Source organism: Mycobacterium lehmannii, from assembly GCF_002245535.1.
GTDB lineage: Bacteria > Actinomycetota > Actinomycetes > Mycobacteriales > Mycobacteriaceae > Mycobacterium > Mycobacterium lehmannii.
In genome coordinates, this window is the sequence record NZ_NKCN01000001.1 from 112,964 (window position 1) to 170,110 (window position 57,147).

General features: G+C 66.9%; 56 protein-coding genes (2 of these 56 only partly in view). 40 read left to right on the forward strand and 16 right to left on the reverse strand.

Annotation, left to right across the window (positions count from 1 at the left end; all coding sequences use genetic code 11):
* The 5 genes in view from CEX87_RS00580 to CEX87_RS00600 are tightly spaced (at most 14 nt apart) and all read left to right on the forward strand, a layout consistent with a single transcriptional unit that may run on beyond the window.
* Positions 1-843, forward strand: partial view of an MCE family protein gene (locus CEX87_RS00580; protein ID WP_064426156.1) — the 3' portion only. Its footprint begins 258 nt before the window's first position; only the last 843 of its 1,101 coding nucleotides appear in the window; its start codon lies beyond the left edge, outside the window; its stop codon occupies positions 841-843.
* Positions 825-2,252, forward strand: a complete 1,428-nt coding sequence (locus tag CEX87_RS00585) for an MCE family protein (RefSeq protein ID WP_094285585.1) — start codon at positions 825-827, stop codon at positions 2,250-2,252. Before CEX87_RS00580 ends, CEX87_RS00585 begins: the two co-directional genes overlap by 19 nt.
* Entirely contained in the window at positions 2,249-3,409 is a 1,161-nt protein-coding gene (locus CEX87_RS00590) for an MCE family protein (protein WP_066809337.1), read from the forward strand. The genes CEX87_RS00585 and CEX87_RS00590 overlap by 4 nt, the downstream gene beginning before the upstream one ends.
* The gene (locus tag CEX87_RS00595) at positions 3,409-5,091 is read left to right on the forward strand and encodes an MCE family protein (protein ID WP_094285794.1); all 1,683 of its coding nucleotides are present in this window, start codon (positions 3,409-3,411) and stop codon (positions 5,089-5,091) included. Before CEX87_RS00590 ends, CEX87_RS00595 begins: the two co-directional genes overlap by 1 nt.
* A 14-nt stretch (positions 5,092-5,105) precedes the next feature.
* A complete protein-coding gene (locus tag CEX87_RS00600; protein WP_064417140.1) occupies positions 5,106-5,567 on the forward strand; it encodes an Rv2253/PknI dimerization domain-containing protein in 462 nt (153 codons plus the stop codon).
* On the opposite strand, the gene CEX87_RS00605 is transcribed toward CEX87_RS00600, so the two are convergent.
* Positions 5,545-6,657 (reverse strand): NAD(P)H-dependent amine dehydrogenase family protein, encoded by a 1,113-nt coding sequence (locus CEX87_RS00605; RefSeq protein WP_066811984.1) that lies wholly within the window; start codon positions 6,655-6,657, stop codon positions 5,545-5,547. The two genes, CEX87_RS00600 and CEX87_RS00605, sit on opposite strands and share 23 nt — an antisense overlap.
* Positions 6,658-6,797: 140 nt before the next feature.
* Between CEX87_RS00605 and CEX87_RS00610 the strand changes: the two genes are divergently transcribed.
* From CEX87_RS00610 to CEX87_RS00625, 4 genes are read left to right on the forward strand one after another with little or no spacing between them, the layout of a single operon-like run.
* Complete coding sequence (locus CEX87_RS00610) at positions 6,798-7,766, forward strand: LLM class flavin-dependent oxidoreductase (protein WP_094285587.1); 969 nt, start codon at positions 6,798-6,800, stop codon at positions 7,764-7,766.
* 15 nt (positions 7,767-7,781) lie between these two features.
* The gene (locus CEX87_RS00615; protein ID WP_094285589.1) at positions 7,782-8,855 is read left to right on the forward strand and encodes an NAD(P)H-dependent amine dehydrogenase family protein; all 1,074 of its coding nucleotides are present in this window, start codon (positions 7,782-7,784) and stop codon (positions 8,853-8,855) included.
* Between the two features lie 16 nt (positions 8,856-8,871).
* Positions 8,872-9,861, forward strand: coding sequence for an LLM class flavin-dependent oxidoreductase (locus CEX87_RS00620; protein WP_094285591.1), 990 nt, complete (start codon positions 8,872-8,874; stop codon positions 9,859-9,861).
* On the forward strand, positions 9,858-11,054 hold the full coding sequence (locus CEX87_RS00625) for a cytochrome P450 (RefSeq protein ID WP_094285593.1): 1,197 nt from the start codon (positions 9,858-9,860) through the stop codon (positions 11,052-11,054). Before CEX87_RS00620 ends, CEX87_RS00625 begins: the two co-directional genes overlap by 4 nt.
* Here the strand turns inward: CEX87_RS00625 and CEX87_RS00630 are convergent.
* The 4 genes from CEX87_RS00630 to CEX87_RS00645 all read right to left on the reverse strand — a co-directional run bounded on the left by CEX87_RS00630 (position 11,041) and on the right by CEX87_RS00645 (position 14,686).
* Complete coding sequence (locus tag CEX87_RS00630) at positions 11,041-12,363, reverse strand: TetR/AcrR family transcriptional regulator (RefSeq protein ID WP_064398685.1); 1,323 nt, start codon at positions 12,361-12,363, stop codon at positions 11,041-11,043. The two genes, CEX87_RS00625 and CEX87_RS00630, sit on opposite strands and share 14 nt — an antisense overlap.
* 129 nt (positions 12,364-12,492) lie before the next feature.
* Positions 12,493-13,026 carry a nuclear transport factor 2 family protein gene (locus CEX87_RS00635; protein WP_066809334.1) on the reverse strand — a complete coding sequence of 178 codons (534 nt, stop codon included), beginning with the start codon at positions 13,024-13,026 and terminating at the stop codon, positions 12,493-12,495.
* On the reverse strand, positions 13,023-13,670 hold the full coding sequence (locus tag CEX87_RS00640) for a nitroreductase family protein (protein WP_064398688.1): 648 nt from the start codon (positions 13,668-13,670) through the stop codon (positions 13,023-13,025). The genes CEX87_RS00635 and CEX87_RS00640 overlap by 4 nt, the downstream gene beginning before the upstream one ends.
* A gap of 86 nt (positions 13,671-13,756) precedes the next feature.
* Complete coding sequence (locus CEX87_RS00645; RefSeq protein WP_064398690.1) at positions 13,757-14,686, reverse strand: SDR family NAD(P)-dependent oxidoreductase; 930 nt, start codon at positions 14,684-14,686, stop codon at positions 13,757-13,759.
* 80 nt (positions 14,687-14,766) lie between these two features.
* Here CEX87_RS00645 and CEX87_RS00650 point away from each other — a divergent pair, with 80 nt between their 5' ends.
* From CEX87_RS00650 to CEX87_RS00695, 10 genes are all read left to right on the forward strand, one after another.
* Positions 14,767-16,470: a nitric oxide reductase activation protein NorD gene (locus tag CEX87_RS00650; protein ID WP_094285595.1), complete on the forward strand. Its 1,704-nt coding sequence runs from the start codon at positions 14,767-14,769 to the stop codon at positions 16,468-16,470.
* Between the two features lie 56 nt (positions 16,471-16,526).
* On the forward strand, positions 16,527-17,333 hold the full coding sequence (locus tag CEX87_RS00655) for a CbbQ/NirQ/NorQ/GpvN family protein (protein WP_094285597.1): 807 nt from the start codon (positions 16,527-16,529) through the stop codon (positions 17,331-17,333).
* Positions 17,334-17,393: 60 nt separating this feature from the next.
* Complete coding sequence (locus CEX87_RS00660; RefSeq protein ID WP_064398696.1) at positions 17,394-18,506, forward strand: ABC transporter substrate-binding protein; 1,113 nt, start codon at positions 17,394-17,396, stop codon at positions 18,504-18,506.
* Positions 18,507-18,509: 3 nt separating this feature from the next.
* Complete coding sequence (locus CEX87_RS00665) at positions 18,510-19,655, forward strand: spirocyclase AveC family protein (protein ID WP_064398699.1); 1,146 nt, start codon at positions 18,510-18,512, stop codon at positions 19,653-19,655.
* Complete coding sequence (locus CEX87_RS00670) at positions 19,648-20,535, forward strand: SDR family oxidoreductase (RefSeq protein ID WP_094285598.1); 888 nt, start codon at positions 19,648-19,650, stop codon at positions 20,533-20,535. The genes CEX87_RS00665 and CEX87_RS00670 overlap by 8 nt, the downstream gene beginning before the upstream one ends.
* Positions 20,528-22,006: an aldehyde dehydrogenase family protein gene (locus CEX87_RS00675; protein WP_233151199.1), complete on the forward strand. Its 1,479-nt coding sequence runs from the start codon at positions 20,528-20,530 to the stop codon at positions 22,004-22,006. The genes CEX87_RS00670 and CEX87_RS00675 overlap by 8 nt, the downstream gene beginning before the upstream one ends.
* A 10-nt stretch (positions 22,007-22,016) precedes the next feature.
* A complete protein-coding gene (locus tag CEX87_RS00680; RefSeq protein ID WP_094285599.1) occupies positions 22,017-23,240 on the forward strand; it encodes a cytochrome P450 in 1,224 nt (407 codons plus the stop codon).
* Positions 23,237-24,148 carry an SDR family NAD(P)-dependent oxidoreductase gene (locus CEX87_RS00685; protein WP_094285600.1) on the forward strand — a complete coding sequence of 304 codons (912 nt, stop codon included), beginning with the start codon at positions 23,237-23,239 and terminating at the stop codon, positions 24,146-24,148. Before CEX87_RS00680 ends, CEX87_RS00685 begins: the two co-directional genes overlap by 4 nt.
* Complete coding sequence (locus tag CEX87_RS00690) at positions 24,145-25,413, forward strand: cytochrome P450 (protein ID WP_094285601.1); 1,269 nt, start codon at positions 24,145-24,147, stop codon at positions 25,411-25,413. The genes CEX87_RS00685 and CEX87_RS00690 overlap by 4 nt, the downstream gene beginning before the upstream one ends.
* Before the next feature lie 64 nt (positions 25,414-25,477).
* A complete protein-coding gene (locus tag CEX87_RS00695) occupies positions 25,478-26,356 on the forward strand; it encodes a mycofactocin-coupled SDR family oxidoreductase (protein ID WP_064428334.1) in 879 nt (292 codons plus the stop codon).
* Between the two features lie 3 nt (positions 26,357-26,359).
* Here the strand turns inward: CEX87_RS00695 and CEX87_RS00700 are convergent, their stop codons facing one another.
* Positions 26,360-27,016 (reverse strand): TetR/AcrR family transcriptional regulator, encoded by a 657-nt coding sequence (locus tag CEX87_RS00700; RefSeq protein ID WP_094285602.1) that lies wholly within the window; start codon positions 27,014-27,016, stop codon positions 26,360-26,362.
* 203 nt (positions 27,017-27,219) lie between these two features.
* Between CEX87_RS00700 and CEX87_RS00705 the strand changes: the two genes are divergently transcribed.
* The 6 genes from CEX87_RS00705 to CEX87_RS00730 all read left to right on the forward strand — a co-directional run bounded on the left by CEX87_RS00705 (position 27,220) and on the right by CEX87_RS00730 (position 31,666).
* Positions 27,220-28,008, forward strand: coding sequence for a spirocyclase AveC family protein (locus tag CEX87_RS00705; RefSeq protein WP_094285603.1), 789 nt, complete (start codon positions 27,220-27,222; stop codon positions 28,006-28,008).
* A gap of 119 nt (positions 28,009-28,127) precedes the next feature.
* Positions 28,128-28,433: a hypothetical protein gene (locus tag CEX87_RS00710; RefSeq protein WP_094285604.1), complete on the forward strand. Its 306-nt coding sequence runs from the start codon at positions 28,128-28,130 to the stop codon at positions 28,431-28,433.
* A 29-nt stretch (positions 28,434-28,462) separates the two neighbouring features.
* Positions 28,463-28,807, forward strand: coding sequence for a heme-binding protein (locus CEX87_RS00715; RefSeq protein ID WP_416171877.1), 345 nt, complete (start codon positions 28,463-28,465; stop codon positions 28,805-28,807).
* A gap of 64 nt (positions 28,808-28,871) precedes the next feature.
* Positions 28,872-29,612, forward strand: coding sequence for an HAD-IIA family hydrolase (locus CEX87_RS00720; protein WP_416171879.1), 741 nt, complete (start codon positions 28,872-28,874; stop codon positions 29,610-29,612).
* 33 nt (positions 29,613-29,645) lie between these two features.
* Positions 29,646-30,866 (forward strand): CoA transferase, encoded by a 1,221-nt coding sequence (locus CEX87_RS00725; RefSeq protein WP_094285606.1) that lies wholly within the window; start codon positions 29,646-29,648, stop codon positions 30,864-30,866.
* Complete coding sequence (locus tag CEX87_RS00730) at positions 30,863-31,666, forward strand: acyl-CoA thioesterase (protein ID WP_064398730.1); 804 nt, start codon at positions 30,863-30,865, stop codon at positions 31,664-31,666. The genes CEX87_RS00725 and CEX87_RS00730 overlap by 4 nt, the downstream gene beginning before the upstream one ends.
* On the opposite strand, the gene CEX87_RS00735 is transcribed toward CEX87_RS00730, so the two are convergent.
* Genes CEX87_RS00735 through CEX87_RS00750 form a run of 4 tightly spaced genes read right to left on the reverse strand, consistent with a single transcriptional unit; the run spans position 31,647 to position 37,785 of the window.
* Complete coding sequence (locus tag CEX87_RS00735; RefSeq protein WP_233151201.1) at positions 31,647-34,145, reverse strand: AMP-binding protein; 2,499 nt, start codon at positions 34,143-34,145, stop codon at positions 31,647-31,649. The two genes, CEX87_RS00730 and CEX87_RS00735, sit on opposite strands and share 20 nt — an antisense overlap.
* Positions 34,142-35,191: an ABC transporter ATP-binding protein gene (locus CEX87_RS00740; protein WP_064398734.1), complete on the reverse strand. Its 1,050-nt coding sequence runs from the start codon at positions 35,189-35,191 to the stop codon at positions 34,142-34,144. The genes CEX87_RS00735 and CEX87_RS00740 overlap by 4 nt, the downstream gene beginning before the upstream one ends.
* The gene (locus CEX87_RS00745; protein WP_064428329.1) at positions 35,188-36,768 is read right to left on the reverse strand and encodes an ABC transporter permease; all 1,581 of its coding nucleotides are present in this window, start codon (positions 36,766-36,768) and stop codon (positions 35,188-35,190) included. Before CEX87_RS00745 ends, CEX87_RS00740 begins: the two co-directional genes overlap by 4 nt.
* Entirely contained in the window at positions 36,769-37,785 is a 1,017-nt protein-coding gene (locus CEX87_RS00750) for an iron ABC transporter substrate-binding protein (protein WP_064398738.1), read from the reverse strand. It lies immediately after the preceding gene.
* 188 nt (positions 37,786-37,973) lie between these two features.
* On the opposite strand from CEX87_RS00750, the gene CEX87_RS00755 reads away from it, so the two are divergent.
* The gene (locus CEX87_RS00755) at positions 37,974-38,333 is read left to right on the forward strand and encodes a heme-binding protein (protein ID WP_164673998.1); all 360 of its coding nucleotides are present in this window, start codon (positions 37,974-37,976) and stop codon (positions 38,331-38,333) included.
* On the opposite strand, the gene CEX87_RS00760 is transcribed toward CEX87_RS00755, so the two are convergent.
* The gene (locus CEX87_RS00760) at positions 38,334-39,152 is read right to left on the reverse strand and encodes a DUF1206 domain-containing protein (protein WP_064417141.1); all 819 of its coding nucleotides are present in this window, start codon (positions 39,150-39,152) and stop codon (positions 38,334-38,336) included.
* A gap of 137 nt (positions 39,153-39,289) precedes the next feature.
* On the opposite strand from CEX87_RS00760, the gene CEX87_RS00765 reads away from it, so the two are divergent.
* From CEX87_RS00765 to CEX87_RS00795, 7 genes are all read left to right on the forward strand, one after another.
* Entirely contained in the window at positions 39,290-39,658 is a 369-nt protein-coding gene (locus tag CEX87_RS00765) for a YraN family protein (protein WP_064398742.1), read from the forward strand.
* A complete protein-coding gene (locus tag CEX87_RS00770; RefSeq protein WP_064428328.1) occupies positions 39,659-41,170 on the forward strand; it encodes a YifB family Mg chelatase-like AAA ATPase in 1,512 nt (503 codons plus the stop codon).
* Positions 41,167-42,291 carry a DNA-processing protein DprA gene (dprA, locus tag CEX87_RS00775; RefSeq protein WP_064416902.1) on the forward strand — a complete coding sequence of 375 codons (1,125 nt, stop codon included), beginning with the start codon at positions 41,167-41,169 and terminating at the stop codon, positions 42,289-42,291. The genes CEX87_RS00770 and dprA overlap by 4 nt, the downstream gene beginning before the upstream one ends.
* A gap of 132 nt (positions 42,292-42,423) precedes the next feature.
* Positions 42,424-43,272 (forward strand): siderophore-interacting protein, encoded by an 849-nt coding sequence (locus tag CEX87_RS00780; protein WP_064417142.1) that lies wholly within the window; start codon positions 42,424-42,426, stop codon positions 43,270-43,272.
* Positions 43,273-43,296: 24 nt separating this feature from the next.
* A complete protein-coding gene (locus CEX87_RS00785; RefSeq protein WP_064416903.1) occupies positions 43,297-44,457 on the forward strand; it encodes a lactate 2-monooxygenase in 1,161 nt (386 codons plus the stop codon).
* 33 nt (positions 44,458-44,490) lie between these two features.
* Positions 44,491-45,393 (forward strand): tyrosine recombinase XerC, encoded by a 903-nt coding sequence (locus tag CEX87_RS00790; RefSeq protein ID WP_064398750.1) that lies wholly within the window; start codon positions 44,491-44,493, stop codon positions 45,391-45,393.
* 73 nt (positions 45,394-45,466) lie between these two features.
* On the forward strand, positions 45,467-46,351 hold the full coding sequence (locus CEX87_RS00795) for an alpha/beta fold hydrolase (RefSeq protein ID WP_233151202.1): 885 nt from the start codon (positions 45,467-45,469) through the stop codon (positions 46,349-46,351).
* Here CEX87_RS00795 and CEX87_RS00800 read toward each other — a convergent pair.
* Together CEX87_RS00800 and CEX87_RS00805 are read right to left on the reverse strand one after the other, a co-directional pair.
* Entirely contained in the window at positions 46,335-47,270 is a 936-nt protein-coding gene (locus tag CEX87_RS00800; protein ID WP_094285804.1) for a TIGR03621 family F420-dependent LLM class oxidoreductase, read from the reverse strand. The genes CEX87_RS00795 and CEX87_RS00800 overlap by 17 nt on opposite strands.
* 135 nt (positions 47,271-47,405) lie before the next feature.
* On the reverse strand, positions 47,406-47,906 hold the full coding sequence (locus CEX87_RS00805) for a M23 family metallopeptidase (protein WP_064416905.1): 501 nt from the start codon (positions 47,904-47,906) through the stop codon (positions 47,406-47,408).
* Between the two features lie 284 nt (positions 47,907-48,190).
* Between CEX87_RS00805 and rpsB the strand changes: the two genes are divergently transcribed.
* The 3 genes from rpsB (at position 48,191) to CEX87_RS00820 (ending at position 51,416) form a co-directional block, all read left to right on the forward strand.
* Positions 48,191-49,054, forward strand: a complete 864-nt coding sequence (gene rpsB, locus CEX87_RS00810; RefSeq protein WP_064398757.1) for a 30S ribosomal protein S2 — start codon at positions 48,191-48,193, stop codon at positions 49,052-49,054.
* Positions 49,055-49,066: 12 nt separating this feature from the next.
* Positions 49,067-49,882: a translation elongation factor Ts gene (gene tsf / locus CEX87_RS00815; protein ID WP_094285607.1), complete on the forward strand. Its 816-nt coding sequence runs from the start codon at positions 49,067-49,069 to the stop codon at positions 49,880-49,882.
* 130 nt (positions 49,883-50,012) lie between these two features.
* Positions 50,013-51,416: an amidase gene (locus CEX87_RS00820; RefSeq protein ID WP_094285609.1), complete on the forward strand. Its 1,404-nt coding sequence runs from the start codon at positions 50,013-50,015 to the stop codon at positions 51,414-51,416.
* A 6-nt stretch (positions 51,417-51,422) separates the two neighbouring features.
* Here the strand turns inward: CEX87_RS00820 and CEX87_RS00825 are convergent, their stop codons facing one another.
* The 3 genes from CEX87_RS00825 to CEX87_RS00835 form a co-directional block, all read right to left on the reverse strand.
* Positions 51,423-52,544: a glycerate kinase gene (locus CEX87_RS00825; protein WP_094285611.1), complete on the reverse strand. Its 1,122-nt coding sequence runs from the start codon at positions 52,542-52,544 to the stop codon at positions 51,423-51,425.
* Positions 52,545-52,596: 52 nt separating this feature from the next.
* Complete coding sequence (locus CEX87_RS00830) at positions 52,597-53,574, reverse strand: arginase family protein (RefSeq protein WP_094285613.1); 978 nt, start codon at positions 53,572-53,574, stop codon at positions 52,597-52,599.
* Between the two features lie 105 nt (positions 53,575-53,679).
* Positions 53,680-54,114, reverse strand: a complete 435-nt coding sequence (locus CEX87_RS00835) for a MarR family winged helix-turn-helix transcriptional regulator (RefSeq protein WP_094285615.1) — start codon at positions 54,112-54,114, stop codon at positions 53,680-53,682.
* A 36-nt stretch (positions 54,115-54,150) separates the two neighbouring features.
* Here CEX87_RS00835 and CEX87_RS00840 point away from each other — a divergent pair, with 36 nt between their 5' ends.
* The 4 genes from CEX87_RS00840 to CEX87_RS00855 all read left to right on the forward strand — a co-directional run.
* A complete protein-coding gene (locus CEX87_RS00840) occupies positions 54,151-54,828 on the forward strand; it encodes a class I SAM-dependent methyltransferase (RefSeq protein WP_094285617.1) in 678 nt (225 codons plus the stop codon).
* A 197-nt stretch (positions 54,829-55,025) separates the two neighbouring features.
* Positions 55,026-55,727 (forward strand): UMP kinase, encoded by a 702-nt coding sequence (gene pyrH, locus CEX87_RS00845; protein WP_064398889.1) that lies wholly within the window; start codon positions 55,026-55,028, stop codon positions 55,725-55,727.
* A gap of 73 nt (positions 55,728-55,800) precedes the next feature.
* Positions 55,801-56,358, forward strand: coding sequence for a ribosome recycling factor (gene frr / locus CEX87_RS00850; protein ID WP_064398771.1), 558 nt, complete (start codon positions 55,801-55,803; stop codon positions 56,356-56,358).
* A protein-coding gene (locus CEX87_RS00855; RefSeq protein ID WP_064416910.1) for a phosphatidate cytidylyltransferase crosses the window boundary here: on the forward strand, positions 56,358-57,147 show its 5' portion. The gene runs 89 nt beyond the window's last position; only the first 790 of its 879 coding nucleotides appear in the window; the start codon lies at positions 56,358-56,360; its stop codon lies off the right edge, out of view. Before frr ends, CEX87_RS00855 begins: the two co-directional genes overlap by 1 nt.

Here is a 57,147-nt window from a genome sequence, read left to right on the forward strand (position 1 = left end):
TCGGTGTCGCTGGGGTCGGACACCACCGCACATATCCGGACCGGAACGCTGCTGGGCGAGCGGGTCGTGACCCTGGAATCGAAGGGCGAGGGGTCACTGCACCCGATGGACGTGATCCCTGTGTCGCGTACCGCATCCCCGTATTCGTTGACCGAAGCGGTCAGCGAGCTGACGAGCAACACCGCGGGCACCGACACTGCGTCGTTGAACCAGTCCTTGGATACGTTGGCCGCGACCCTGGACCAGGTGGCGCCGCAGCTGGGCCCGGCGTTCGACGGGCTGACCCGGCTGTCAAGGGCGATCAACGACCGTGACGAAACGCTGGGGGATTTGCTCGCAAACGGCGCCGATGTCACCGAGATCCTGTCGGACCGCAGCCAGCAGGTGAGCACGCTGATTCTGAACGCCAACGACCTGGTGTCGGTGTTGTCGGCGCGGCGATACGCCATCGTCGAACTACTCGCGCACACATCGGCGTTATCCAAGCAGCTGTCCGGCCTCATCGCCGACAACGAGAAACAGCTCGCCCCCACATTGGATAAGCTCAACGGCGTCACCGAGATCCTGGAGCGCAACCGCGACAACATCGCCAAAGCGCTTCCCGGGCTGGCGAAGTTCCAGATCACGTTGGGCGAGACGATCGGTAACGGTCCTTACTACCAGGCCTACATACCTAACATCTTCTTCGGTCAGATTTTCCAGCCGTTCTTCGATTATGCGTTCGGGTTCCGGCGCGGCGTCAACGCCGGCCAGCCGCCCGACAATGCCGGGCCGCGCGCAGAGCTTCCGTTCCCGTACAACGGAATTCCGATGCCCCATGAGCAATGGGGTCCCGGGCGGTGAACAACATCTGGGTGAAGCGTGCGCTTGCTATGGCGCTGGCGGTGGTGCTCGTCGGCGGCGCCGTGGTCCTGTTCCGGCAGACCGTGTTGCGGCCCACGACCATCACCGCCCACTTCACCACCGCGACCGCCATCTACCCCGGTGACGAGGTCCGTATCGCCGGCGTCAAGGTGGGCTCCATCGAATCGATCAAACCGGTCGGCACCCAGGCCGAGATGAGGTTGGTCGTCGACCACGGCATCAGGGTGCCCGCCGGCGCCAAGGCGGTTATCGTCGCGCAGAACCTGGTCTCGGCGCGGTACGTCCAACTGACACCGGCCTACGAGTCGGGACCGGTGATGGCCGACGGTGCCGTTATCCCGTTGGACCGCACGGCAGTTCCGGTCGAGTGGAACGAGGTCAAAGAGCAGTTGATGCGCCTGGCAACGGACCTCGGCCCCGCCGAGGGTATGTCGACTGGTTCGGTCGGCAGGTTCATCGACAGCGCGGCCGGCGCGCTCGGCGGCAACGGCGACAAACTGCGTCAAACGCTTGCGCAGCTTTCGGGTGTCGGTCGCATACTCGCCGACGGCAGCGGCAACATCGTCGACACCATCAACCACTTGCAGACGTTCGTCACCGCGCTGCGCGACAGCAACGAGCAGATCGTGCAGTTCCAGGACAGGTTCGCGACGTTGACCAGCGTCGTCGACGACAGCCGATCCGATCTCGACGCCGCGCTGAAGAACTTGTCCGACGTCGTGGGCGGGACGACCCGGTTCATCAGGGGCAGCCGAGACCAGACCGCCGAACAGATTCAGCGACTGGCCAACGTCACCCAGAACCTCGTCGACAATCGCATGGCATTGGAGAATGTACTGCATATCGCGCCGCACTCGATCGCCAACGCGGTCAACATGTTTGACCCGCGTACCGGCGCCGCCAGCGGTGTGTTCGTGCTCAACAACCTGTCGAATCCGGTGTGGGCCATCTGCGGCATGATCGGGGCGCTGCAGAACGTCACCTCGCCCACCACCGGCAAGCTGTGCGCGCAGTACCTCGGGCCCGGCTTGCGCACGGCGAGCATTAACAACGTCCCGTTCCCGTTCAGCCTGTTCCTGACGGCGAACCCGCCGCCGTACATGCTGCGGTATTCCGAACCGGAACTGATGCCTGGTGCGGGCGGGCCGCCCGACGATCAGCCCGAGCCCCCTCCCGCGGTGTCGGCGTACACGGGAATCGGCGACGTGCCGCCGCCTCCCGGATGGGGCGCGCCGCCCGCCCCGCCCGGTCTGCCGCCCGCGGCCCTCGCGCCGGCGTCACCGGGCCCGCCGACCGTGCAGGACATGCTGTTGCCCGCCGAGCGGCCGAGTGCTCAGGCGCCACCGGCGGCGGTGGCCCCGGTCCCACACGGTGGAGCCCCCTCATGACGGCTCGTCGGATGGTGGCGGTCGGCCTGAGCATCCTGCTGACGGTCACCGGTTGCTCATTCCAGGGGGTCAACTCGCTACCCCTGCCGGGCGCGGTGGGCCGAGGGCCGGATAGCAACGTCTACCACCTCGAACTTGCGAATATCGGGACCCTCGAGTCGAATTCGCCGGTGATGATCGACGATGTCGTGGTCGGCAGCGTCGGGAAGATGACGCTGCACGGCTGGCACATCGACCTGGAGGTCTCGGTCAAGCCCGAGGTCGTGGTGCCCGGCAACGCTGTGGCCACGGTGGGGCAGACCAGCCTCCTGGGATCGATGCACGTCGCGCTTGACCCACCGCCCGGCGACGAACCGCGCGGCAGGCTCAGTCCCGGCGCCACCATCGCTCTCGACAGGACGTCGACCTATCCGTCGACGGAACAGACGCTGTCGTCGTTGGCGGCGGTGGTCAACGGCGGGGGACTGGGCCAGATCGGCGACATCATCGCCAATTTCAATACCGCGCTGTCGGATCGTCAGGGAACGGTGCGCGATCTGATCACCCGGCTGGACAACTTCGTCGGGACCCTGTACCAACAGCGCGACAACATCATCGCGACCATCGACGAGTTGAACAGGTTCTCGCAGCGGTTGGGTGATGAACAACGGCTGCTCACCCGCGCGCTCGACAAGATTCCACCCGCGCTCGAGGTCCTGATCCGGGAACGGCCCAACTTCACCACCGCACTGAATCGGTTGGGGCAGTTCAGCGATACGGTTTCCGGTTTGATCAACGATACGCAAGCCGACCTCGTGACGAATCTCCAGAACTTGGAGCCGACCCTGCGCGCGCTCGCCGACGTGGGCGCAGAGATCGACACCGCGCTGGCTGCCTTGCCGACGTTCCCGTTGAGCCAGAACTTGATCGACCGCGGGGTGCGCGGTGATTACGTGAATCTCTTCGTCACGGTGGACTGGACGAACGCGCGGCTCAAGCGTGGATTGCTGCTCGGCACCGCGCTCGGGCAGAACCGTGCATCGTTGATTCCCGCTCCGGGTGACCCCGGATACGACGCGTACTACACCAAATTCCCATTGGGCGTAGGCACCTCGCCCCCCTTCGGCCCGATTCCCGATGCTGCGCCCGCACCGTGGGAACCGGGGGGTGGTGGCTGATGCTGCCGCGGATGGTGCGCATTCAGCTCGTGATCTTCTCGATCGCGTCGATCATCGGCGTGGTCGCAATGGTGTTCGCCTACATGCAGGTGCCCACCCTGCTGGGCATTGGGAAGATCACCGTCACAATGGAGTTGCCGTCCTCCGGTGGGCTCTACCGGTTCGCCAACGTCACCTATCGTGGGGTGCAGATCGGCAAGGTGACCGAGATGGACGTGTCCCGCACCCGGGCCACCGCGACGCTGCGGCTCGACACCTCGCCGAGAATCCCGTCCGATCTGCAGGCCGAAGTGCGCAGCGTGTCAGCCGTCGGCGAGCAGTACGTCGAGCTGCTTCCGCGCACCGAGTCGCCGCCATATCTGGAAGACGGATCAGTGATCGCCATGTCCGACACCACGATTCCGCAGCCGGTGAGCCCGATGCTCGAGCAGGTGAACACCCTGATCGCGAGCATCCCCAAGGGTCGCCTTAGCGAATTGATCGACGAATCGTACAAGGCGTTCAGCGGAGCCGGCTTCGACATGGGTTCGCTGGTGGACTCGGCGGCCACGGTTTCCGAAGCCCTGAACGAGGACCCGTCGCGCTCGGCGAGGTTGGCCGAAGACTCGGTGCCTCTGCTGGATTCGCAGGTCCGCTCGACCGACTCGTTGCGGGTGTGGGCGCGACGCCTCGCCGGGCTCACCGGTCAGGTCGTGGCCAATGACCCGCAGCTCCGCACTCTTCTGGACGAGGGCCCCACCGCCGCGGACGAGGTCGGTGCCCTGCTCGAACAGATCAAGCCGACACTGCCGGTGCTGCTGGCCAACATGACCACCATCGGTCAGGTTGCAGTCACCTACCGTCCCTCGCTGGAGCAGGTGCTCGTGCTGTTACCGCCGTTCGTGGCCAACGTGCAGTCGTCGGCTCCCCATAACAATCCCACGGGTATCGCCCTGGGTGATTTCCGCATTCAGATGGCCGACCCCAACCCGTGCACCGTCGGCTTCCTGCCGCCCTCGCAATGGCGGAGCCCGGACGATCAGACCACGGTCGACACGCCGGACGGGATTTATTGCAAGCTGCCGCAGGATTCGCCGATCATCGTGCGTGGTGCGCGCAATGCGCCGTGCATGGGGGTTCCCGGTAAGCGGGCGCCGACCGTCGAGCAGTGCTACAGCGACAAACCCTATAAACCGCTGGCGATGCGCCAGCACACTCTCGGTGCGTATCCGATCGATCCGAATCTCATCGCACAGGGCGTGCCGCCCGACGACCGGGTCAGGGCCGACGCGAACCTCTTCGCCCCGCTGGAGGGCACGCCGCTGCCGCAGGGCACGGTACCGCCGATCCCGCCTCCGCCGCTCGCACCCGGAGCGAAGATGCCGTCGCTGCCTCCAAACGCGATCCCGCCCCTTGTTTCGCAACCGGTGGACCAGCAGGGCGCCGATGCGCCCGCACCGCAGGCGGCGACCCCGCATGGGCCGCCGGCGCCTACGGGTCCGGTGCCGCCCACGGGCGCCGTACCGGCGGTGCCGAGTTCGGTCACCGGCACCGCCACCGAGGGGCCGTCCGTCGCCATTGCGCATTACGATCCGCAGACCGGCCAGTATGCGACACCGGACGGAAATGTCGGCCGCCAAAGCGATCTCGTCGAGAGTCCGAAGTCGTGGCAGGAGCTGATTTACGAGGGAGGCCAGCAGTGATACGTGCGTTGTCGATGGCGGCGGCGATCATCGCGACGATCCACTTCGCGCCTCATGCGCAGGCGCAGAATGAGGTCGCGATCAACGGCGTCTTCACCGCGTTCTCCGACGGCCGGTGGGCAACGACCAACGACTCGCGTCACGACGAGGCAAGCGTGACGCAGACGTGGACGATCACTTCTTCGTGCACCACGTATCAGGACTGCACCGGTCGGGTCGAGAGCGACCAGGGCTGGAGCGCGGATCTGGTGTACATGAGCGGCCGGTGGAAGGTGACCAGGACCGTGCCGGACTGGGAACCGTGCATCGACGGTACGGCCTACCCGGGCAAGCAGTCGTGGGTGTTCTGGCTGGGTTATCCGCAGGACCCCAACAAGTACGAGGGGTGGGACAAGACCGAGGGTCCCAGTGGCGCCTGCGGTTTCAACAAGGTGCTCGACATCGAGATGCCGTTCAGGCTGACCCGCGTGGGTTGAAGGCGTGCCGCGGGATCGTCAAGGGTAGCTCGACCGAGCTGAGCAGACCCGGTTGTGCGGCAATGACATAGGGCACCGCATTGACGACACGCATGGCCGTGGCGACCATTGCGCCCGCGCCGGAGGTCATGCTTTCGATGGCCGCGTCCTTGCGGTCGCGGACGGTGGCTGCCATCGTGCACTCGATGTCGGGCTGACCGGTGATCACGATCCGATAGCCGAGCGCATTCGGCAGCGTCGGCCACTGCGGAGCCACATCCGGAGCCAACCGGGTGACGTGTTCAATCACGATCGCCTCACAGCCGTCGACGATGCCGATGGCCTGCATCCGAAGGGCTCCGCACGTGCCCGCCTCGACGGTGCCCATCGCCACCTCCAGCGTCCGCTCGGTCACCGCGCGGTCGAACGTCTCGCGCACCTCTTGCACCTCGACGCCGAGCGCCTCGGCGACCATGCGGATCTGCCCCTGCCATTCGCCGGCGATGGCGCCGGGGAAGGAGATCCACGGCTGGTAGTCGAGTGGCCGCCCGAATCCCAAGGCGTCGCCCATGATGTCGGGTACGCCGTAATCGTCGTAGAGGCCGATCTCGTAGGCGTGAATCTTCTCGATCTGCGAGGACTGGGTGCTGAGCACAAGCGGTAGGTAATCGGCGACGAAGCCCGGCTCGATGCCTGAGGCGTACAGCGAGACCTGTCCCTCCTTGGCAGCCGCGGCCAGTTGATCACGCCACTCGGCTGGTTCGTAGGCATGCGGATTGACCAGGTGGGTGGTGCTCGTCGTCACCACGTTGATCCCGGCGTTGAGCAGCTTGACATAGTCGGGGATGGCGAGCGCGTCACGTTCGGGCCCGCTGGCCGAATAGACGACGCAGTCGGGCCGCAGCCCGACCAACGCATCGGCGTCGGTGGTGGTGGCCACCCCGATCGGCTGTCCGTTGGCGAGTTCGCCCGCGTCCATACCGTCCTTGTCGGGGGAGTGCACCCATACCCCGACGAGCTCCAGGTCGGGTCGCTGGGAAATCGCGCGAATCGCAATGGAACCGATTCCGCCGGTCGACCAGACCACCACGCGGTGTTTGCCTCCGGTCATCGATCCTCCTCGGAGAGCGCGACGGGGCGAGATCCATGTCTCGCGCAGGTCTGAGAATAGCATCCACTATTAACGGCAACCAGAACAAAAATTAGGTTAGAGTCGGTCGTCGTGGATCCTTCGGCCTTCTTGCGGCGCTGATGTTCACGCTTCGTTTCGACATGCGCGCACCCGCTGCCGGCGCGCCCGCAACCGACCTTTATGCGTGCGCTGTGCAGATGTGCGAATGGGCCGAGACGCGCGGAGCGGTCGTCGCCGTGCTCTCCGAACATCACGGCACCGAGGACGGGCATCTGCCGTCGCCGCACCTCTTGGCATCGGCGATCGCCGCGCGAACCACCCGGCTGGCGATCATGCTGGCCGCCGTGCCGATCACCTTCTGGGACACCGTCCGGCTGGCCGAGAACATCGCCGTACTCGACATCATCAGTCGCGGCCGCGTCTCCTATGCGTTCGGCATCGGGCACCGCGCCGAGGAGTACGAGCACTTCGGTGTGGACATGAGCCGGCGGGGCGCGGTCGCCGACGAGTCGCTGGCGCAGCTCTTGCGACTGTTGACCGGGGAGCCGATCGACATCGACGGCCGCCGCGTCCAGGTCACGCCGCCTCCGGCGACTCCCGGCGGGCCGTACCTGCTGACCGCCGGAGGCAGCAGGGCCGCCGCTCGGCGCGCCGCCCGGCACGGGCTGGGTTTCATCTCCCAGGTGGCTTCTGAGGAGCTGAAGCGGTTCTACGAGAACGAATGTCGTGACAACGGATTCGAGCCCGGACTCATGCAGTTCCCCCGCGAGGGGGCGCCCACGACCGTCTTCGTCGCCGACGATGTGGACGCGGCGTGGCAGGAGTTGGGGCCGTACTTGCTGCACGACGCGGTGGTGGCCGCCGCCTACCGGCACGGCGACGATTCGGTGGCCAGCATCTCGAGGGCGCAGAGCGTGGCCGAACTGCGGGAACCGGGCGGGCCGTACCGCATCTTCACACCCGAGGAGGCCGCCACGTATGCCGAAGACGGCACGCCGCTTCCGCTGCTTCCACTGTGCGGCGGTTTACCGCCCGCGCTGGCTTGGCCGTATCTCGAACGCGCCGCGATGGCAGCCGCATCAATCTGAACGACAGGAGAATCCGTGACAAGGCCGCTGAGGACCGTCGTCTGGTCGACAGGAGGCGTCGGATCGATCGCCATCGACGCGATCCGGGGCAGACCCGATCTCGAGCTGGTAGGTGTGTGGGTGCACTCCGAGGACAAGATCGGCAAGGACGCCGGAGAGCTCGCCGGCGGGGATCCGATCGGCGTCACGGCGACCAACGACGCGGATGCGTTGGTGGCGCTGCAACCGGACTGCGTGGTGTACGCCGCGAGCGGACCGGAACGCGACGCGGCGGCGGTGCCCGATTACCTAAAACTTCTCGAGGCCGGGATCAATGTCGTGTCGACGTCGTCGACCACCTTGATCTATCCCCCCGCCTATTACTCACCGGAGTGGCGCGACCAGATGGAACAGGCCGCGAACAAGGGCGGCGCGTCCTTCTACGCCTCTGGGATCTTTCCCGGCTTCGGCTCCGATCAGCTCGCGCTGGTGTTGGCCACGCAGTCGAAGCGGATCCGTTGCGTGACCGTCACCGAGGTCGCGCTCAACGACCACTACCCGGTGGCCGATGTGATGATGAACGGCATGGGCTTCGGACGCCCACTCGATTTCGAACCGCTGCTCAAGACGCCGGGATTCATCGAAATGGCCTGGCGAGCACCGATTCACCTGATCGCGGCCGGTCTTGGCGTCGAGGTCGAGGAGGTCCGCGGCAGCCTCGACCGCCGGATCACCGACAGAGACATCGAGGTGGCGTTCGGCACGATCGAGGCCGGCACGTGCGGTGCGGTGAGCACTCGGGCCGCGGGTGTGGTCAACGGTCGGGAAGCCATCGTCGTCCAGCACATCATCCGGATGGCACGCGACGTCGCGCCGGACTGGCCGTCCTCGGCGTTCGACGCCACGTATCGCGTCGACATCGACGGTGATCCCGACATCCACTGCGCGATGAACGTCGGCGCCGCCGAGGGCCACGGCGCGGGGCATGCTGCGATGGCCGCCACCGCGATGCGCGTGGTCAACGCGATTCCTTACGTGGTGGCGGCTCCCGCCGGTCTGCTGAGTACGCTGGACCTGCCGAACACGTTGCCCCGGAACGCGTTCGGGTGAGCAGCGGGAGTCAGCGATGTTCTCGATCCGATTCGACATGCGGGCACCGCGTTTCGGTGCGGCGACGACCGACCTGTATGCGGCGGCAATCGACATGTCGGCGTGGGCCGAGCAGCACGGATGCGTGGCGGCGGTGCTGTGCGAGCACCACGGATCGGAGGACGGATATCTTCCCGCACCCACGATGTTGGCATCGGCGATCGCGGCCCGCACTGAGCGGTTGGCGCTCAGCGTGGTGGTGATACTTCCGTTCTACGATCCGGTCCGGCTGGCCGAAGACGTGGCGGTGCTCGACATTCTCAGTAACGGCCGGGCTTCGTATGTATTCGGGCTGGGTTACCGCCCCGAGGAGTTCGAGCACTTCGGCATCGACCGGTCACGCCGGGGCGCGCTGGCCGACGAGAACCTCGACTTGCTGCGGGCGCTGCTGACCGGCCGGCCAACAGTGCACGACAATCGCCGCATCATGGTGTCACCGCCACCGTGCACTCGCGGCGGGCCCACCCTGATGTGGGGCGGTGCAAGCCTCGCTGCGGCGCGCCGCGCCGGCCGTTACGGTCTGGGGCTTCTGGCCAACGGCAGCGTTACCGGTATGCGGGACGCGTACGAAACCGCGTCACGCGAGCACGGGTACGAGCCAGGCGGTGTGCTTTTGCCCCCGCCCGACACGCCGACGGTCACGTTCGTCGCCGACGACGTCGATGAGGCGTGGGAAGAGATCGGCGAACACCTGTTTCACGACGCCCAGATGTATGCGCGGTGGAATCCGGACAACCACGCTTCGGCCGGCATCTCGGCGGCGCGCGATGTGGAGGAGTTGCGCCACCACTACAGTTCGCACCGGATCATCACCTCCGATGCGGCGAGCGAAATCATCCGCGGGGGAGGGTTTCTCAACCTTTCGCCGCTGTGCGGCGGTATTCCACCCGAGATCGCGTGGCCATATCTGAGGCGCGCCGCTGACGCGGCAGCGACCCCGACGACGACAGGAGAGAACAGCAGATGACCGATACCGATACCGTCGATCTGTACTACGACCCATTCGATTTCGACATCGACGACGACCCGTACCCGATCTGGAAGCGGATGCGCGACGAGGCGCCGCTCTATTACAACGACAAGTACAACTTCTACGCGTTGAGCCGCTACGACGATGTCGCCCAGGGGTTGCACGACTGGGACACCTATCGGTCGGGCAAGGGCACCACGATGGACGTCATCATGAGCGGTGTGGACGTGCCGCCCGGGGTGATCCTGTTCGAGGACCCTCCGCTTCACGACATTCACCGGCGGGTGCTGTCGAAGGTCTTCACACCGCGCCGAATGGAGGGCATCGAGTCTCTAGTGCGCCAGTTCTGCGTTCGTGCGCTCGACTCCTTATCGGGCGCCTCCCGTTTCGACGTGATCGGCGACTTCGGGGCGTTGATCCCGATGCGGACGATCGGTTACCTGCTGGGCATACCCGAGCAGGGTCAGCAACAGATCCGCGACAACACCGATGCGTCGATAGGGCTGAAGGAGGGCAGTTTTCAGGCAGTGTCGGCCGCGACGTTCGAGAACGCTTATCAGTTGTTCGCCGACTACATCGAATGGCGGGCAGAGCATCCGTCGGATGATCTCATGACTCAATTGCTCAACGCCGAAGTCGAGGACGACGGTCAACTCCGGCCACTGTCGCGCATCGAGGTGTTGACGTACACATCCATGATCGCTGGTGCCGGGAACGAGACAACCACCAGGCTGATCGGTTTCATCGCCCAGCTGCTCGCCGAGCATCCCGATCAGCGACGCGAACTGGTCGACGACTTCTCGCTGATACCGCGTGCGATCGAGGAGGTGTTGCGCTACCAGGCGCCGTCGCCGGTACAGGGCCGGTATGTCGCCCGCGACACCGTGGCGTACGGGAAGACGATCGCCGAGGGCTCGGTGATGTTGTTGCTCAACGGTTCTGCTAATCGGGACGAGCGACGCTATCCCGATGGAGAGAGTTTCGACATCCATCGCGGCGGGTCACACTTGTCGTTCGGGCAGGGGCTGCACTTCTGTCTCGGTTCGTCGTTGGCCAGGATGCAGGCCAGGGTCGCACTCGAGGAGATGCTGCGCCGGTGGCCCGAGTGGGAGGTCGACTACGAGGACGCCGCGATGGCCCACACCTCCAGCGTGCGAGGCTGGGGCAGGATGCCGATCATCGTCGGCTAGCGTCCTCGGCTGCCGAGCGCGTGGTGACGCCGCGCAGCAGGGTGTCGCGGACGTGGATCTGCGACGCGCGGGGGCCCAGGTCGTGAAGGAGGTTCTCCGGGATCCACGACACCCCGATGACGACGCGGGCCAGCGTCTCGTTCGACGGTGCGTCAATCGCGATCTCGCCGGCGCGAATCCCCGCGGTGAGCAGAGATTTCATTTGACGGACGCGTTTGGTGAACAGCCATGCGATGTTGGGGGTGTCCGGAGGAGACTGCCGCATCCATGCCAGCTGAATCCGGAACTCGTCGCCGAAGTGGGCGAGCGCGTTGGTGTGGATCCAGCTCAACGCATCGAGTTTCTCGACCGCCGACGCCTCGGACCGCAGCACGCTCGTCCACCCCACCTCGGCGACCTTCTCACCGAACGACTGCATGATCGAGGCCAGCAGTTCTTCTTTCGACCCGATCAAGCGGTACACCGTCCCGGTGCCGAGGCCGGCGGCCGATGCGATGTCGCGGATCGTGGTGACCTCGTACCCTTTTCGCCCGAATTCGGCTCGGGCGACTGCGCGCACGTGTGAGGCCTTGTCGTTGGGCGCGTTCTCTTCCTCCTCGATCCACGACTTCACCGCGTCATCGGCGGCGATGAACGCGGGGGAGCGATCAAGTTCGGCGTCACTGGGAGGGACGGTGGCCAGTCCTTCCAGCAGGATCCGGCACAGCGTGGCCGCAACCTTGTCGGCGCCTGCGCTGTGTCGGATGACGTCGAGTCCGATTTGGCGCATCGACTGGACGATCCGGTCGGCAAGGATGGGCAGGTCGACGTCCGGGCGTAGATAACCGCTCCACCGCGCGGCACGCAGCGTCTGCACCATCGCTTCGAGGATCTTCGCGGGGCGCTGTTGAGCCAGCGCGGCCAGTTCCGGATTCGAGGTCGGTGTCTCGTAGAACGTCATCTGTAGTGCGGCGCTGTGGGTCACCGCGCACTGGGCGACCGCGGCGCCCAACTCCACGATCCGATCGAACGCCGACAGCGGGGCGGGGTCGTCGAGCCGATTGAGGGCTTGATCGGCGATGCGATCGAGGTCCTCGTGGTAGCGCCGAAGCAACTCGACGAGGATTGCCTCCTTGGACTCGAAATGGTGATACAGGCTGCCGGGCAAGATGCCTGCGGCGTCGGCGATCTCTTGAAGTGACGTGCGCAGCCCGGACGTGGCGATCAACGACGCCGCCGTCTGCAAGATTTCGGTCCGCCGGGTGCCGTCGTCGTAGGAATGGCCCGCGTGCTTCGCGAGGTCGGCCTTCGGCGTCACACGACGCCCCACGACACCTCCAATGCCAGGCTCCCGTCCACCTGTTTGGTCGAACCGACCCAAAGTTTGGTTAACGTTACCAGAACTGGGTTACCGGGCAGTGTCGGTCGAGGGGAAAGCGCCGGCAGCGGGGCCGGGCAGTCACGAACTGGAGGGAAAGCGAACGGGGTTCAGCGGGCGCTCGTAGGAGATGTCACTTCGGTCGTGCGCGACGGTGAGGATGTCGGCGAGAAAGCCCATGGTCTCGTCGGTGATCAGCGTCGTTCCCTCGGTGTGCCATTCCACGACGCAGACCCGCGCGGCGATGGCCCAACGGCCGTCCCGGCGCTCGAGCCGGTCGATGTAGCGGCCGCCGTTGACGGTCAGATGGTTTGCCGGGGCGCGGTCGGTGCCGACGAACAGATAGTAGGTTTCGGCGTGCGCCCGGTCCCCCGTGATGTCCGCGGTGTGGTTCAGCAGGTAGTGCTGGTAGCGGGGTTGCGTCTCGTGGTACGCGAATGCCCAGTCAATGAATTCGTCGACGGGGCCGACGAAACCGATGTGCTCGTCGACCGCACCGTCGTGGTAGGCCGAACGCACCAGTTCGCGGTCGCGTCGATCCATCCCGCGGGCGTACCGCTGCATGCAGTCGAAGATGTCCGCGCGGTCGCTCAACGCCTGCAACCTCTCGTTCACAGCGATGTCCCCTCCCACGTGTCCACGGCGACCACCTCGGCTATCGGTCGACGTTCCGCCGGACGGAATCTGACGCCGGGCCGCAGCCGGCCGACCGGCAGAAGGCAGCCCTGGACGTAACTTTCCGGGATGCCGAGCAGATCGCGGACCGTTGCCTCGTAGGTCAGATGCAACGTCGTCACGCAGGTTCCGTAGCCACGCGTGTGAAGCGCGAGCGCGAAGTTCCAGACGGCGGGGAAGATCGAACCGTACAGCGTCGCCTGGTAGAACGACTCGTCACCGTCGACGCGCGGCAGATACGGTTCGTAGCAGGGGATTACGAGAAGTGGGACTTTCGCCATGTTCTCGACCAGCCACTCGGTCGAGGACATGATCTTCTTGCCGGGTGTTTCGGGTGGCAACAGGTCGGCGATCAGTTGCCCACCGACCCTCTGCAGATAGGCGTCGCGGTAGAGCTCGGCGAGCTGCGCGCGGATTTCCTCGTCGAAAACGGCTACCCAGCGCCAGCTCTGTTGGTTCGAGCCGTTGGCGGCGTGCATCCCGATCCGCAGGCACTCTGCGACGTCGCGACGATCGACAGCTGTATCGAGGTCAAGCGATTTTCGTGCCGATCGGGTTGTCGTCAGGAGCTGGTCGATGTCCATGGCGCTCCTTGTGCTCGGTCTCCGCGGAGACGATAATGCGGAACAGATTTTTGGTCAATGATGGTGAGGCCGGTCGAGAATGATGTTCAGCCGGTGACCCCGAGGCGCCGCGTCACCGCGAACACCTCGTCGTAGATCGATCCCGGAACGGTGAACGGATCGGTGGCCGCGACCGCCTCGAGGTGGCCGGCGATGTCCTCGGCCGTCGGGTCGCCGTCCCGTGGTGCCAGCCAGCCCTCGCTCAGCCCGATGAAGACCCTGGCGAACCGGCCCGCGCATGCGGAGAAGTTCTGATGGTTGACATCGCACGCCCGGCTGGCCAGGTACACCACCAGTGGAGCGACGAGCTCGGGACGGATGGCGGCGAAGAAACCGTTGTCCTCGAGGGCTTTCGGGTCGCCCAGCGTTTCGGTGACCATCCGGGAGATCCCGAAGGGCAGCACGGTGTTGGCGCGGATGCCGTGCGGTTCACCCTCAAGCGCGATGACATTGGTCAGGCCGACGATGCCGGCCTTGGCCGCCGCGTAATGCGCCTCCAGGTGCTGACCGAACATGCCCGCCGACGACGCGATGAATACGAACCGCCCGTAGCCCTGCTTCTTCATCACCCGGTAGGCGGGCTGCGACAGGTAGAACGCGCCGTCGAGATGAACCGAAAGCATGCGTCGCCACTCGACGGGAGTCAGTTCGTCGAACGCGATGGAGTTGAAGATGCCCGCATTGCTGATCACCGCGTCGAGCCGGCCGAACTCGTCGAGGGCGGTTCGTACGATGGCCTCACCGCCAGCCGGGCTGTCGACCGAGTCATAGGACGCTACGGCCGTGCCGCCGGACGCGGTGATCTCGTCGACCACCTGATCGGCGACCGCCGTGTCCAGGCCGCCTCCATGCATGGTTGCGCCGATGTCATTGACGACGATCGATGCTCCGCGCCTTGCCAACTCGAGCGCATACACACGGCCGAGCCCGCGGCCCGCCCCGGTGACCACGGCGACCTGGTCGGCGAAATCGATCATCGTTCCTCCGGCGATTGACGGCGGTCCGGCCGGACTCTACGTTGGAACAGATATTTGGTCAACGAGAAAGGGCGCGCTCGATGACGAGCGAGGACGCCGACGATCCCAAGCGCTTGGCGCTGCTGGCCTCGGCCCTGGCCGGCCGCACGATAGCGGTCGCGCCTGCCACTCCCGGCGAACCGGCATGGACCGACGGCGTCACGCTGTTCGTCGACCCATCCGCCGGCGCGCACCGCCAACTCGAGGCGGTCACGGTGCAGGCCTCGCTGCTGGCCAGTGGAGGCCTGGAAGCGGACGTGGTGCGCAAACTCGTTAGGCGGCCGGCCCTGGCGCGCCGGTACCTCGCGGTCGAGGGTCAGCGGGCGTTGTCGGTCAACGACGACCTGCTGCCGACGGGTGTCCGCCGCCTTCTCGACTGTGACCTTGCTGCCCGCGCGGATTCCGCGGTCGGTTCCTTGAAGGTGGCGGGGCAAAGCCGTGACATCGCCGATCCGCCCGCGGGCTTCGGCGTCATCAGGGCGCAGAAGCTGTTGGCCAACCGCGCCTCCGCCGCGCAGGTGGAATCGGCCGGCGGGCACGCCCCTCGGCGCGAGGCGAACAAGGAACTGGCAGACCTCGACGACGACGATGACGGCCTGGACGACGGCGAAGACGTGATGGATCCCTTCACGAGTCCCGTTGGTGGGGGCGGTGTGCTCGGCAAGCTTTTGAAACGAATGACAAAGAGTGTCCGCAAACTCTCCGGTGCGGGCACGCCGGGCGCGGATACGCCAACCCATCGCTCCCGCAGGGGATTTCGTGGCGCAGGCGCGGTGACCTCGAGTGCGGCCGGTGCGGTGGACGCTGACGGCTGGGAAGCCTCCACAACCGGGGGGCGCACGTACCACGAGTGGGACTTCCAGCGACGCGGCTACCGTCCCGACTGGTGCACCGTGATCGAGATCGACGCACCGATCGAGAAGGGGGAAGCGTTGGTTCGCCCGGATGTCCACGCCTTGCGGCGCCCCCTCACCCGCCTGGGCATCGGGCTGGACCGGTGTCACCGGCAGGTCCAGGGCGACGATATCGACGTCGATGCCGCGGTCGAGGCACGCGTGGAAACGCTGGCGGGTTCGACGCCCGACGAGGCCGTCTACCTCGACAATCTGCGAAGGCGTCGCGATTTGGCCGTACTCGTCCTGCTCGACGTCTCCGGTTCGGCAGGCGAATCGGGCACTTACGGCCAGACCGTGCACGAGCAGCAGCGGACGGCCGCGGCGGCGCTGACCGTTGCCCTCCATGAACTCGGGGACCGCGTCGCGCTATACGCGTTTCAGTCACAGGGTCGCTCGGCGGTTCATCTCGTGCCAGTCAAGCGCTTCGACGATCACCTCGACGCGATGGTCATGCGGCGCCTGGGCAGCCTCACCCCGGGCGCCTACTCACGACTGGGGGCGGCCATTCGGCACGGTACGGCGGTGATGACGGAGAAGGCGGGCACGTCACGTCGCCTGCTGGTCGTGCTGTCCGACGGCTTGGCCTACGACCACGGCTACGAACGGCGCTACGGTGCGGCCGACGTACGCCGGGCGTTGGGGGAGGCCCGACGAGAAGGTATCGGCTGCTTGTGCTTGACGATCGGCGCCGCCACCGACTCGGGGGAGCTGGCCATGGTGTTCGGCAGCGCTGCGCACGCGTCGATACCCAAGCCCACGCAGCTGGCCGACGTGATCGGCCCGTTGTTCCGCTCGGCGCTGCGCACCGCGGACCTGCGTCGGCGGCTGTCGACTGCGCCTACACCTTGAACCAAACATCTGTTCCGCGCTAGGGTCCTTATGCGAGCTCGAACCGAAGGGAAGCCATGCAGGTGAAGCCACCGCGGCCCTACTACGTGCCCGTCGCGAACGAGGAACAGGTCTTCAAGGCCGCATACAAGCAGGGGCTTTCCATCGCACTGAAGGGTCCGACGGGCTGTGGCAAGACGCGGTTCGTCGAGGCGATGGCCCATGACCTGGATCGTCCGCTGATCACCGTCGCCTGCCATGACGACCTGACCACCGCCGACCTCGTCGGCCGGTTTCTGCTGCGCGGCGGTGAAACCGAGTGGGTCGACGGGCCCCTGACCCGTGCGGTCCGCGACGGCGCTATCTGCTATCTCGACGAGGTCGTGGAAGCCCGCCAGGACACCACCGTCGTGCTGCATCCGCTGGCCGACCACCGCAGACAACTTCCGATCGAACGGCTCGGGGTCACGCTGGAAGCGGCGCCCGGGTTCTGTCTGGTCGTCTCCTACAACCCGGGCTACCAGAGCGTGCTCAAGGATCTCAAGGACTCCACAAGGCAGCGGATGGTTGCGATCGAATTCGGTTTTCCCGCAGCCGACGTCGAGGAGAAGATCGTCGCCAGCGAAGCGGGCATCGCTCACGACCGCGCCGCGGACCTGGTCCGGCTGGGCCATGCGATCCGGCGGTTGGAGACGGGGGGACTGCGCGAAGTCGCTTCGACGCGGGTACTGATCGCCGCAGGGCGGCTGATCGGCGAAGGTTTGACCCCGCGGGACGCCGCACGGGCCGCGATCGCGGGCCCGCTGACCGACGACGCGACCGTCACCCGCGGCCTGCTCGAGATGATCGACGCGTACTTGGTCGACCAGGCGCCGGATGATTGACCCCGATCATGACCCTCGCTACTGTCTGAACAAATATTAGGTTTCTACGACGGAGGTGGCATGTCCTACGAGAGCACCGCGGAACCGATCAAGTTCGGGTACCTCATGGACTTCAAGCTGCCCGACCTGTACCCGCAGGAGATGAAGGAAGATCTGTCCAATCCCTTCGAGCTGATCTTCGCCGAGGCGGTTGAGAATGGCGTGATCGATCGGCCCATCGAAATCATCTACAAGGAGGTCGAGGGGCTGCCGAAAGGTTCGGTCAAGGCGGTGATCGACGCCTACGGCGAACTCGTCGACGAGGGGTGCCTCGCGGTGTTCGGCCCGCACATCACCGACAACTGCGTGCCGACCCGCGAGGCCATCGAGGAGCGGTTCCGGGTGCCCGCGCTCAGCGTCACCGGCAGCGACGCATGGCTGGGGGAGTGGACGTTCGCGTTTCCGCAGGGGTCTTTGACCGACGAGCCGATCTTCTGGGCGGACCTTCTGGCCAAGGGTGGACACCACGAGGTCGGCGTCCTCATGGAGCAGTCACTGGTCGGCGAGACGTACGTGAAGAACTTCCGGAACGCATGCCGGCGCAAGGGGATCCGGATCGTCGCCGAAGCCGCGATCGCGCAGACGGCCCAAGACGTCTCGGAAGCGGTGCGCACACTGCACGAAGCCAAGGCGCAGGCCGTGGTGCATGCCGGTTTCGGGTTCGGCATCGTGTTCGTCAACCCGGCACTGGAAGAACTCGGTTGGGATCCACCGCGGTTCACCAGCACGGCATTCCAGAACGCGTGGATCAACCCGATCATGTGGAACGCGTTCATGGGGTGGACTGGCGTGGACCAGTACGACGAGGGCAACCCTGTTGGTCAGCGGTTCCTCGACAAGTACCAGGAGAAGTTCGGCCGCAGGCCGGAATACTGTGTGCCCGTGGTGAACTGCGACGTCGCCACGGCGTTGCTGCGCGCGTGCAGCGATGCGCATCCACTCAGTCCGCGCGGCGTCAAGGAGGCCTTGGAACGCGTCAAGATGATGCCCGCCGCCGCGGGGGCACCGGGAACCCGTGTCTCGTTCGGCAACTGGACGCGCCGGGCGTGGATGGGCGCCGGGTATCTCGTCGCTCGAAGGCTGGACGCCGACGGCGTCAACTCTCATCTCGTCGACCGCTTTGGTGAGGAGTGAACCGTGACCACTGAAACGCCGAAGGCCGAAGCCACCTCGCCGGACTCTCCGGGGCCGACGAAACGGTCCTGGCTCGGGCCGTCAATCTCGGTGGCGGCACTCCTTGCCGTCGCGGTGTTCTTCGCCGTCAACACCCGTAAGGGTCCGGGGTCCCCACGCATCGCCAATCCTGATGTCGAGGGGACACCGCGGCCCGTCGAGGTGCTGTTCGGGTGGAGCACGTCCACGTGGGTGGTGATCCTCGAGACCTTCACCGTCGTCACGATGGCCGTCATCATCACCTTGTGGGTGGTGCACTGGCGACGAAACCCGCACAACCCGACGTTGCTGATGGCACTCGTGACGTCCTTGATCGTGTGGCAAGACCCGATCATGAACTGGTCGCCGTTCGCGGTCTACAATCCCGAGCTGGCGCACCTGCCCGAGGACTGGCCGTTGGTGTCGCTGTCACCGACGGTGGAACCGTTCGTGGTCCTCGGATACGTGATGTTCTACCTCGGGCCCTACTTCCCGGCGATCTGGATTTTGCGGAAACTGCAGGCGCGCAGGCCTGTCGAGTCGTTCGTGTGGCGCCATCCGCTGATCAGCCTGGCGGCCATCATCTTCCCGATCGGGGTGGTGGTGGACGCAGCGCTCGAGATCACCCTGGTGCGCACCGGCATGTACATCTATTCACAGGTGCCGCCGTGGGCGTCGGTGTTCACCGGAGACACCTATCAGTTCCCGTTGATCTGGGAAGTGGTGGCGGTGACGTTCGTGATGATCCCCGCCGGCGTGCTGCTCTACCGCGACGACACCGGTAAATCGGTCGCGGAGAAGCTCGCTCAGCGAGCGCGGATTTTCGCCTCGAGGCCCAGGTTGGGCACCTTCGTCGTGATGTTCGTGATCATCAACGTCGCCTACTTCTGTTACGGCGGGCTTTTCGCGATCGTCAAGGCGACCAAGATCTCCACGTCGGTGGCCTGCCCGTGGCCGTATCCGGAAGTGAAGATCTATGACCCTCAGGGCTTCTACGAAGCGAACGGCCAACCGGGTCCGTATTCCGTCGGCATCATGTCGACCTGGATGAGCGGGCAGCCCGACGGGCGCCCAGACGTGGAGCTGGGTGAGAAGAGCAACCGGTGCGCACCGGACGCCCAGAATGGATAAAGCGCGCAGCGTCGTGATCACCGGCGCCTCGCGCGGGCTCGGATTGGCATCGGCCACCCATCTGTACCGGCGGGGCTGGCGGGTCGTCGCGGCCATGCGGTCCGTCGATGCCGGCATGCAACGGCTGCGTGAGGCGACCGGCGCGGCGCCGAACGATCCGAACCTGATCGGTGTCACGCTCGACCTCACCGACACCGCGTCGATCGAGGCGGCCGCCAAGTCCACCGAGGAGGCGGTCGGCGCGCCACATGCGCTGGTGCACAACGCCGGCATCTCGGCTGCCGGAATGGTCGAGGAGACACCGGTGAATCTGTGGGAGCAGATGTTCGCGACCAACATCTTCGGTCCCGTCGCGCTGACCAGGGCGTTGCTGCCGTCCATGCGCGAAGCCGGGCGCGGCCGCATCGTGCTGGTGTCGAGCCAGGGTGGTGTGCGCGGAATGCCGGCCACCGCACCGTATTCGGCGGTCAAGGGCGCTTTGGAACGCTGGGGCGAGTCGATGGCCGCCGAGATCGCGCCCTTCGGCATCGGCGTCACGATTCTGGTGACCGGTACCTACGACACCGAGATCATCACCGATGCGGGAACCACCGACTGTCGCGATTTGGATGGTCCCTATGCGCGGCACCACCGCACGATGGACAAGCGTGGCCGCGCGGCTATGCGCATGGCCGCACGGTCGCCCGAGAAGTTCGCGGAGGGCCTGGCCGAGGCGCTGGACAGTTCGAAGCCGTTCGTCAAGCGGCCGGTGGGCCCCGACGCGCGAATGTTGTTGATCGCCAACCGGGTGTTCCCGTCGGCCGGGTTGCACCAGATGATCCGGCTGATGATGGGAATCCCGCGATTCGGCGCGCTACGAGAGAGCAGAGACCATGGCTGACGTTTGCTTCGAATCGAAGATGATGATCGACGGCAAGCTCGTCGACGGTGAGGCCGGCACCTTCACCAACCTCAACCCGGCGACCGAAGAGGTGCTCGGCGAGGTCGCCGATGCTTCGGCGTCTGATATGCACCGCGCGATCGACGCGGCGCGGCGGGCGTTCGACGAGACGGGCTGGTCCACCGACCATGCGTTCCGGCAGCGGTGCCTGCTGCAGCTGCAGGAGGCACTCGAGTCCGAACAGGAAGAGCTGCGCGAGGAGCTCATCCTCGAGGTGGGCTGTCCGCGTGCCATCACGCACGGCCCCCAACTCGATGCGCCGTTGGCCGACGCGCTGCGGTACCCGGCTCGGCTGATCGACGAATACCCCTGGGAGACCTCGTTGGGCGATGCGCTGGTGTCGGTCACCGGGGTCAACACCACCCGAAAAGTCTGGCGCGAACCCGTCGGCGTGGTCGGGGCGATCGTGCCGTGGAACTTCCCCTTCGAGGTCACCATCCAGAAGATCGGCCAAGCCCTCGGTACCGGCAACACCGTCGTGCTCAAGCCGGCGCCCAACACCCCGTACAACGCAACCCGGCTGGGCCGGCTGATCGCCGAGAACACCGACATCCCACCGGGTGTCGTCAATGTCGTCACCGCCTCGGATCACTTTGTCGGTGAAGAACTCACCCTGTCACCGAAGGTGGACCTGATCTCGTTCACCGGATCCACTGTCGTCGGCAGGCGGATCATGGAGAAGGGCGCTGCGACGATGAAGCGGTTGTTCCTGGAACTGGGCGGCAAGTCGGCGACCATCGTGCTCGAGGACGCGGACTTCGCGCTGGGCTGCATGATGGGCATCGCTCCGTGTATGCACGCGGGTCAGGGGTGCGCCAACCCGACCCGGCTGCTTCTGCCGCGTTCGCGCTACGACGAAGGCGTCGAAATCCTCAAGGGCATCTACGAAGGTGTCGCGCCCGGGGATCCGCAGGATCCGGGCACGCTGTGCGGACCGGTCATCTCCGACAAGCAGCGCGGGCGCATCCGCGGATACATCGACAAGGGCGTCGAGGAGGGCGCGACCCTGCTCGTCGGAGGTGCCGAGGCTCCCGACGGCATGGACAGGGGATTCTTCGTCAAGCCAACACTTTTCGCCAACGTCGACAACGCGATGACCATCGCTCAGGAGGAGATCTTCGGCCCGGTGCTCTCGGTGATCCCGTTCGACGACGAGGACGACGCGGTGCGCATCGCCAACGACAGTCCGTACGGCCTGGCGGGCAACGTAATGGCCGGGACGCTGGACAGGGCCCTGTCAGTGGCCAGGCGACTGCGCGCCGGATTCATCGGACTCAACGGCACCGCCGGGTACGGCGCTGACACGCCGTTCGGTGGCTATAAGGCCAGCGGTATCGGACGCCAGAACGGTGTCGCCGGGTTCGACCAGTACACCGAGATCAAGTCCGTCGCCTATCCGGCTGGTTCGTAGGAGGGACGCCATGCAACTGTTGTTCGAGGACCTCGAGGACTTCGGCGAGTTCGACGACTTCTTGTCGGGCGATGTGCGCGACCCCTATACGGAACTGGCGAGGCTGCGTCGCGAAGAGCCGGTGCAGAAGATCGAGATCCCTGGTATCCCTGGGCAAGAAGGTAAGCCGATCGTCATGGTCTACCGCTATGAAGAAGCCCAGCAGATGTTGCGGGACAACGAGACGTTCTCGTCGTCGATCATCATCCAGGCGTTCGGGGACGTGTTCGGTAAGCATGTGATGCTCGGAATGGACGAACCCGAGCACGGCAGGCACCGGGCCCTGGTGGCGAAGGCGTTTTCGCAAAAGGCCCTGGCCCGTTGGGAAGACACGCTGGTGACCAAGATCGGCAATGCGCTGATCGACCGCTTCGCCGGCCGGGGATGTGTCGACCTCGTCAAGGAGTTCAACTTCCCGTATCCCACGTTGATCATTGCCGGGTTGCTGGGCCTGCCGCAGGACGACTACGCGCAGTTCCAGAAGTGGTCGATCTCGCTGCTGTCGTTCACCATCAACCCCGAGCGCGGGCGGGAGGCGTCTTTGGCGCTGGCCGACTACTTCCGGCCCATCCTGGCGGCGCGACGCGAGGAACCGCGCGACGACCTGATCAGCCGGCTGGGCGCGGCCGAGATCGACGGGGAAAAGCTCTCCGACGAAGAGATCTTCTCGTTCCTGCGACTGCTGCTGCCCGCGGGTGTGGAGACGACGTACCGGTCGCTGGGGAACCTGTTGTTCGGGTTGTTGTCCAACCCCGAACAGCTCGACGCGATCCGGGCCGACCGGTCGCTGATTCCGCAGGCGATCGAGGAAGCGGTGCGCTGGGAGCCGCCGCTGAGCATGATCACCCGGATCGCGAGCCGCGACACCGAACTCGGCGGGGTCCACATCCCCGAGGGTTCGTCGGTGATGCCGGTGCTGGGTGCGGCCAACCGGCAGGACGAGCGCTTCCCACAGCCCGATCAGTTCGACATCTTCCGCGAAGCTAAGGCGAACATCGGCTGGGGCCACGGCGTGCACGTCTGCCTGGGCATGCATCTGGCGCGCCTCGAGATGCGCGTCGCGCTCAACCTCCTGCTGGATCGGCTGCCCAACCTGCGGCTGGACCCCGAAGCCGACGAAGCCTACATCCGCGGGCAGGTGTTCCGGTCTCCGACCGCGCTGCCGATCGTGTTCGACCCCGCGGTCAGCCCGTGACCGATCTGCGCTTTGACGACAGGGTGGTGGTCGTCACCGGCGGCGGCCGCGGGATCGGGCGCGGTCATGCGCTGCTGCTCGCGGCCAAGGGTGCCTGCGTCGTCGTCGCCGACAACGGGGCGCAGATCGACGGTCGCGCATGCGGCTCGCGGCCGGCCGACTCTGTGGTCGATGAGATCGCGAAAGCCGGTGGCCGGGCGGTGGCGTGCAGTGCCTCCGTCGCCGAGGAGTCGGGGGCGCGGGCGGTGGTCGACACCGCAGCCGAAACGTTCGGGCGCATCGACGCGGTGATCAACAACGCCGGCGTCCACGACCCGGGACTTTTCGAGACGCTGTCACCGGACCGGGTCCGCAAGATGCTCGACGTGCACTATTTCGGAACGCTTTTCGTCACGCGGGCGGCATGGCCCCATCTAGTCAAGGCGGGCCGCGGGCGGATCGTCAACACCGTCTCCGAGGCCATGCTCGGCGGCATCCCCGAACTCACGAGCTACGGCGCGGCCAAAGGGGCGGTCTGGGGGCTGACCCGTACCCTCGCCACCGAGGGCGTGGCCCACGGCATCGGAGTCAATGCGATCGCGCCACGGGCCTACACTCGCATGTCGGCCTCCCAGGGCCGCCAACTGGCCGAGCTGTACGGCATGTCAGAGGACATGATGGCCGAAATCAACGCCAGTATGCCTCCCGAGCTGTGCGCTCCCGCAGCGGCTTTCCTTGCGCACGAGTCGTGCCCGCTCACCGGTGAGGTCCTGCTGACGGGGATGGGCGGTGTCTCACGCCTCGCGGTCGTGCGCACCCAGGGCATCTGGAAGCAGCCGCTGACCGCCGAAGACATCGCCGAGAACCTCGACCAGATCATGAGCGTCGACGACGCCTACGTGACCGAAGCAACCAGGAGTGTCTTGTGACCGATTTCGAAACCGTCGACTTCTTCACCGATGCGGCTCTTGTTCCCGACCCGTATCCGTATTTCGATCATCTACGGTCCAAATGTCCGGTGGCACAGGCAACCCCCTTCAATGTGCTCGCCGTGACCGGTTACGACGAGGCGCTCGCCGTCTACAAGGACCCGGCGTTCTCCTCCTGCGTATCGGTCGCCGGCCCGTTCTCGGGTATGCCATTCGGGCCGGGGGAATCCGATGACGTCAGCGAGCTGATCGAAGAGCACCGCGCCGCTGTGCCGATGGCCGAACACATCACGTCGCAGGATCCGCCGCTGCACACGCGCACCCGCGGCCTGCTGAACAAGCTCATCACGCCTAAGCGCCTCAAGGAGAACGAGGACTTCATGTGGCGGTTGGCAGACCGGCAACTCGACACCTTCATCGACAGGGGCAGCTGTGAATTCCTGTCCGCCTACGCCAAACCGTTCTCGCTGCTGGTGATCGCGGACCTTCTCGGTGTGCCGGTCGAGGATCATGAGGAATTCAAAGCGGTCTTCGCCATGGAGACGGTCGGTGAACTCGGCAAGGACGCGCCGACATCGCACAACCCCCTGGAGTGGCTCAACGAGAAGTTCTACTCCTACATCGAGGATCGCCGACGCTCACCCCGGGAGGACGTGCTGACCGAGCTGGCGCAGGCCAAGCACGAAGACGGCTCGACTCCCGATATCGAGGACGTCATGAACCTGTCGACGTTCCTGTTCGCGGCCGGCACCGAAACGACCACGAAATTAGTCAGCTCCGCGGTCCGGTTCATCGCCGACAACGCCGACTTCGAGAAGAAGCTCCGCGACGACCGCAGCAAGATCCCCGCCTTCCTCGAGGAGACGTTGCGGATGGAAAGCCCCGTCAAATCCCACTTCCGGATGGCGCGTACCACCACCAAGATCGGCGACGTCGAGGTGCCCGCGGGGACGACGGTGATGCTGCTGCCGGGCGCCTGCAACCGTGACGAACGGAAGTTCGCCGATCCCAACGTCTTCCGGCCTGACCGCCCAAACGTTCGCGAGCAGATCGCGTTCATCCGCGGCGTCCATTCCTGCCCGGGCGCGCCGTTGGCCCGGGCGGAAGGACGGATCTCGTTGAATCGGATCCTCGACCGGATGAGCGACATCGCGATCTCCACCGAACACCACGGTTCCCCCGACGACCGTCGCTTCACCTATGAGCCGACCTTCATCATGCGTGGACTCAGCGAACTGCACATCACGTTCACCCCAGTCGGATGAGGAAGATGTCCCGGCGAGCACCTCGCCGCGTGTCACGACCGGCAAGAATCGAAGGAGCAACGACATGACCGGAAAGCTCGACGGCAAGGTCGCTTTCATCACCGGGGCCGCCCGGGGTCAGGGCCGCGCGCACGCGATCGCGATGGCCAGGGAAGGCGCAGACATCATCGCCGTCGACATCTGCCGTGACATCCCATCCAATCCGTACCCGCTCGCCACACCCGAGGATCTCGCCGAAACCGAGCGCGCCGTCAAAGAGACCGGACGCCGCGTCGTGGCCCGGGTCGCCGACGTCCGCGAACGCCACGAACTGCGCGAGGCGGTGGAGGCGGGGGTGGCCGATCTCGGCAAGATCGACGTCGTGGTCGCCAACGCCGGCATCCTGCCGATGGCGATGGGAAACCCCGATCCGATGGGCTTCGTCGACGCCTCCGACGTCGACCTGGTCGGCGTGATGAACACCGTCGCTGTGGCGCTACCACATCTGCCCGACGGCGCCTCGATCATCGTGACCGGTTCCACCGCGGGCATGATTCGCGGCACCACGACCAGCCCGGACATGGGACCCGGCGGTGCTGGATACGGATGGAGCAAGCGCGTCGTGATCGAGTACGTCGACGAGATGTGTCTTCACTTGGCGCCGCGGATGATTCGCATCAACGCCATCCACCCCACGAACTGCAACACCCACCTGTTGCAGAACGAGGGAATGTACGGCGTGTTTCGGCCCGACCTGAAGGCCGAAGGCAAGACACCGACCCGCGAAGACGCCGAACCACTTTTCTCGCTCTTTCAGGCCATGCCGATCCCGTACGTCGAGCCCGAGGACATGGCCAATCTCGGAGTGTTCCTGGCCAGCGAGGACAGTCGCTACATCACCGGTCAGCACATCCGCGTGGACGCCGGTTCACTGCTCAAATGGCCCAACGGGCCCGGCGGTTAGATCTCAGGGCCGGTGCAGGAATCCGTGCAGGATCGCCTGCACGAGTTCGTCGACGATCGCCTCGCGCGACGGCGGTCTGTTGCCGAAGAAAGTCGAACGCAGTGCCACCATCCCGACGATCATCGCGACCGTCGAGTGCGCGGGAAGATCGGGCTGATCCGAACGCAGCCCGCGCAGGCGGATACCTTCGGCGCTGATCTGGCCGAGCAGCGTGAGCGCCCGACGGATGTCGGCGATACCGGCGCTTTCGATCTCGTCGTCGGTGAGGCCGTCCGAGGAGACAAGGGTCAACAAGAGGCCGCGATGCTCGATGAGCACGTCATAGAGGCGGCCGACGAACTGCCGGGTCAGTTCCTCCTCGGTGACCTTGTCGGGAATGACGGCCTGCCAGGTCTTTCCGAAGTCGTCGACGAAGTCGGTGAACGGGAGAACGAGAGCCTCCCGGAACAGGCCCGCTTTGGAGCCGAAATGGCGGAACAGCAGATATTCGGTGACGCCTGCCGCCTCGGCGATCTCCCGCGTGGTGGTGCTGCGATAGTCCCGGCGCGCGAACAGTTCACGGGCGGCGTCGAGCAGGAGCCGCCGGGCCTCGCCTGGGGCCCTGCGCCCGGCGGGCGCCTCTGTGGCGGATCTCTTCTTCGACGAACGTCGCTGAGGCACGGGACATGACGATAGTCGTCCCTTGACCGGAGCGCCGGTAATAGTGTGCACTATTACCGCTGACGCGGGTGCGGAAGGGATGTCATCATGGGCCAACTCATCATGCTCGGAACCTTGTTCGGGCTGCTCGTTTTGATCGTCGGCTTGGTGCTGTACTTCGATCCTGAAGCACGCGGCGAGAGGGCGGTCGCGGAGGACGACCGATGAGCACCGAGCTGACGCCGGCGTTGATCGTCGGCTTGTCCTTCGCCTACGTCGGCGGAGTGTTGTTCCTGGCCTACGGCGTGTATCTGAGCATCCGGCGCGGCCGCCTCCATCCGCTGCTGCTGCTGTCGATTTCGGCGATTTCGTTCTCGTGGATCGAGGCACCGTACGACTGGGCGGTGTACGCCCAGTTCCCGCCGGCGCTTCCGCGCATGCCGTCGTGGTGGCCGATGAACATGACGTGGGGCGGCGGACTTCCGTCCTCGGTGCCGATCGGCTACATCCCCTACTTCGTGTTGCCGGCGGTGATCGGGGCGGGGCTCGGGCGGTGGCTGATTCGGCGATTCGGTTGGCGCAGACCGCAAACGCTGCTGATCGTGGGTCTGCTCGTCGGGTTCTGCTGGGCACTGCTGTTCAACGGCTTCTTCGGCCCTCGCCCCGGGGTCTTCTACTACGGCTACGTGATCCCGGGACTGGCGATTTTCGAGGGCAGCAGGTTCCAGTACCCGCTCTACGACGCGTTCGCGATGGGCCTGCAGATGATGGTGTTCACCTATCTTCTCGGACGTGTCGACTCCCAGGGGCGCAACGTGATCGAGGTGTGGGCGGACAAACGGTCGACGAGCCGCGTCGGATCATCGCTGCTGTCGATCGCCGCCGTCGTCGTGGTGGGTCATCTCATGTACGGCGCGGTGTTCGCACCGCACCTGGCGACGAAACTCGGTGGCTACGTGACATCGGGTCCGACCGAGCAACTGTTCCCGGGGGTACCGAACCAGCCGCGCTGAGCTCTTCGGCGATTTCGAAAAACCCGACGCCGTTTGCGCAGTAGGCTGCGATCATCCGAGGTAGCCGACGCACCCGGGCGCGCCGGCGCTGCGCCCGCCTACGAGGGAGGGAGCCGGCCATGAGATCTATGCGTCGCTGCCTACTGATTGCGCTGTCAATCTCGATGGTGCCGGTTGCTGTCACTGTCGCTCCCGTCGCGTCGGCGGACTGCACGAACGCGGGCGCGGCCACCGTGTGCGCCCAGGGGACCGTACGCGGCGGGGGACCCGACGCCCCGCAGGCCGGTCCGGCTTATCCCGGCTATTGCGCCGACCCCTGGTATTGCAGCGACGACTGGGGCGTCGACATCATCCTCGACCCGGGTCCCCCCGGGATAGACATCGGTCGACCGGGCCGCCCCGGCGGTGGCCCCGGCCCGCGTTAGCACGTCACCATCCGAGTAAGGAGTTGTCAATGTTGTTGCGACGCAGTGCTGTCGGCGCGGGTATGCTCGTCGGCGCGATCCTCTTCGGTGCCGCACCCGCCGCCGCCGATCCACCGAACTGCACGGCCGCCGACCTGGCAGGCGTCATGTCCGGAGTCTCTGCGGGCACATCGTCATACCTGTTCACGCATCCGGAGGTGAATGCGTTCTTCACCGGCCTGAAAGGCAAGCCCAGGGACCAGATGACGCAGGAGATCAAGGCGTACCTCGACGCGAATCCGCGGGTCCGCGACGAGCTGCGGGCGGTCCGGCAGGCCGCGTTCGACTTCCGGGCGCGCTGCGACGTAGCGATGCCCGACTTGCCGATGGGCTAACGAGCGCGAGCGGAACTGACACACTGGGACAGTGCGCGACACACCGAAGTGCTGGCTGTCCGACATGGACGGGGTCCTCGTCCGGGAGGAACACGCGCTGCCCGGCGCCGCCGAGTTCCTGCAGCGGCTCGTCGACCTGCAGCGGCCCTTTCTGGTCCTGACCAACAACTCGATCTTCACGCCGCGCGACCTGTCCGCCCGGCTGAAGCGGTCCGGCCTGGTCGTGCCCGAGGAGTCCATCTGGACTTCCGCACTGGCGACCGCGTCGTTTCTCACCGACCAGCTGCCGGGCGGATCCGCGTACGTCATCGGTGAGGCGGGGCTGACCACGGCGCTGCACGAGGCGGGCTACACGCTGACCGACGTCGAACCGGATTTCGTGGTCCTCGGCGAGACGCGGACCTACTCGTTCGAGGCCATCACGAAGGCGATCCGGTTGATCCTCGGCGGGGCTCGGTTCATCGCGACCAACCCCGACGTCACCGGGCCGTCCGCGGAAGGGCCGCTACCGGCCACCGGGTCGGTCGCCGCGATGATCACCAAGGCCACCGGCCGCGAACCGTACTTCGTCGGCAAGCCCAACCCGATGATGTTCCGCAGCGCACTGAACCGGATCGAGGCCCATTCGGAGAGCACGGTCATGGTGGGCGACCGGATGGACACCGATGTCGTCGCGGGCATCGAAGCGGGCCTGGAGACGATCCTGGTGCTGACCGGGTCGACGACGGTCGACGAGATCGAGCGGTACCCGTTCCGACCCAGCCGCGTGCTGCCGTCCATCGCCGAAGCGATCGAACTGGTGTGAGCCGCGACGGGGCCGCTGCCTACACTGACCCCGATGACCAGCACATCCGAGGCGACGCGGCCACTGGCTGGCGTGCGCATTGTGGAGATCTCCAGCTTCGTCGCCGTCCCGCTGGCCGGGATGACGCTGGCCCAGCTCGGGGCGGAGGTGACGCGGGTCGATCCGATCGGCGGCGCCGCCGACTACCGCCGATGGCCCGTCACCGGCGACGGCGAGAGCATCTACTGGGCGGGCCTGAACAAGGGTAAGCGATCGGTCGCCGCTGACGTGCGTTCCGACGAAGGCCGCGACGTCATCAAGCGGCTCATCACCAGTAGCGGGATCCTGATCACCAATGTGGCCGGGCGCGAATGGCATTCATACGAAACACTCAAAGCGCTTCGCCCCGACCTGATCCATGTCGAGGTCTCCGGTCGCGCCGACGGCGGCACCGGTGTCGACTACACGGTCAACGCGGGTATCGGTTTCCCTCTGGTCACCGGGCCAGCCGAACTCGCCACACCGGTGAACCACGTGCTGCCGGCGTGGGACGTCGCATGCGGCCTCTACACGGCGCTGGCCGTCGTGACCGCGCTGCGGCACCGCGACGTGACAGGAGAAGGCCAGCGAATCGGCATCCCCCTGGAGAACGTCGCCCTGGCGACGGCGGGCAACCTCGGCTTCTTCACCGAGGTCATGGTCAACGGCACCGCACGCGAACGCATCGGCAACTCGGTGTACGGCCAGTACGGCCAGGACTTCGTCAGCAGCGACGGGGTGTCGTTCATGGTCGTCGCGTTGACCGGTCGACATTTCCGCGATCTCACCGAGCTCACCGGTACGACGAAAGCGGTTGCCGCGCTGGCAGAGACGCTCGGCGCCGACTTCTCCGACGAGGGGCAGAGGTTCGTGCATCGCGACGCGTTGAGCGGATTGTTCGCCGAATGGTTCACCGCACACACCGGCGACGAGATCAGTGCCGCGCTGTCGGCCACGTCGGTGCTGTGGGAGCGCTACCGCACCTTCGCCGAGGCGGCCACCGAGGACAAGGTCACCGACAACCCGCTGTTCACGTCGCTCAACCAGCCGAGGATCGGCAGCTATCTGGCGCCGGGGCTCCCGATTTCGATCGACGGACAGTATTCGCCCGCGGTCGCATCGCCGGCGCTGGGGGACGACACCGTCGCCGTGTTGGGCGAGTGGCTGGGGCTGACCGCCGATCAGGTCGACGGCCTGGTCGCGTCGGGCGCGGTGGCGACGGGACGCGCGGGATGAGCAGGCTGCTCGACCTGCTCGAGCTGCGCTCCGGGACGGAGGCGGACGGTTGGGTCGGGCCGGCGAGCGGCCCTGCGGGCAAACGCGCCTACGGCGGTCAGTTCGTCGCGCAGAGCCTGGCCGCCGCTTGCCGCACCGTCGACGGAGACCGGTTGCCGACGAATCTGCACCTGCAGTTCCTGCGCGGCGGAGAGGCGGGCGACGACGTCGACTACACCGTCGCACGCGTCTTCGACGGCCGCACGTCCTCGGCCCGCCGTGTGGAATCCCGGCAGCAGACACGGCTTCTGACCACGGCCACGGTGTCCTTCGCCGTGCCCACCCGCGGCCCGGAGCACGGGCGTCGACTCCCCGCGCTGTACGATCCGGAGTCCTTACCGCGCACCGGTCCCGCCGGGCCCGCGCCGTCGATGCCGCTCGAGGAACTCGACATCAGGATCGTCGACGACAGCTCCTCTGGAGAGTTCGTCCGCCGTCTCTGGTGGCGCGCCACAGTGCCGCTTCCGGACGATCCGATCGTGCACACCCTGATCGCGGTCTATGTGTGCGACGTGTACATGATCGATCCCGCGCTACAGGTTCACGGCCATTCGATGCGGGCGCGCACGCACCGCAGCGGGACCACGGATTCGTCGATCTGGTTTCATCAACCGGTATTCGCCGACCAGTGGAACCTGCTCGAGACGACCTCGCCCGCCGCGGCACGGGGAAGGGGCGTTGTCACCGGGAACCTGATCCGCGCCGACGGGGTCATCGTCGCCACGCTGGCGCAGGAAGGCCTTATCGCGGAGCGGGATTGAGCTCTGCCGAGGCGCCCTGCCTGCGGCGTACCCGCAGCCCTCGACGCGCCATCGTCACCAGATAGGTGAGCAGTATGCCGACGGCAAGCGAAGCGATCACGCCGACGGCGGGGTGGCCGGGGAACATCGCATACACCTGGTAGTGGACGAGGTAGGTGTACAGCGAGGCCTCGGCGAGAACACCGACCGCCACGGTCAGCGCCGCGGGGCAGCGGATGGTGAGCAACCAGATCACCAGGGCGAGACCGCCGAACACGAGAAGCTCTCGCAGCGTGCTGTCGAAGTAGCCGTACAGCGCCACCGCCAGAACCGCCGTCAGCAGCACCCGCTGCAAGGTTGTGCCGGCCTTCGATGCCGCCCAGCCGATGGCGAAGAACCAGAACGCGAGCATGGTGAACCAGGCATCCCGGCCCATGTCCAGCCCGAGCACGTCGTAGCGCAACGCCAACCCGGCGACCAGGAACACCACGGCAACCGCGAACGGACGCCGACGCTCGACCCGGTCCATCGCCGGAATGCAGAACAACAGCGCCAGAGCGACCAGCGTCCAGACCAGAATCTCGACGAACCACAGGCGGCCTGCGGTCATGCTGTCGTGCGGACCGAGAATCTTGTTGGCCAGCAACAGGTTCGTCCAGGTGTAATCCGACGTCCACAGCAGGACGATGCCCACCCACACCACCGAAGGCACCGCGATCCAGCCGATGGTGTTCCGCAGGTGGCGGACCCGTTTGGTGCGCGACACCGGGGTCAGGCAGAACCGGCCGAAGTTGTATCCGGCGATGCCGAGCAGCAGATGAGCGCCGCCCCACAGCTCGAACAACTCGGCATGCGAACCGACGATCAAGATGATCGCCACAGCCCGCAACGCCACGCTGGTTTCCAGCGTCGCGTCCCACAGTCGCCACCGCGTCCGCGGCCGCTTGACCAGCCTCTCGAGTTCGCGAAGCGGCCGCTGCTGCCATCCGGCGGGCAGCTGGCCCAGCGCTCGCTCGAGTCGCACGGACATCGCCACATACGACAGCGAGTTCCCTCCGAGATCGACGAAGCTCGCGTCCGGGTCGACCGCCGCCGGGTCGAGCTGCAGCACGTCGGCGAACACCTCGCGCAGGTCGGTGGTCGACGTCGTGTCTGGGCCCCGCGCGAGTTCGCGGACGGTTTGGTAGTCGGGTTTGCCGGATTCCAGCAGCGGCAGTTCGTCCACTGCGACTGCGCGTACGGCCGATGCCGGTACGCCGGCGGCCTCGGCCGCGATGCGCTGGAGATCGCGTTCACTGTGCGCGCCGGCCGCCGCGACGACGAGGCGGTCGTCGTCGTTGGTGCAGAATGCGGTGATACCGCGGGCGCTCAATGCGAACTCGATGCGTTGCAGATCCACGCGCAAGCCGTACATCTTGACGAACCGGCTGGTGCGACCGATGATTTCGTAGAGCCCGTCGGGAGCGCGGCGGGCGAGATCGCCGGTGTGCAGCGATTCGACGGTCTTGTCGAGGGTCAGGTCGTCGGGGCCGCGGGCGTAGCCCATCATCACGTTGGGTCCGCGGTAGACGAGTTCGCCCACGGCGTCGTCCGCTCCTTCGGCGGTCGATTCGATCGTGAACGAACCGCCCGGTATCGGCTGGCCGATGGCCTCGGGTCGCGACAGCGCCAATTCAGGTGGCAGATAAGCCATTCGGGCGGTCGCCTCGGTCGCTCCGTACATGACGAACAGCTGCCAGCCGCCGTTTCGGGCCTGTTCTGCGAACCGCCGGACGCGCTCAGGCGGCATGCGCCCACCGGCCTGCGTCACGTACCTCAGGTCCGGCAGCTCCATCGCGTCGAACTTGATCCGCTCGAGCAGTTCGAACGTGTAGGGCACACCTGCGAACGAGGTTCCGCGATGGCGGCGGAACAGGTCCCAAAACCGCTCGTCGGTCACCGAGAGATCCGTGAGAATGAGACCGGCGCCGCGGAGCAGGTGACTGTTGACGACCGAGAGCCCATAGCAGTAGGACATCGGCAGGGTGGTCGCCGCACGGTCGGTTTCATCGATATGGAGGTAGCGCGCGATCGCGCAGGCATTGGACAGCAGGTTGTCGCGGGAGAGCCGCACGAGCTTCGGTGATCCGGTGGTGCCGGACGTCGACATCAGCATCGCCAGGTCCTCGTGCAGGCGGCGCCCTCCGCCTCTGCGGCGATGGTGGATCACCCCGTCGCCGACGACGGTGTCGGGTTCGTAGGTGCGCAGGATCGTCGAGTGCTCCCGTCCGCCTGGAACGGGAAGCACCACATGGTCAGCCGCGAGCGCGGCGAGATAGTGCACGAGCGTGTCGATGTCGTTGCGCGTTTCGAGGAGCACGAGGCGTCTGCTCTCGCCGAGGTCGGGCATCGCGGCAGCAACCCGGTCGGCCAGCGCGGCATAGGTCATGTGCTGCGTATCGGTGTGCACCGCGACGTTGTCGCCGTAGCCGCGGAGGTGCTCGATCAGGGGGTTGGTCACAGCGCGACTCCGCTTCCGACCACCTGGATGTGGACTTTGGTGTCGACCTGCGGTGGATCGAGGCTGTGCTGGCGCACGATGATCGGGTCCGCGTCGCCGGCGGGGTCGACGGTCAACAGCACGTCGTGGCCGAGGAACTCTACGGCCAGCACGGTCCCGACGCCCTCGAGCCGCTCGGTGTCGGAAACCACCTTGGCGACAAGCTGTTCGGGCCGGAGAAGCAGCGTCGCGGGGCCCGTGGGTGCAGTTCCCCTACCGTGCAGGGGGATTCGTCCCAGCGCGCATTCGGCGATACCGTCGGTGACCGTGCAGGGGAGGGATACGCAGTCGCCGAGGAATGCGGCCGTGAAATGGTCGGTCGGATGCCGGTACACCTGCTGCGGCGGGCCCACTTGCGTGAACCGCCCGTCGCGCATGACAGCGACCTGATCGGCCACCGACAGCGCCTCCTCCTGGTCGTGGGTGACCAGCAGCGTGGTGACACCGGCATCGATCAGCAGGCGGGCTACGGCTTTTCGCGTTGACGCGCGCAGGCCGGTGTCGAGGGCGCTGAACGGTTCGTCGAGCAGCATCACGATTGGTTTGCGGGCGAGCGCCCGCGCAAGGGCCACCCGCTGCTGCTGGCCGCCCGACAGTTCGTGCGGTCGGCGTGTTGCGAAGGAGGCATCCAACGAGACCGTCTCGAGCAATTCGCCGACCCGGCCGCGAATCTCGGCTCGGCGGAGCGATCCGTTCAAGCCGTATGCGATGTTCTGCCCCACGGTCAGATGCGGAAACAGTGCGCCGTCCTGGGCGACGTAACCGATCGCGCGCCGGTGCGGTGCGAGGGCACCGCCCGGACCCGCGACCTGGCGTCCGCTGATGACGATCGTCCCGTCGTCCGGTGTCTCGAATCCCGCGATCAAACGAAGCAGCGTGGTCTTGCCGCATCCCGACGCTCCGACGACCGCGGTGATGGTACCCGCCTGCATTTCCAGGTCGATGTGATCGAGCACCGTGTGGCCGTCGAAAGCCTTGGCCAGCCCGTGTATTTCGAGGACGATCACAGTGCCGCCGCCTTCGTCGACTGCCGGTACAGCAGCAAAGTCACCGGTATGGCGAGGACCACGAGCACCAGTGCATAGGGTGCCGCCGCAGCGTAGTCGAGCTCGCTGGAGAACGACCAGAACATCATCGCCAGCGTCCGGGTTCCGGTGGGCGCGAGCAGCAGGGTAGCTGTCAGTTCGGTTGCCACCGCCACGAACACCAGCGCGGCCCCTGCCGCCGCGGCGGGAGCAGTGAGCCGCAGCGTCACCCGGAGAAAGGTCGCCGTCGGCGAACTGCCCAGCGACCGGGCCGCCTCCTCCAGGCTCGGCGGAACCTGAGCGAGGCCGGCTCGCACGTTGACCAGCGCGCGGGGCATGAACAACAGGACGTAGGCGAACACGATCAATGTCAGGCTCTGATAGAGGGGGCGCACGAAGTGAATCGTGAAGGTCACCAGCGCCAGCGCCGTGACGATGCCGGGCAGCGAACTGGTCACATAGTTGGCGCCTTCGACGACGCGAGCAAGAAAGCCGGACGAGCGCACGGCCACCCAAGCGACCGGGAACGCGAGCACAGTCGTCACAACCGCTGCGGCCGAAGCCAATCCGACGGTCTGACCCAGCGCCGAGATGATGTCATCGACGATCCAAACCTCGCCACCTCCCAACCACAGCCACCGCAGGATCGTGCCGACCGGCACTCCGATGGCCAGAACAGCCAGTGCCGTCAGCGCAATCGTCGCCGGAACCACGCTGTGGCGCAAATGAATCGGTGCGCTCACGCGCGGGGCGCCAGAACCGATCCTGGCGAGCCGGGCGTTACCCCGCGCGGAGGCCTCGACGACCAACAACGCCAGACACAGAAGCACGAGCACACCCGCCAGCATGCTGCCTGCCGCTCCATCGAAGGTGGCCTGGAACTGCTGGAAGATCGCGACTGTGAAGGTGTCGAACCGCAACATTGCGAACGCGCCGAACTCCGCGAGAAGATGCAACCCGACCAGCAGCGAACCTCCCAGGATGGCGAGTCGCAACTGGGGAAGCGTGACGCGCAGAAACACCCCCGCCGAGCCGGATCCCAGCGCCCGTGCCGATTCCTCGACGGCAGGATCGAGCCGCCGCAGCGTCGCGGCGACCGGTAAGTACATGAACGGGAAGTAGGACAGGGTGGTGACCAGCACGCCCGCCGACAGGCCGTGCAGCGACGGGATCACCCCGATCCAGGCATAACTGTTGACGAACGCCGGAACAGCCAGCGGCGCGACGAAAAGCGGCCGCCACAGCGCCCGGCCCGGAAGGTCCGTCCGCTCCACCAGCCACGCCGCGCCCACACCGATCGCCACACACAGCGGAATCGTGACGAGAACCAGGGCGACCGTGTTGACGAGCAGTTCACCGACACGTGGACGCACCACGAGTTCGTACGCACGCGTCCACCCCACCGAGACCGTCGCCCAGGCCACGTATCCCAGCGGGATACAGGTGGCCGCCACCAGGATCGCGACGGTGACCGAGATGAGCGGGCCCGGCCGGGCCGTCTTGTCCGACCGCGACACCGGTGCCGCGGGCGGGGGGACAGGGGGAGCGGCGGCGATCACTTACAGCAAGCCGGCTTCCGTCATCAGATCGGTGACCTTCTGAGCGTCGAGGTGCGACGGGTCGACGTTCGGCGCCTGCAGAGTGTCCAACGGAGGCAGGGCGGGGTTCGCGGGCACACCACTGGCGACCGGGTATTCGAACGACGTGCCCTTCTCGAGCACCTCCTGGCCGGCCTTGCCGGTGATGAACCGGACGAACTGCTGGGCTTGGTCCATTCGGTCGGTCGAGGCGAGCACCCCACCACCGGATAGGCTGACGAAGGCCCCGGGATCCTCGTTCTTGAAATAGTGAAGCGCGGTATTGCCGCTCATCTCTTTGGTTTTCGCTTGATCGCGGAACCAGTAGTAGTGGTAGATCACTCCGCCGTCGACCTCGCCGGCGTTGACGGCCTTGAGCGTGGCGATGTTGTCGCTGTAGAGCTTGGCATTGGCCTTCATCGCGGCCAGCCACTGTGCGGTCGCGGGCTCGCCCTTCAGTTGGAGCAGCGCCGAGACGATCGCCTGGAAGTCGGCCTTGGTCGGCGGGGCTCCCCAGCGGCCCTTCCATTCCGGCTGCTGCAGGTCGAGCAGTGACTTCGGCAGCTGGTCGGGCTGCAGTCTCGAGGTGTTGTAGACGAAGACGGTGCTGCGCGCGGCGACCCCCGTCCACTTGCCGCTCGGCGGTCGGTACTGCGGCGGCACCTGCTCGAGGGTCTCGGGTTCAAGGTCGGCGAACAGGCCGGCGCGCTCGACCGCGGCCATCGCCGGGGAGTTCTCCGTCAGGAAGACATCGGCAGGCGATGCTTTCCCTTCGGCCACAAGCTGATTGCCGAGTTCGGTGTCACCGCCCTGGCGGTAGGTCACCTTGATCCCGGTCTCCTCGGTGAAGGCGTCGATCCATTCCTTGGTCAGCGACTCGTGCTGGGCGTTGTAGATCAGCAGTTCGTCGCTTTCGCCGGAATCCGAGCAAGCCGTGGCGCCGGATGTCAGCGCGAGGGTTGCCAGGACGGCGGCGATCCGCCTCCACCGTGATCGCATACAGGGGGTCCTTTCGCGGTACGTGCAGGTCAGGCCGCAATCTTTAGCTGAGGTTTACCTAACGAACATACCTTGTCGGCCTCGCCGCCCGCAGTTTGCAGAGCAATTCGGCGGGGTAGTTTGCTTGCAACCAGGGGGCGGTCGGCCTCGCGACACAGATACCGGAGGACGAGGCGATGAAGAGGTCAATGCGATCGGCAATGGTATGCGGAGCGGCACTGGTGGCGGCCGGCGCCTTTGGCGCCGTCCCCGTGGCGAGTGCCGCGCCGTGCACGGCCAGCGGGTTGGCGACGACGGCGAGCGGCGTGCTCAGCCAAGCGGGCGGCTACCTGGAGTCGCACCCGGGTGCCAACGAGGTGCTGACCGCTGCGGCGACGCAGCCGCCGGATGCTGCCCGCGCCAGCGTGCGGGCGTACTTCACCGCCCATCCCAACGAGTACCTCGACCTGCGTGGGATCGCCGCACCGCTGACCGATATGCGCGCGCAGTGCGGGATCGCCGTCAGCCCCGGCCAGTTGGCGATGCTGTTCGAGGCGATGGGCGAATAGTCACATCCGCCCGGACCGGGCCCGGACGAAGTTGTAGACCCCGAAGGCGGCGATGCCGACCGCGGCGAGGATGAGAAGGAACTTGCCGAACGGCGCCTGCCCGAGTGTCTTGACCGCCGCGTCGAGCCCGGTCGCCTTCGCGGGGTCGGCCTGCAGCGTGGCCACGATCACGAGCACACCCGCGCCCGCGAGGACCAGTCCCTTGGCGGTGTAGCCCGCGACGCCCACGGCGGTGACGCCGGTGCCGCCCGAAGCCCGCAGATCCTTGAAGAACTTCTTCGCCACGCCCTTGTAGACGTGGTACCCGCCGACCACGATCAGGCCCGCCGCGATCGCGATCAACACGGCCTTGCCCCAACCGGATTGCATCATCTGTGCGGACAAGCCGGCGTTCTGTTGTGAACTCTGCTGTCCGCTGCCCATGGCGAAGCGGGCCGCCGAGAAGGCGATCGCGAAGTTGACGGCGGCAAGGCCGAGCGATTTCACGCGCTTCCAGGCCGGTGTGTCATCGCGGAAGCGGCCCGAGCCCTCACCAGGCCTCGGGCCGACGATCGCCTCGGCGACGCGCCACAGCCCGAGTGCCAGCAGTCCGGCGGCGACGACCCACAGGAGCACTGCGCCGCCCGTCTGTTGCGCCAAGGTCGCCAGCGCTCCCGACTGGTCGGCGTTGCCACCGGATCCCAAGGCGATGCGCAGGATCAGGTAGCCGACGAGCAGATGCAGCACGCCGCTGATCGCGAAACCGGCACGCGCGGTGTATTCGAACGCATCGCTGTCGGTCGCCCGGTCGGCGACTCCGTGTAACGAGTTGTCGGTCATGCCGGCGTGTACCCCCTTTTTGACGTCGGCGAAACGGTGCCGGCTCGATCTGTGGATGAAGCCGGCGTTGGGGATGACGGGGACCATCGGCACCGCGGCGCCGCCGATGTGTCGGTGTCCTGCTCGACGGTAAAGCCATGACTTCATGGACCCGCGCCGAGATCGGCGCGCTGGGCGAGCAACTCGCGGTCGATCACCTGCGGTCGGCGGGGCTTCGGGTGCTCGAGCGCAACTGGCGGTGCCGGTACGGCGAGCTGGACGTGATCGCGGTCGACGATTCGGCCCGCACCGCGGTCTTCGTGGAAGTGAAAACCCGCACGAGCGACCGGTTCGGCGGCGTCGAAGAGGCGGTGACGCCACAGAAGGTACGGCGGCTACGGCGGCTCGCCGGGCTGTGGCTGGCCGCCCAGAAGACCGCATGGTCGCAGGTGCGCATCGACGTTGTCGGGGTGAGGATCGGCCGGCGCCGCAGCCCGGAGATCACCCACATCCAGGGGGTGGGGTAGATGTCGCTGGGACGGGCGTATTCGGTCGCGGTGACCGCGCTCGACGGTCAGATCGTCGAGATCGAGTCTCACATCGGTTCCGGTCTGCCGAGCATCACCTTGGTCGGGCTGCCGGACGCGGCACTTCAAGAGGCGCGCGACCGGGTTCGCGCCGCGATCACGAACTCTCGGTATGACTGGCCGACGACCAGGCTGACGATGGCGCTCTCACCTGCGACGCTCCCCAAAGTCGGGTCGGTCTACGACCTCGCGTTGGCGATGTCGGTGTTGGCGGCTGCCGCGAAGAAGCGATGGCCTCGCCTCGAAAAGACCGTGCTGCTGGGCGAATTGGCTCTCGACGGACGGGTCCGTCCCGTCAAGGGCATTCTGCCCGCCGTGTTGGCCGCCAAGCGGGAAGGCTGGCCGGCGGCCGTCGTCCCCGCCGGGAACCTCGCCGAGGCCAGCCTGGTCGACGGTATCGAGGTGTGGGGGGTGCGCACGCTGGGCCAGTTGAAGTCGTGGATGGAAGGCGGACAACGCCTCGAGCCTCGCACCACCTCGGCGTGCTCGCCGCCCGCACCCGTCCCCGACCTCACCGACGTGGTCGGCCAGTCCGAGGCGCGGTATGCAGTCGAGGTGGCGGCGGCGGGCGGTCACCACCTCATGCTGACCGGGCCGCCAGGCGTCGGCAAAACGATGCTGGCTCAACGCCTTCCGGGCTTGCTGCCGTCGCTGTCGGAGAGCGAGGCGCTGGAAGTCACGGCGATCTACTCGGTGGCGGGTCTGCTCTCGGGTGATGCCCCGCTGATCACCCGGCCACCCTTCGTGGCGCCGCATCACACGTCGAGCGTGGCGGCGATGGTCGGTGGCGGTTCGGGGATGGCGCGGCCCGGTGCCGTCAGCAGGGCGCACCGTGGCGTGCTGTTCCTCGACGAGTGCGCCGAGATCGGCAGCAACGTGCTCGAGGCGTTGCGTACTCCGCTGGAGGACGGGGAGATCCGCCTCGCTCGCCGTGACGGCGTCGCGCGCTATCCCGCACGGTTCCAGCTGATCCTTGCCGCCAACCCGTGTCCGTGCGCCCGCCCCGACCCACGGGACTGCGTGTGCACCGGCCACGAGAAGCGACGCTATCTCGGCAAGCTCTCCGGTCCGCTGCTCGACCGGGTCGATCTTCACGTCCGAATGCACTCGCTACGCGCAGGCGCGATCGTCGCCAAGGACGGTGAGTCCACCGACGTGGTGCGTGAACGGGTGGCCGCGGCACGGGCAGCGGCTGCCGAGCGGTGGCGGCCACACGGTATCGGCACCAACGTCGAGGTCAGCGGTTCATTGCTGCGCCGCAGGTTCCGGCTGTCCCCGGCGGTGATGAAACCGTTCGAGGCTGCGCTGAATCGCGGCACACTCAGCGTCCGGGGCATGGATCGCACGTTGCGGGTCGCATGGACGCTGAGTGACCTGGCGGGCCGGACATCGCCGACCCTCGAGGACGTCACCACCGCGTTGAGCTTCCGGCCGGCCGGAGGTCTGCCGTGACCACCACCGAAGCCTGGGCGTATCTGTCGCGGGTCGTCGAACCCCCGTGTCCCGCGCTCGCGGCGCTGGTGGCGCGGGTGGGTGCGGTGGAAGCCGCGGAGCGGGTGCGGCGCGGCTCGGCAGGCGAAGAAGTCAACCGGCACGCCGAGGCCCGTCGTGACATCGACTGCGCTGCCCACGATTTGGCGGTGTTGGCGCGCCGCGGCGGCCGGCTGATCACCAGCGACGACGATGAGTGGCCGCTACTGTCGTTCGCAGCGTTCGGAGGCGGCGCTCCGGGCCGGTTGCAGTCGCAGGCGCATGCCCCGATGGTGCTGTGGGCGATCGGGCCCGCGGCTCTCGACGAGGTCGCCTTCCGGTCCGCCGCAGTCGTCGGGACCAGGGCCGCGACGACGTACGGCGAATTCGTCGCCGGGGACATCGCGACCGGGCTGGCGGAGCGCGACGTCGCGGTGGTGTCCGGTGGCGCGTTCGGTATCGACGGTGCAGCCCACCGCGCGACGCTTGCTGTGGAAGGGGTGACCGTCGCGGTGCTCGCCGGTGGCATCGACGTCCCGTATCCGGCCGGGCATTCCGCGCTGCTGCAGCGCATCGCCGAACACGGGTTGCTTCTCAGCGAATATCCGCCCGGCGTGCGACCCGCGCGCCACCGGTTCTTGACTCGTAATCGGTTGGTGGCCGCGCTGGCCGGGGCGACGGTCGTGGTCGAGGCGGGCGCGCGAAGCGGTGCGGCCAACACCGCGGCTTGGGCACGGACGCTCGGTCGATCGGTGTGTGCGGTGCCAGGGCCGGTGACGTCATCGGCGTCGGTCGGGTGCCATGCGCTGCTACGGAGCGGAGGAGCGCAGATCGTCACGCGTGCGGCAGACGTCGTCGAACTGGTCGGCAGGATGGGTGAACTGGCACCCGAGGAGCAACGTCCGGCCTCACCGCTCGACGAGCTCGGCGACATCGAGAAGCGGGTCTACGACGCGCTTCCGCGCCGGGGTGGCCGCACCGCCGAGGAGGTCGCGGTCGCATCCGGTCTGCCGGCGCGTCAGGTGCTGGGTCCACTGGTGAACCTGGAGTTGTCCGGCCTGGTGGTCGGGCGAGACGGGAGGTGGAAGCTGGCGGCCGGGTGACCCGGTTGTCGGCAAGGCCGCTGGTCGTACGAGGTAGAACCCTGACCGACGGCGTCCGCTCGTATAGTCGGTGAGGCCGGCTCGGAACCAGTGTGGTCGACCAGGCCGGCTGAGTTTTGGGAGGGATTCTTCGTGGCAGCGCGACCGATACACACCTTCGAAGTGGTGCGTACCGAGCAATTGACACCGCACATGATCCGGCTGGTTCTCGGCGGATCGGGATTCGACACGTTCACCCCGAACGAGTTCACCGATGCCTACGTCAAGGTCGTGATCGTCGATCCCGGCATCGATGTCGCGCAGTTGCCGCGGCCGCTGACACTTGACTCGTTCTCGTCGCTGCCGCCGGAGCGGCGGCCCACCGTGCGCACCTACACGGTGCGCAGCGTCGACCCCGAGCGCCGCGAGATCTGCATCGACTTCGTGGTGCACGGTGACCACGGCGTCGCCGGGCCCTGGGCGGCCGCCGCGACCCCCGGCCAGCCCGCCTACCTGATGGGTCCCAGCGGCGCTTATGCGCCCGACCCCGCGGCGGACTGGCATCTGATGGCGGGCGACGAAGCGGCGGTGCCCGCGATCAGCGCCGCGCTGGAAGCGCTGCCGGACAACGCGATCGGGCGAGTCTTCATCGAGGTGGCCGGACCCGATGACGAGGTTCCGTTGAAGAAGCCCGACGGTGTGGAGGTGCGGTGGATCTATCGGGGCGGGCGTGCCGACCTGGTGCCCGAGGATCAGGCCGGTGACCACGCTCCGCTGATCGCCGCGGTCAAACAGACCCCGTGGCTGCCGGGACAGGTGCAGGTATTCATCCACGGCGAGGCCCAGGCCGTCATGCACAACCTGCGGCCCTACATCCGCAAGGAGCGCGGCGTGGAGGCCAAGTGGGCGTCGTCGATCTCCGGATACTGGCGTCGCGGCCGCACCGAGGAGACCTTCCGCCAATGGAAGGCCGAGCTGGCCAAGGCCGAATCCGCTACCTGACCGGCGGCCTGGCACTCTTGCCGCATGACGTTCGGTAACTACCAGTTCGAGATCTACCTACAGGGCCTCTCCGGCATCGTGCCGAAGCTGCCGATGACGTTCGCGCAGTGGGAGGCCAAGGCGGAAGCGGCCATGCCGCCGTCGGTGTACTCCTACGTCGCAGGCGGCGCGGGGGATGAGCGGACCCAACAGCTCAACCGAACCGCGTTCGACAACTGGGGTCTGATGCCGCGGATGTTCCGCGCCACCCGCGAACGCGACCTCTCGGTCGACCTGTTCGGCATGACGTTGCCCTCGCCGGTGTTCATGGCGCCGATCGGCGTGATCGGCATCTGCGCGCAGGACGGGCACGGCGACCTCGCCACGGCCCGTGCCGCAGCGCGCACCGGTGTGCCGATGGTCGTGTCGACCCTCACCGAAGACCCGCTCGAGGACATCGCCGCTGAATTCGGCGATACGCCAGGCTTTTTCCAGCTGTACACGCCGACCGACCGGGAGTTGGCCGCCAGCCTCGTCCACCGCGCCGAGGCTGCCGGATACAGGGGGATCATCGTCACCCTGGACACCTGGGTGCCGGGATGGCGGCCGCGGGACCTGTCGACGTCGAACTTCCCGCAGCTGCGCGGAAGCTGCCTGGCCAACTACACCAGCGACCCGGTGTTCCGCGCCGCACTGCCGCAGCCGCCCGAGGAAAACCCGCAGGCCACCGTCATGCACTGGGTGGGTCTCTTCGGCAACCCGCTGACGTGGGACGACCTGCCGTGGCTGCGTTCGCTGACCGACCTACCGCTCATCGTCAAGGGCATCTGTCATCCCGACGACGCGCGGCGCGCCAAGGACGGCGGCGTCGACGCGATCTACTGCTCCAACCACGGCGGACGACAGGCCAACGGCGGGCTGGCGGCCATCGACTGCCTGCCCGGGGTCGTGAAGGCGGCCGACGGGCTGCCGGTGCTGTTCGACTCGGGCATCCGCAGCGGCGCCGACATCGTCAAAGCGCTCGCACTGGGCGCCACCGCGGTGGGGATCGGACGGCCCTATGCGTACGGACTTGCGCTCGGCGGCGAGGACGGCGTCGTGCACGTGCTGCGATCGCTGCTTGCCGAGGCCGATCTGACGATGGCCGTCGACGGCTATCCCACCCTCGCCGATCTCACTCCGGACACGCTGCGGCGCGTCACCTGAGCGTTGCCGAGGGACTCTGCGACGGTTGGTGTCGTGGAAGGCGTCCTCGAGGAGTTCGACGAGTACCTCGCGCTGGAGCGAGGCCGCTCCGAGCACACCCGTCGCGCGTATCTCGGCGACCTTCGGTCGCTGTTCGGGTTCATGGCCGAGCGCGGACACGACGTCGGGCTGAACGCGCTGAGTCTGCCGGTGCTGCGGTCGTGGCTGGCCGCGCAAGCCGCCGCCGGCGCCGCCCGCACGACGCTGGCCCGGCGCACATCGGCTGTCAAGATGTTCACCGCGTGGGCGGTGCGGCGCGGCCTGATCGACACCGATCCCGCGGCCCGGCTGCAGGTACCGAAGGCCCGGCGTGAGCTGCCCGCGGTGTTGCGTGAGGACCAGGCGCTCGACGCCATGGCGGCCGCGAAATCGGGTGCCGAACAGGGCGATCCGATGGCGCTGCGTGACCGATTGATCGTGGAGTTGTTGTACGCCACCGGAATTCGCGTCAGCGAGCTGTGCGGGCTCGACATCGACGACGTCGACACGCCGCGGCGGCTGCTGCGGGTTCTCGGTAAGGGCAACAAACAACGGACGGTGCCATTCGGTGCGCCCGCGCAGGAGGCGTTGACGGCGTGGCTCGATCGCGGCAGGCCGACGTTGGCGACCGCTGACTCGGGTCCGGCGCTGCTGCTGGGGGCGCGTGGTCGTCGGCTCGACCCGCGCCAGGCGCGCACCGTCGTGCACCAGACCGTCGCGGCGGTCGACGGCGCACCCGACATCGGGCCGCACGGGTTACGGCACAGCGCCGCAACGCATCTGCTGGAGGGCGGCGCCGACTTGCGTATCGTGCAGGAGCTGCTCGGCCATTCCACGCTGGCCACCACGCAGCTATACACCCATGTCACGGTCGCGCGGTTGCGCGCGGTCCACGACCAGGCCCACCCCCGCGCGTGACTACGGTGATTTCGGTGTAGCCGGTCGCGGTGAGCGCAACCGCGGGCACCGAAATCGCAAAGGAGGACACGTGGTGAGGTCGACGGTCCGGCTGTCGTGGGGGCCGGTCAGCTACCTCGAGTGGGCACCCGAGCGCCTTGACGCCGCGCCGACGGTCGTGTTGCTGCACGGGGGAGGAGTGGACAGCGCGTCGCTGTCCTGGGGTGGTGTCGGGCCGCGGCTCGCAGCCGGCGGTTACCGCGTGCTCGCGCCCGATCATCCGGGCTACGGCGACAGTCCGCCGGCGCCGTGGCCCTCGACCCAGGATCGGTTGGTTGGCTACGTCGGCGAGTTCGTCGACGCGCTTGCCCTGGACGGCTACGCGGTCGGTGGTTTGTCGCTCGGTGGTGGGATGACGATCGGCCACGTGTTGGACCGGCCCGAAAAGGTCACGGGGGCAATGCTGTTGGCCAGCTACGGGTTCATGCCCCGGCTGTCTGGAGGGCCACTGTCGGGTGTCCGGCAGGCGGTGACCTGGGCCATGGTGCGCACCGGCCTGCTGCGAGCGGTGAGCCGGTGGTCGGGGCGAAGCAGGCGCGCCATGGCGTGGGTCCTGCCGGCGTTGATCGGCGACCCCGCTGCGCGAACTCCGGAACTGGTCGACGAGATTCTGTCGGCGGCCCGGGCGGATCACGCATTCGAGGCGTTCGGTCAGTGGCAACGCGATCAGGTCCGGTGGAATCGTCTCGCCAGCGACTACCGCGACCGGCTCGCGACGTTTCCGCGCCCGGCGCTGATCGTTCACGGAGACAAGGACAGCAGTGTGCCGGTGGCGGCGGCGCGGGCGGCCGCCGAACTGATCCCAGCGGCGCGCCTCGAAGTGGTTGCGGGCGCGGCACATTGGGTGCAGCGGGACCGTCCCGACGTCGTGGTGTCCGCGATGCTGCAGTTCCTTGACACGCTCAGCGCAGCAGCTTGATCACCTGAGCGATATCCGGCATCGCCGAGGGCCGCCCGGGAAGTTCGTCGAAGGCGGTCCAGTAACTGACCCCGAACCGCCGCCGGCGCTCGGTGAGCTGTTCGGCCATCTGCTCGTACGTGCCGATCAGCACGAACGGCGACGTCAGCAGGCGCTCGGGGGAGACGCCGCCAAGTGCGGAGGCCAGTTGTTCGGCGGCCCGATGCGCCTCGTCGGTCACGACGACGGCCTGGATCAGCACGTTGAGTTCGATGCGCTCGAACCGGTCGCCTGCGGCCTCGCGCACCACCGCGATGCGGTTCTCGAGTCCTTCGGCATCGAAGTGCGTCAGCCGAACCGCGGTGGCGTCGCGGTTGTGGGTGATGCCCGCCAGGCCGACGATGTCGGCGAGCCGTCCCGCGAGCTCGAGGACACGGGTTCCGTTGCCGCCGATCAACAGTGGCACGCGCGAGGGCGGGACCGAAAGCAGCTGTCCTGCTGCGGCGTGGATCCGGTAGTGCTGGAGGTCCGCATCGACAGGTTGGCCGTCGAGCAGCGCGCGGATCAGCTCGGCCGCCTCGGCCAACCGCGATACGCGGACCGCGCCGCCGTCGAACGGAATACCGGCGGCGTCGTACTCGGACTTCATGTGCCCGGCGCCGATGCCGAGTTCGAACCGGCCGTCGGAGACGAGCGCGAGGCCCGCCGCCTCGCGGGCGGTTTCGACCGGATGACGGAAGTCGTTGTTGAGCACCAGTGTTCCGACGCGCAACCGCTCGGTGGCCATCGCGGCCGCGGTGGCGGTGGTGAACGGCGGCACCATCGGAACGAGGTGGTCGGCGAACGACAAGACGTCGAAACCGGAACTCTCGACGGCGCGGGCGAACGCGCGCATCTGCTCGCCGGTGCGCGGCAGGCCGGCGGTCAGCCCGAAACGCATGGGCCGGTTGCGATGAGCATCGGTGGTCACGGTTCGACGTTAGGCGCACGCTCGCGCGGGGCCGAGCGTGCGGCAACGGCGGTAATCTGGCGGCGTGTCGTGTTCGAACACGGTCGCTCGCGCAAAGAGGGGAAGTCAACCGGGGGTTGGTTTGAGGCGGATCGGGGTGGTGACCACCAGGGCGAGCGGGTCGACGTAGTCGGCGCGCGACGCCGGACCCCACATCGCGCCCCAGTGTAGGCAGGCCGAGCGCGGGCAGCCGGGATGTCCGGCTTCCAACACGCCGATCGCCGCCTGCGCGTCGATGCGTTGTCCGCGCACGACCGTCGCCCGGACCGGTTCGTAGCTGGTCCGCAGACCGCCGGGGTGGGCGATCGAGACGACCGGCCGCCCCGCCAGCTCACCCGCGAAGACCACGGTCCCCGCGGCCGCCGCCAGCACACGTTGGCCGGGTGCACCCGCCAGGTCGACGCCCCGGTGCCCGGGCGCCCAGTTCGGCTCGGCCGCGTCGAAAACCCTGGTCACCTCTGGGCGCGGCCGCAGCGGCCAGGCCAACCGGGCGTCCTCGGCCGCGACGGGTCCCGCCCAGGCCAGCCCGGACACCAGTGCGACGCAAGCCAGCGCTATCAATCGCATCACCCCAGCTCAGCGGGAGATGCTCGACTGGCGCCAGAGGGGGACGCGAATCTGTGGACAGCCAGCTCGGCGTGGAAAAAGCACGCCTGTGCACGGTGTAAACTGCTAACCGCAGCTCGCTTGCGCGGGCTGACTTCGCGTGTCTGCACCGCGGCCCGTTCCACTAGGTCGTTCCCCCGGATGCCGTCGGTCCCGTCTCCAGACGGGTTCTGGCATTCCGAGCAGTCACCAGGGCTCGGCGTCACCCGACGCCGGCATCAACCGACGAAAAGGACCATGGACTCATGGCTGTTGTAACCATGAAGCAGCTGCTCGACAGCGGCACCCACTTCGGGCATCAGACCCGCCGCTGGAATCCCAAGATGAAGCGGTTCATCTTCACCGACCGCAACGGCATCTACATCATCGACCTGCAGCAGACGCTGACCTACATTGACAAGGCGTACGAGTTCGTCAAGGAGACGGTCGCGCACGGCGGGACGATCATGTTCGTCGGCACCAAGAAGCAGGCGCAGGAGTCGATCGCCGAAGAGGCCACCCGCGTCGGCATGCCGTATGTGAACCAGCGCTGGCTGGGCGGCATGCTCACCAACTTCCAGACCGTGCACAAGCGGCTGCAGCGTCTCAAGGAACTCGAGACAATGGAGCAGACCGGCGGGTTCGAGGGTCGCACCAAGAAGGAAATCCTGATGCTGACCCGCGAGAAGAACAAGCTCGAACGGTCGCTCGGTGGTATCCGGGACATGTCCAAGCTGCCCTCGGCCGTGTGGGTCGTCGACACCAACAAGGAGCACATCGCCGTCGGTGAGGCGCGCAAGCTCAACATCCCGGTCATCGCGATCCTGGACACCAACTGCGACCCGGATCTCGTCGACTACCCGATTCCGGGCAACGACGACGCGATCCGCTCGGCCGCGCTGTTGACCAAGGTGATCGCTGCCGCGGTCGCCGAGGGCCTGCAGGCCCGCGCGGGCGTGGGTCGTGACGGTGACAAGCCGGACGCCGACGCTGCCGAGCCGCTCGCCGAGTGGGAGCAGGAGCTGCTTGCGAGCGCGACCGCCACCGCAAGCCCCACCGCCGCAGGTGCCGCGCCCGGCACCCCCGAGGCGGAAGTCCAGACCGAACCGAAACCCTCCCAGAATCCGTAAGAGAAGGCTGATATGGCTAACTACACCGCTGCCGACGTCAAGCGACTGCGGGAGCTGACCGGCGCCGGCATGCTCGACAGCAAGAACGCGCTCGTCGAGGCCGGCGGCGGCTTCGACAAGGCCGTCGAGTTGCTGCGCATCAAGGGCGCCAAGGACGTCGGCAAGCGCGCCGAGCGCGCAACCGCCGAAGGCCTGGTGGCCGCCAAGGACGGCGCACTGATCGAGCTGAACTCCGAAACCGACTTCGTCGCCAAGAACTCGGAGTTCCAGTCCGTCGCCGAGCAGATCGTCGCCGCCGCGGCGGCCGCCAAGGCGACCGACATCGACGCGCTCAAGGCCGCGAAAGTGGGCGACAGCACCGTCGAGCAGGTGATCGCGGACCTGTCGGCCAAGATCGGCGAGAAGCTCGAGCTGCGTCGCGTCGCCTACTTCGACGGCACCGTGGAGACCTATCTGCACAAGCGTGCCGCGGACCTTCCGCCCGCGGTGGGTGTGCTGGTCGAGTACCAAGGCGATAACAAGGAGGCCGCCCACGCGGTCGCCCTGCAGATCGCCGCGCTCAAGGCCAAGTACCTCACCCGCGAGGACGTGCCCGAGGACGTCGTCGCCAACGAGCGGCGTATCGCCGAGGAGACCGCCCGCAACGAGGGCAAGCCCGAGCAGGCCCTGCCCAAGATCGTCGAGGGCCGCGTGACCGGGTTCTACAAGGACGTCGTGCTGCTCGACCAGCCGTCGGTGTCCGACAGCAAGAAGACCGTGAAGGCCCTGCTCGACGAGGCCGGTGTGACCGTGACCCGCTTCGTCCGCTTCGAGGTCGGCCAGGCCTGACCACTCTGTAGCGAACCGCTCTCTGGCGCGAGCGGCTCATCGTCGTACGGCCTGGACGCCGGGAACGTACGAGGGTGAGCGCTCGCGCGTTTGTGCGGCCGCCGCGGTACGACTTGGTACCGTCGTCGTCATGACTCGGATAAGCGCCTTCGGCGACGACGCCCTGGGCGATCTCGACGCTGTCGGTCTGGTGGAGGCGCTGCAAGCGGGTGCGGTGTCGCGAGCCGAACTCGTCGACGCCGCGATCGCCCGCACCGAGGCCGTCAAACCGGCGCTCAACGGACTGGCGTACGAGGCGTTCGAGCGCGCCCGCGCCCGTGCTGCCGCACGCCCTTACGGCGGCTACTTCAACGGCGTTCCGTCGTTTCTCAAGGACAACGTCGCGGTCGCCACGATGCCGACGATGAACGGCACCGACGCCTGGGATCCGCACCCGGAGCGCACGCACGGCGACTTCGCGCGTTCGTTTCTCGCCACGGGACTGGCTCCGCTCGGCAAGACGCAGATGTCCGAATTCGGATTCAGCGCGTCGGCCGAGCATCCGCGGCTGGGCCCGGTGCGCAATCCGTGGAATCCCGAGCACACCGCGGGCGCTTCGTCGTCGGGTGCCGCGGCGTTCGTGGCCGCCGGGGTGGTGCCGATGGCCCACGCCAACGACGGCGGCGGTTCGATCCGAATTCCCGCAGCCTGCAACGGCTTAGTAGGTCTCAAGCCGTCGCGGGGTCGACTGCCCCTGGACAAGAAACTGCGGCAGATGCCGCTTCGCATCGTCGCCAACGGTGTTGTCACGCGCTCGGTGCGCGACTCTGCGGCGTTCTACCGCGAGATCGAGCGGGTGTATCGCAACCCGGCGTTGCCTGCCGTCGGCAACATCACCGGGCCTGGGGCGCAGCGGCTGCGGATCGCGGTGTGCACGCAGTCGATAGCGCGCGAGGCGAGCCCGGAGGTGCGCGAGCTCACGCTGAAGAACGCCGCGCTGCTCGAGGAACTCGGACACCGGGTCACCGTGATCGACAACCCCGTGCCGTCGCACTTCATGACCGACTTCCTGCTCTACTGGTCGTTTCTGGCGTTCGCGCTCGTGCGCGGCGGGCGATCGACGTTCGGGCGCAGTTTCGATCGTGGGCGCCTCGACAACCTGACCCTCGGACTCGACCGCCACGCGTCGCGCAACCTACACCGGATGCCGGGGGCGCTCGCGCGACTGTCGCGGATGCGCCAGGTCACCGAGCGCGTCACCCGGGACCATGACGTCGTGCTCACCCCGACGCTTGCCGACGTCACGCCTGAGATCGGTCATCTCGACCCGACGCTGGACTACCAGACCATCATCGACCGGCTCGTCGAGTGGGTGGCGTTCACTCCGTTGCAGAACGCCACGGGGGACCCGGCGATCTCGCTGCCTCTCGCCGAGTCGGCATCGGGCCTGCCGGTCGGCATGATGTTCGCTGCGCCGGTGGGTCAGGAGGGCCGGTTGCTCCAGCTGGCGTACGAACTCGAGGAAGCGCGTCCGTTCGCACGCATTCAGGGTTGAGCCGCGCTACAGGGAGCGGCACACCCCGGCGGTGGCGCGGGTGAGCGACTGTGCGCCCTCACGGAGCGCCCGCTCGATCGGCGTGCCTTCGGCGGTGATCGCGACGAGTCGTTCGACGCCGTGATCCAGCAGCACGGCGGCGTCAGGGGCGACCCGGCCTGCGAAGATGACCACCCGCGCCCCTGCGCGTACGGCGGCTTGGGCCACGCCGAACGGCGTCTTACCCATGACCGTCTGCGCATCGACGCTGCCCTCGCCGGTGAACACCCAGTCCGCGCCCCGCAGCGCCCGCTCGAGACCGACCGTTTCGGCCACCTCGTCGACGCCCGGTCTGCTTGCGGCACCGAGGAATTCGACAAGTGCAAAGCCCACACCGCCGGCCGCGCCCGCGCCCGGCCGCTGGGGTTGGGTGCCGCCGAGCGTCGCCGAGGTGACCGCGGCCAGTCGGGACAGCCCCGCCTCGAGTCGCGGGATGTCGTCTGCACCGGCGCCCTTCTGCGGACCGAACACCGCAGTGGCGCCGTCGGGACCCAGCAGAGGCGCGGTGACGTCGGAGGCCACCCGGATCCGGGCGTCGCTCAGGCGGGGATCCAGCCCCGTAACGTCGATGCGTTCGAGGCGTTCGAGGTCCCCGCCGCCGGGGGCCAGCGGTTTGCCGTCGGCATCGACGAACTTCACGCCCAGTGCGGTGAGCATGCCTGTTCCGCCGTCGTTGGTGGCCGAGCCGCCCAGGCCGATCAGGACATCCTCGGCGCCGCGGTCGAGGGCGGACGTGATCAACTCACCCACGCCGAATGTGCTGGCGCGCAGGATGTCTCGTTCGTGAGGCGCGACGAGTTCGAGTCCCGCCGCTGCAGCCATCTCGATGACCGCCAACTGGCGCAGCGGCACGTAGCCGTACCGTGCGGTGACGGTGCGGCCCAGCGCGTCGGACACCTGCACCTCGACGTGCTCGCCGTGGAGTGCGTCGACGACCGCATCGACCGTGCCTTCACCGCCGTCGGCCATCGGCACGCCGACGACCTCGGCGTCGGGCAGCACCTCGGAGACACCGGCCCTCATCGCGGCGACCGCTTCGGACGCGGTCATCGATTCCTTGAACGAGTCAGGTGCCAGAACTATCTTCATCGGTGGCCACAGTTGACCACACTGTCGGTTTTGCTGCCACCGCGAGACGGCGCTATCGCTTCTTGGCCACGCCCTCGGCCATCACCGTCACGATCTCGTGCATGATAGCGCTGATGTGCAACGCCGTGATCTGCGATGGATCGAGGTGGGGCACGAAACACACCACGTCGCCGCCGACGATGTCCATGCCGCGGAAACTGCGCAGAATCTTCTGCAGCTCCCGCATCGTCAATCCACCGGCCTCCGGGTCGGCCACCGCAGGCGCATCGCTCAGTGTCAGCACATCCAGATCCACTGTCACGTAGACCGGTCCGTCTCCCACCACGTCGCGGATCACCTGCGTTGCAGCGGCTATTCCGATCTCCTCGATTTCGTCGAGGGACAACAACCGGTAACCGGCTTCCTTGGAATAGTCGTCCATTTTCGGATGCACCATCGGGCCGTTGAGGCCGACGTGCACGTAACGGGACGCATCGATCAAGCCCTCTTCGTTGCCGATCCGGAAGCCGTTACCGGCGTGGCAATGCACACCCGCCGAATCACCGTATGTGTCGGTGTGCGAGTCGAAATGGATGATGCCAATCGGTCCCTTGCGCCGCGAGTTCGGGCCGGCGATGGCCCGCAGGACCGGCAGCGTGCATGCGTGGTCCCCACCGATCGTGAACGGAAGAACTCCGGCGGCATCCATTCGCGCGTAGAACATTTCGATGTCGAGGACCGCTTGGTCGGCCAACGTCGGTGTGGGAATCGGCACGTCCCCGAAATCGCGGATCCGGGCCAGCTCGAAGGGATTGATGCCGAACTCGCGGTGACCGCGGTGGTAGGCCTGCGATCGGTGGCGGACGGCGCGGGGACCGAGGTACTGGGTCCGTTCGACCGGATTGACCGCCAAAGATAGCCCCACCAACGCGATGTCGGCCTTGGTGAAGTCTGTTTCGATCTCACAGCCCAGCAACTTCGGGAATCCGCTCCAGTAGAAGTAACCTTCGAGCAGATGCACTGCCTCTTCGGCGCTGGGAGTGAAGCTCATGTGCGCGATCCTCTCCTCGCGGGCTGTGCAAGCTTAGCCGCGGCGGGTGGGGCCGACCTGGGTTCTCGCAAAAATTATCGTGAGCGTCATTAGCGGCGATCGGTTCTAGTCGGTCCCGAGCGCCGCGAGGATCTGCTTGAAGTCCCGCTGTTGGCGCTGCGTCAGATTCGCCATCAACTTGCGTTCGGCCGCGCGGACTCCGGAATCGGTGCGTTTCAACAACTCCCGGCCCTCGCGGGTGAGTTGGGCGGGCAGCGACCGTCCCGACGACACGCTCGCGGGACGCGAGACGAGCCCGCGGTCCTCGAGGCCGCGCAGCACCATGTTCATCGCCTGCGGCGAGACGTTGAAGTCGCGGGCCAGTTCCGCATTGGACCGTCCCTCGTGCTGGGAAAGGATCCGCATGCACAGGTACTGGGGGAACGCCACGCCCAGCGGTTCGAGCACCGTCGCAGTGACCTCGCTGCGCAGCGCCTTGGCAACCCGGGACAGGAGCAAACCCAGCGGCTGATCCTCGAGCGGTCCATTCATGTCAACCATATTGACATATATCAACCACATTGATATCAACGATGGATGACCGAACCAACGGGTGAGCTGTTCGACAACGCATACAAGGGCGAGATGCCCGAGATGAGCGGCGCGAAGCCACCATGGAGCATCGGTGAACCGCAGCCGGAGCTCATGACCCTCATTGAAGAGGGCAGATTCCAGGGCGATGTCCTCGACGCGGGGTGCGGTGAGGCCGCGCTGGCGATCCACCTCGCCGAACGGGGCTACACCACGGTGGGGCTCGATCAGTCGCCCACCGCGATCGAGCTGGCCAGGCAGGAGGCCGCCAGACGCGGGCTGACGAACGCCACCTTCGACGTCGCCGACATCAGCGACTTCTCCGGCTACGACGGCCGGTTCGGCACGATCGTCGACTCGACGCTGTTCCACTCGATGCCGGTGGAACTGCGCGACGGCTACCAGCGTTCGATTGTGCGGGCCGCCGCACCCGGCGCCTCCTACTTCGTGTTGGTGTTCGACAGGGCCGGCATGCCCAACGGTCCGGCCAACCCCGTAACCGAAGACGAGCTGCGTGACGTCGTCTCCAAGTGCTGGACGATCGACGAGATCAGGCCGGCGCGCATCCACGGCGTCTTCCCGGACGGATTCGAGGAGTTCTTCCCGGCGCTCGACATCCGCGACGAGCCCAAAGGCCGCAAATCCGTGCCCGCCTGGCTGCTGAGCGCCCACCTGCCCGACTGACCCGGCGAGTCGCGACCCACTGGCCGCCCTGACGTCCGCCATGAGGCAGGATGAAGGGATCTCAGCGAGGACCCGTAAGGAGTCGGATGGCGGATCCCAACGTCGCCGGTCAGGCAGTTCCGAACTCCGAAGTCGCCACCGGAGCGGCTCCGGATGCGAGCAAACCCAACGGAGCCGCCGCAGGTTCCATCCGTCCCATGTACAACCGCGTACTGCTCAAGCTGGGCGGCGAGATGTTCGGTGGCGGGGAAGTGGGCCTCGATCCCGACGTCGTCCACCTGGTGGCGCGTCAGATCGCCGAAGTGGTCCGCAGCGGCGTGCAAATGGCCGTGGTCATCGGCGGCGGCAATTTCTTCCGCGGTGCGCAATTGCAGCAGCGCGGTATGGAGCGCACCCGCAGCGACTACATGGGGATGCTCGGCACCGTCATGAACAGCCTGGCGCTGCAGGACTTCCTGGAGAAGGAAGGCATCGCGACCCGGGTACAGACCGCGATCACGATGGGTCAGGTCGCCGAACCGTACATTCCGCTGCGCGCCGTGCGGCACCTCGAGAAGGGCCGCGTCGTCATCTTCGGAGCGGGCATGGGGCTGCCGTATTTCTCCACCGACACCACCGCCGCCCAGCGCGCGCTCGAGATCGGCGCCGAGGTGGTGCTGATGGCCAAGGCCGTCGACGGCGTCTTCACCGCCGACCCGCGCCAGAACCCCGACGCCGAGCTGCTCACCGCGATCAGCCACCGCGAAGTCATCGACCGCGGCCTGAAGGTCGCCGACGCCACCGCGTTCAGCCTGTGTATGGACAACGGCATGCCGATCCTGGTGTTCAACCTGCTCACCGACGGCAATATCGCCCGGGCGGTCGCGGGTGAGAAGATCGGAACACTGGTCACCACCTGACACGCCCGCGCCCCGCAGCGAAGGTGCGCACTCCAGACCGGTGACCGACGCGCACAGACGAAGGAGAAGGACCGTGATCGACGAAACCCTCTTCGATGCCGAGGAGAAGATGGAGAAGGCGGTGTCGGTCGCGCGCGATGACCTGTCGTCGATCCGCACCGGCCGCGCCAATCCCGGCATGTTCTCGCGTGTCAACGTCGACTACTACGGGTCGCCGACACCGATCACCCAGCTGTCGAGCATCAACGTGCCCGAAGCGCGGATGGTGGTGATCAAGCCCTATGAGGCGGGCCAGCTGCGCAACATCGAGGATGCGATCCGCAACTCCGACCTCGGTGTGAACCCGACCAACGACGGCAACGTCATCCGCGTGGCGATCCCGCAGCTGACCGAGGAGCGTCGCCGCGACCTGGTCAAGCAGGCCAAGGCCAAGGGCGAGGACGCCAAGGTCGCGGTCCGCAACATTCGCCGCAAGGCGATGGAGGAGCTGCACCGCATCAAAAAGGACGGCGAAGCGGGCGAGGACGAGGTGTCGCGCGCGGAGAAGGACCTCGACAAGTCCACCGCCACCTACACCCACCAGATCGACGAGCTGGTCAAGCACAAAGAAGGCGAGCTGCTGGAGGTCTAGTGACCGAACAGCAGAAGGTTCCCGTGGCAGAGACGCCGGTCGACGAACCGCCCAAGAAGAAGTCGAGGGCGGGCCGCGACCTGCCCGCCGCCATCGGAGTCGGCGTCCTGCTCGGCGCCATGGCGATCGGCATCCTGCTCTTCTGGCCGATCGGATGGCTGCCGGTGCTGGCGGTGTTCATCCCGATCGCCACCCATGAGGTGATCCGCCGGTTGCGCGAGGCCGGATACGACCTTCCGGCGATTCCGCTGCTGCTCGGCGGCCAGGCGATGATCTGGTTGAGCTGGCCGTTCGGGCCGGCCGGGGTGCTCGGGGCGTACGGCGGGACGGTCGTCGTCTGCATGGTGTGGCGACTGGTCGGGCACGGCCTGCGCCACCAACCGGTCAACTACCTGCGCGACATCGCCGCCGCGGTGCTGCTGTCGACGTGGGTGCCGTTGTTCGCCAGCTTCAGCGCGCTGCTGATCTTCCAGGACCACGGCGGCGGCAGGGTGTTCACGGTGATCGCGACCGTCGTGTTCGCCGACATCGGCGGCTATGTGGCAGGCGTGCTGTTCGGCAAGCATTTGATGGCGCCTGCGATCAGCCCGAAGAAGTCGTGGGAGGGACTGGGCGGGTCGCTGGTGTTCGGTACCGCCGCCGCCGTGGTGTCGGTGACGTTCCTCATGGACAAGCCCGCCTGGGTGGGCCTGCCGCTGGGGCTCATGCTGGTGATCACCGGTGTACTCGGCGACCTGGTCGAGTCGCAGGTCAAGCGCGACCTCGGAATCAAGGACATGGGCACGTTGC

Coding starts and splice junctions, on each gene's coding strand:
- CEX87_RS00585 (WP_094285585.1), top strand. CDS start 825: ATGGGGTCCCGGGCGGTGAACAACATCTGGGTGAAGCGTGCGCTTGCT.
- CEX87_RS00590 (WP_066809337.1), top strand. CDS start 2,249: ATGACGGCTCGTCGGATGGTGGCGGTCGGCCTGAGCATCCTGCTGACG.
- CEX87_RS00595 (WP_094285794.1), top strand. CDS start 3,409: ATGCTGCCGCGGATGGTGCGCATTCAGCTCGTGATCTTCTCGATCGCG.
- CEX87_RS00600 (WP_064417140.1), top strand. CDS start 5,106: ATGGCGGCGGCGATCATCGCGACGATCCACTTCGCGCCTCATGCGCAG.
- CEX87_RS00605 (WP_066811984.1), bottom strand. CDS start 6,657: ATGACCGGAGGCAAACACCGCGTGGTGGTCTGGTCGACCGGCGGAATC.
- CEX87_RS00610 (WP_094285587.1), top strand. CDS start 6,798: ATGTTCACGCTTCGTTTCGACATGCGCGCACCCGCTGCCGGCGCGCCC.
- CEX87_RS00620 (WP_094285591.1), top strand. CDS start 8,872: ATGTTCTCGATCCGATTCGACATGCGGGCACCGCGTTTCGGTGCGGCG.
- CEX87_RS00625 (WP_094285593.1), top strand. CDS start 9,858: ATGACCGATACCGATACCGTCGATCTGTACTACGACCCATTCGATTTC.
- CEX87_RS00640 (WP_064398688.1), bottom strand. CDS start 13,670: ATGGACATCGACCAGCTCCTGACGACAACCCGATCGGCACGAAAATCG.
- CEX87_RS00645 (WP_064398690.1), bottom strand. CDS start 14,686: ATGATCGATTTCGCCGACCAGGTCGCCGTGGTCACCGGGGCGGGCCGC.
- CEX87_RS00650 (WP_094285595.1), top strand. CDS start 14,767: ATGACGAGCGAGGACGCCGACGATCCCAAGCGCTTGGCGCTGCTGGCC.
- CEX87_RS00655 (WP_094285597.1), top strand. CDS start 16,527: ATGCAGGTGAAGCCACCGCGGCCCTACTACGTGCCCGTCGCGAACGAG.
- CEX87_RS00660 (WP_064398696.1), top strand. CDS start 17,394: ATGTCCTACGAGAGCACCGCGGAACCGATCAAGTTCGGGTACCTCATG.
- CEX87_RS00670 (WP_094285598.1), top strand. CDS start 19,648: ATGGATAAAGCGCGCAGCGTCGTGATCACCGGCGCCTCGCGCGGGCTC.
- CEX87_RS00675 (WP_233151199.1), top strand. CDS start 20,528: ATGGCTGACGTTTGCTTCGAATCGAAGATGATGATCGACGGCAAGCTC.
- CEX87_RS00680 (WP_094285599.1), top strand. CDS start 22,017: ATGCAACTGTTGTTCGAGGACCTCGAGGACTTCGGCGAGTTCGACGAC.
- CEX87_RS00695 (WP_064428334.1), top strand. CDS start 25,478: ATGACCGGAAAGCTCGACGGCAAGGTCGCTTTCATCACCGGGGCCGCC.
- CEX87_RS00705 (WP_094285603.1), top strand. CDS start 27,220: ATGAGCACCGAGCTGACGCCGGCGTTGATCGTCGGCTTGTCCTTCGCC.
- CEX87_RS00710 (WP_094285604.1), top strand. CDS start 28,128: ATGAGATCTATGCGTCGCTGCCTACTGATTGCGCTGTCAATCTCGATG.
- CEX87_RS00715 (WP_416171877.1), top strand. CDS start 28,463: ATGTTGTTGCGACGCAGTGCTGTCGGCGCGGGTATGCTCGTCGGCGCG.
- CEX87_RS00720 (WP_416171879.1), top strand. CDS start 28,872: ATGGACGGGGTCCTCGTCCGGGAGGAACACGCGCTGCCCGGCGCCGCC.
- CEX87_RS00725 (WP_094285606.1), top strand. CDS start 29,646: ATGACCAGCACATCCGAGGCGACGCGGCCACTGGCTGGCGTGCGCATT.
- CEX87_RS00730 (WP_064398730.1), top strand. CDS start 30,863: ATGAGCAGGCTGCTCGACCTGCTCGAGCTGCGCTCCGGGACGGAGGCG.
- CEX87_RS00750 (WP_064398738.1), bottom strand. CDS start 37,785: ATGCGATCACGGTGGAGGCGGATCGCCGCCGTCCTGGCAACCCTCGCG.
- CEX87_RS00755 (WP_164673998.1), top strand. CDS start 37,974: ATGCGATCGGCAATGGTATGCGGAGCGGCACTGGTGGCGGCCGGCGCC.
- CEX87_RS00760 (WP_064417141.1), bottom strand. CDS start 39,152: ATGACCGACAACTCGTTACACGGAGTCGCCGACCGGGCGACCGACAGC.
- CEX87_RS00765 (WP_064398742.1), top strand. CDS start 39,290: ATGACTTCATGGACCCGCGCCGAGATCGGCGCGCTGGGCGAGCAACTC.
- CEX87_RS00770 (WP_064428328.1), top strand. CDS start 39,659: ATGTCGCTGGGACGGGCGTATTCGGTCGCGGTGACCGCGCTCGACGGT.
- CEX87_RS00785 (WP_064416903.1), top strand. CDS start 43,297: ATGACGTTCGGTAACTACCAGTTCGAGATCTACCTACAGGGCCTCTCC.
- CEX87_RS00800 (WP_094285804.1), bottom strand. CDS start 47,270: ATGCGTTTCGGGCTGACCGCCGGCCTGCCGCGCACCGGCGAGCAGATG.
- CEX87_RS00805 (WP_064416905.1), bottom strand. CDS start 47,906: ATGCGATTGATAGCGCTGGCTTGCGTCGCACTGGTGTCCGGGCTGGCC.
- rpsB (WP_064398757.1), top strand. CDS start 48,191: ATGGCTGTTGTAACCATGAAGCAGCTGCTCGACAGCGGCACCCACTTC.
- tsf (WP_094285607.1), top strand. CDS start 49,067: ATGGCTAACTACACCGCTGCCGACGTCAAGCGACTGCGGGAGCTGACC.
- CEX87_RS00820 (WP_094285609.1), top strand. CDS start 50,013: ATGACTCGGATAAGCGCCTTCGGCGACGACGCCCTGGGCGATCTCGAC.
- CEX87_RS00825 (WP_094285611.1), bottom strand. CDS start 52,544: ATGAAGATAGTTCTGGCACCTGACTCGTTCAAGGAATCGATGACCGCG.
- CEX87_RS00830 (WP_094285613.1), bottom strand. CDS start 53,574: ATGAGCTTCACTCCCAGCGCCGAAGAGGCAGTGCATCTGCTCGAAGGT.
- CEX87_RS00835 (WP_094285615.1), bottom strand. CDS start 54,114: ATGGTTGACATGAATGGACCGCTCGAGGATCAGCCGCTGGGTTTGCTC.
- CEX87_RS00840 (WP_094285617.1), top strand. CDS start 54,151: ATGACCGAACCAACGGGTGAGCTGTTCGACAACGCATACAAGGGCGAG.
- pyrH (WP_064398889.1), top strand. CDS start 55,026: ATGTACAACCGCGTACTGCTCAAGCTGGGCGGCGAGATGTTCGGTGGC.